General features: G+C 64.2%; 53 protein-coding genes and 1 riboswitch (2 of these 54 cut by a window edge). Of the genes, 30 read left to right on the top strand and 23 right to left on the bottom strand.

All coding sequences use genetic code 11. The annotated features are described in order from the left end of the window. Nucleotides 1-166, bottom strand: partial view of an ABC transporter substrate-binding protein gene (locus AB4Z53_RS07595; protein ID WP_291150960.1) — the beginning only. 1424 nt of this gene lie to the left of the window's left edge; 166 of the gene's 1590 nt are visible here — the first part of the coding sequence; it begins with the start codon at nucleotides 164-166; its stop codon lies beyond the left edge, outside the window. A 168-nt stretch (nucleotides 167-334) separates the two neighbouring features. Between AB4Z53_RS07595 and AB4Z53_RS07590 the strand changes: the two genes are divergently transcribed. Then, on the top strand, nucleotides 335-1120 hold the full coding sequence (locus AB4Z53_RS07590; RefSeq protein WP_441595506.1) for a helix-turn-helix domain-containing protein: 786 nt from the start codon (nucleotides 335-337) through the stop codon (nucleotides 1118-1120). 58 nt (nucleotides 1121-1178) lie between these two features. Then, entirely contained in the window at nucleotides 1179-1520 is a 342-nt protein-coding gene (locus tag AB4Z53_RS07585; protein ID WP_441595432.1) for a hypothetical protein, read from the top strand. 57 nt (nucleotides 1521-1577) lie between these two features. Here the strand turns inward: AB4Z53_RS07585 and AB4Z53_RS07580 are convergent, their stop codons facing one another. Further along, complete coding sequence (locus AB4Z53_RS07580) at nucleotides 1578-3008, bottom strand: LuxR C-terminal-related transcriptional regulator (protein ID WP_441595431.1); 1431 nt, start codon at nucleotides 3006-3008, stop codon at nucleotides 1578-1580. A gap of 147 nt (nucleotides 3009-3155) precedes the next feature. Between AB4Z53_RS07580 and AB4Z53_RS07575 the strand changes: the two genes are divergently transcribed. After that, nucleotides 3156-3413 carry a DUF1127 domain-containing protein gene (locus AB4Z53_RS07575; protein ID WP_113540395.1) on the top strand — a complete coding sequence of 86 codons (258 nt, stop codon included), beginning with the start codon at nucleotides 3156-3158 and terminating at the stop codon, nucleotides 3411-3413. Nucleotides 3414-3579: 166 nt separating this feature from the next. On the opposite strand, the gene AB4Z53_RS07570 is transcribed toward AB4Z53_RS07575, so the two are convergent. The 9 genes from AB4Z53_RS07570 to AB4Z53_RS07530 all read right to left on the bottom strand — a co-directional run bounded on the left by AB4Z53_RS07570 (nucleotide 3580) and on the right by AB4Z53_RS07530 (nucleotide 15670). After that, the gene (locus tag AB4Z53_RS07570) at nucleotides 3580-5211 is read right to left on the bottom strand and encodes an ABC transporter ATP-binding protein (RefSeq protein ID WP_441595430.1); all 1632 of its coding nucleotides are present in this window, start codon (nucleotides 5209-5211) and stop codon (nucleotides 3580-3582) included. Next, complete coding sequence (locus AB4Z53_RS07565) at nucleotides 5204-6031, bottom strand: ABC transporter permease (protein ID WP_113540393.1); 828 nt, start codon at nucleotides 6029-6031, stop codon at nucleotides 5204-5206. Before AB4Z53_RS07565 ends, AB4Z53_RS07570 begins: the two co-directional genes overlap by 8 nt. After that, nucleotides 6028-7140, bottom strand: coding sequence for an ABC transporter permease (locus AB4Z53_RS07560; protein ID WP_441595505.1), 1113 nt, complete (start codon nucleotides 7138-7140; stop codon nucleotides 6028-6030). Before AB4Z53_RS07560 ends, AB4Z53_RS07565 begins: the two co-directional genes overlap by 4 nt. After that, a complete protein-coding gene (locus AB4Z53_RS07555) occupies nucleotides 7140-8729 on the bottom strand; it encodes an ABC transporter substrate-binding protein (RefSeq protein ID WP_441595429.1) in 1590 nt (529 codons plus the stop codon). Before AB4Z53_RS07555 ends, AB4Z53_RS07560 begins: the two co-directional genes overlap by 1 nt. 374 nt (nucleotides 8730-9103) lie before the next feature. Beyond that, on the bottom strand, nucleotides 9104-9886 hold the full coding sequence (locus tag AB4Z53_RS07550; RefSeq protein WP_441595428.1) for a carnitinyl-CoA dehydratase: 783 nt from the start codon (nucleotides 9884-9886) through the stop codon (nucleotides 9104-9106). 5 nt (nucleotides 9887-9891) lie between these two features. After that, the gene (locus AB4Z53_RS07545) at nucleotides 9892-11955 is read right to left on the bottom strand and encodes an acetate--CoA ligase family protein (protein ID WP_441595427.1); all 2064 of its coding nucleotides are present in this window, start codon (nucleotides 11953-11955) and stop codon (nucleotides 9892-9894) included. Nucleotides 11956-11959: 4 nt separating this feature from the next. Beyond that, the gene (locus tag AB4Z53_RS07540) at nucleotides 11960-13120 is read right to left on the bottom strand and encodes an acyl-CoA dehydrogenase family protein (protein ID WP_113540389.1); all 1161 of its coding nucleotides are present in this window, start codon (nucleotides 13118-13120) and stop codon (nucleotides 11960-11962) included. 139 nt (nucleotides 13121-13259) lie between these two features. Next, the gene (locus AB4Z53_RS07535; protein WP_441595426.1) at nucleotides 13260-14753 is read right to left on the bottom strand and encodes a carnitine 3-dehydrogenase; all 1494 of its coding nucleotides are present in this window, start codon (nucleotides 14751-14753) and stop codon (nucleotides 13260-13262) included. 14 nt (nucleotides 14754-14767) lie between these two features. After that, the gene (locus tag AB4Z53_RS07530; RefSeq protein ID WP_441595425.1) at nucleotides 14768-15670 is read right to left on the bottom strand and encodes a 3-keto-5-aminohexanoate cleavage protein; all 903 of its coding nucleotides are present in this window, start codon (nucleotides 15668-15670) and stop codon (nucleotides 14768-14770) included. A gap of 108 nt (nucleotides 15671-15778) precedes the next feature. On the opposite strand from AB4Z53_RS07530, the gene AB4Z53_RS07525 reads away from it, so the two are divergent. Continuing rightward, nucleotides 15779-16750, top strand: a complete 972-nt coding sequence (locus tag AB4Z53_RS07525; protein ID WP_291153871.1) for a GlxA family transcriptional regulator — start codon at nucleotides 15779-15781, stop codon at nucleotides 16748-16750. Nucleotides 16751-16794: 44 nt separating this feature from the next. Here the strand turns inward: AB4Z53_RS07525 and AB4Z53_RS07520 are convergent, their stop codons facing one another. Beyond that, nucleotides 16795-18018 (bottom strand): LysR family transcriptional regulator, encoded by a 1224-nt coding sequence (locus tag AB4Z53_RS07520; RefSeq protein WP_441595424.1) that lies wholly within the window; start codon nucleotides 18016-18018, stop codon nucleotides 16795-16797. A gap of 76 nt (nucleotides 18019-18094) precedes the next feature. Beyond that, nucleotides 18095-18427, bottom strand: a complete 333-nt coding sequence (locus tag AB4Z53_RS07515) for a hypothetical protein (protein ID WP_441595423.1) — start codon at nucleotides 18425-18427, stop codon at nucleotides 18095-18097. Here AB4Z53_RS07515 and AB4Z53_RS07510 point away from each other — a divergent pair. The 7 genes from AB4Z53_RS07510 (at nucleotide 18404) to AB4Z53_RS07480 (ending at nucleotide 26730) form a co-directional block, all read left to right on the top strand. Continuing rightward, nucleotides 18404-19834 (top strand): aromatic amino acid lyase, encoded by a 1431-nt coding sequence (locus AB4Z53_RS07510; RefSeq protein WP_328716174.1) that lies wholly within the window; start codon nucleotides 18404-18406, stop codon nucleotides 19832-19834. The two genes, AB4Z53_RS07515 and AB4Z53_RS07510, sit on opposite strands and share 24 nt — an antisense overlap. Nucleotides 19835-19851: 17 nt before the next feature. Continuing rightward, a complete protein-coding gene (locus tag AB4Z53_RS07505; RefSeq protein WP_441595422.1) occupies nucleotides 19852-21231 on the top strand; it encodes a dihydroorotase in 1380 nt (459 codons plus the stop codon). Next, entirely contained in the window at nucleotides 21228-22508 is a 1281-nt protein-coding gene (locus tag AB4Z53_RS07500; protein WP_441595421.1) for a Zn-dependent hydrolase, read from the top strand. Before AB4Z53_RS07505 ends, AB4Z53_RS07500 begins: the two co-directional genes overlap by 4 nt. A gap of 1 nt (nucleotide 22509) precedes the next feature. Further along, on the top strand, nucleotides 22510-23619 hold the full coding sequence (locus tag AB4Z53_RS07495) for a DUF917 domain-containing protein (RefSeq protein WP_441595420.1): 1110 nt from the start codon (nucleotides 22510-22512) through the stop codon (nucleotides 23617-23619). A 13-nt stretch (nucleotides 23620-23632) separates the two neighbouring features. Continuing rightward, nucleotides 23633-23962: a TfoX/Sxy family protein gene (locus AB4Z53_RS07490; RefSeq protein ID WP_113540379.1), complete on the top strand. Its 330-nt coding sequence runs from the start codon at nucleotides 23633-23635 to the stop codon at nucleotides 23960-23962. Between the two features lie 44 nt (nucleotides 23963-24006). Further along, nucleotides 24007-25665 (top strand): urocanate hydratase, encoded by a 1659-nt coding sequence (locus AB4Z53_RS07485; RefSeq protein ID WP_113540378.1) that lies wholly within the window; start codon nucleotides 24007-24009, stop codon nucleotides 25663-25665. Between the two features lie 261 nt (nucleotides 25666-25926). Then, complete coding sequence (locus AB4Z53_RS07480; protein WP_291153885.1) at nucleotides 25927-26730, top strand: methyltransferase domain-containing protein; 804 nt, start codon at nucleotides 25927-25929, stop codon at nucleotides 26728-26730. Nucleotides 26731-26782: 52 nt separating this feature from the next. Here the strand turns inward: AB4Z53_RS07480 and AB4Z53_RS07475 are convergent, their stop codons facing one another. The 5 genes from AB4Z53_RS07475 to AB4Z53_RS07455 form a co-directional block, all read right to left on the bottom strand. Beyond that, a complete protein-coding gene (locus AB4Z53_RS07475) occupies nucleotides 26783-27544 on the bottom strand; it encodes an SDR family oxidoreductase (RefSeq protein WP_113540376.1) in 762 nt (253 codons plus the stop codon). Nucleotides 27545-27548: 4 nt separating this feature from the next. After that, nucleotides 27549-28367 (bottom strand): ABC transporter permease, encoded by an 819-nt coding sequence (locus AB4Z53_RS07470; RefSeq protein ID WP_441595419.1) that lies wholly within the window; start codon nucleotides 28365-28367, stop codon nucleotides 27549-27551. Then, the gene (locus AB4Z53_RS07465) at nucleotides 28367-29233 is read right to left on the bottom strand and encodes an ABC transporter permease (RefSeq protein WP_113540374.1); all 867 of its coding nucleotides are present in this window, start codon (nucleotides 29231-29233) and stop codon (nucleotides 28367-28369) included. Before AB4Z53_RS07465 ends, AB4Z53_RS07470 begins: the two co-directional genes overlap by 1 nt. Nucleotides 29234-29484: 251 nt before the next feature. Then, complete coding sequence (locus AB4Z53_RS07460; protein ID WP_113540373.1) at nucleotides 29485-30645, bottom strand: polyamine ABC transporter substrate-binding protein; 1161 nt, start codon at nucleotides 30643-30645, stop codon at nucleotides 29485-29487. Nucleotides 30646-30715: 70 nt separating this feature from the next. Further along, nucleotides 30716-31798, bottom strand: coding sequence for an ABC transporter ATP-binding protein (locus tag AB4Z53_RS07455; protein WP_113540372.1), 1083 nt, complete (start codon nucleotides 31796-31798; stop codon nucleotides 30716-30718). Between the two features lie 246 nt (nucleotides 31799-32044). On the opposite strand from AB4Z53_RS07455, the gene AB4Z53_RS07450 reads away from it, so the two are divergent. The 19 genes from AB4Z53_RS07450 to AB4Z53_RS07360 all read left to right on the top strand — a co-directional run bounded on the left by AB4Z53_RS07450 (nucleotide 32045) and on the right by AB4Z53_RS07360 (nucleotide 52523). Beyond that, nucleotides 32045-32788 carry a helix-turn-helix transcriptional regulator gene (locus AB4Z53_RS07450; RefSeq protein WP_441595504.1) on the top strand — a complete coding sequence of 248 codons (744 nt, stop codon included), beginning with the start codon at nucleotides 32045-32047 and terminating at the stop codon, nucleotides 32786-32788. A 272-nt stretch (nucleotides 32789-33060) separates the two neighbouring features. Continuing rightward, nucleotides 33061-34029: a sugar-binding transcriptional regulator gene (locus AB4Z53_RS07445; protein ID WP_113540459.1), complete on the top strand. Its 969-nt coding sequence runs from the start codon at nucleotides 33061-33063 to the stop codon at nucleotides 34027-34029. Between the two features lie 117 nt (nucleotides 34030-34146). Further along, nucleotides 34147-35589: an extracellular solute-binding protein gene (locus tag AB4Z53_RS07440; RefSeq protein ID WP_441595418.1), complete on the top strand. Its 1443-nt coding sequence runs from the start codon at nucleotides 34147-34149 to the stop codon at nucleotides 35587-35589. Nucleotides 35590-35771: 182 nt separating this feature from the next. Next, nucleotides 35772-36695: a carbohydrate ABC transporter permease gene (locus tag AB4Z53_RS07435; RefSeq protein WP_113540369.1), complete on the top strand. Its 924-nt coding sequence runs from the start codon at nucleotides 35772-35774 to the stop codon at nucleotides 36693-36695. Nucleotides 36696-36706: 11 nt separating this feature from the next. Then, nucleotides 36707-37564 (top strand): carbohydrate ABC transporter permease, encoded by an 858-nt coding sequence (locus tag AB4Z53_RS07430; RefSeq protein WP_441595417.1) that lies wholly within the window; start codon nucleotides 36707-36709, stop codon nucleotides 37562-37564. Nucleotides 37565-37567: 3 nt separating this feature from the next. Then, nucleotides 37568-38686 (top strand): ABC transporter ATP-binding protein, encoded by a 1119-nt coding sequence (locus tag AB4Z53_RS07425; RefSeq protein WP_441595416.1) that lies wholly within the window; start codon nucleotides 37568-37570, stop codon nucleotides 38684-38686. After that, nucleotides 38683-39807, top strand: coding sequence for an ABC transporter ATP-binding protein (locus AB4Z53_RS07420; protein ID WP_223725001.1), 1125 nt, complete (start codon nucleotides 38683-38685; stop codon nucleotides 39805-39807). The genes AB4Z53_RS07425 and AB4Z53_RS07420 overlap by 4 nt, the downstream gene beginning before the upstream one ends. Continuing rightward, complete coding sequence (locus AB4Z53_RS07415; protein WP_441595415.1) at nucleotides 39807-41384, top strand: FGGY-family carbohydrate kinase; 1578 nt, start codon at nucleotides 39807-39809, stop codon at nucleotides 41382-41384. The genes AB4Z53_RS07420 and AB4Z53_RS07415 overlap by 1 nt, the downstream gene beginning before the upstream one ends. Further along, nucleotides 41381-42418 carry a 2-hydroxyacid dehydrogenase gene (locus AB4Z53_RS07410; RefSeq protein ID WP_113540364.1) on the top strand — a complete coding sequence of 346 codons (1038 nt, stop codon included), beginning with the start codon at nucleotides 41381-41383 and terminating at the stop codon, nucleotides 42416-42418. The genes AB4Z53_RS07415 and AB4Z53_RS07410 overlap by 4 nt, the downstream gene beginning before the upstream one ends. Nucleotides 42419-42492: 74 nt before the next feature. Next, entirely contained in the window at nucleotides 42493-43155 is a 663-nt protein-coding gene (locus tag AB4Z53_RS07405; protein ID WP_441595414.1) for a class II aldolase/adducin family protein, read from the top strand. Between the two features lie 56 nt (nucleotides 43156-43211). Then, on the top strand, nucleotides 43212-44753 hold the full coding sequence (locus tag AB4Z53_RS07400; protein ID WP_441595413.1) for a glycerol-3-phosphate dehydrogenase: 1542 nt from the start codon (nucleotides 43212-43214) through the stop codon (nucleotides 44751-44753). 11 nt (nucleotides 44754-44764) lie between these two features. Next, nucleotides 44765-45817: a class II aldolase/adducin family protein gene (locus tag AB4Z53_RS07395; protein WP_441595412.1), complete on the top strand. Its 1053-nt coding sequence runs from the start codon at nucleotides 44765-44767 to the stop codon at nucleotides 45815-45817. Beyond that, complete coding sequence (locus AB4Z53_RS07390) at nucleotides 45814-47100, top strand: FGGY-family carbohydrate kinase (protein WP_441595411.1); 1287 nt, start codon at nucleotides 45814-45816, stop codon at nucleotides 47098-47100. Before AB4Z53_RS07395 ends, AB4Z53_RS07390 begins: the two co-directional genes overlap by 4 nt. After that, complete coding sequence (locus AB4Z53_RS07385) at nucleotides 47100-47942, top strand: TIGR01459 family HAD-type hydrolase (RefSeq protein ID WP_441595410.1); 843 nt, start codon at nucleotides 47100-47102, stop codon at nucleotides 47940-47942. Before AB4Z53_RS07390 ends, AB4Z53_RS07385 begins: the two co-directional genes overlap by 1 nt. Before the next feature lie 14 nt (nucleotides 47943-47956). Continuing rightward, complete coding sequence (locus AB4Z53_RS07380; protein WP_441595409.1) at nucleotides 47957-48895, top strand: sugar phosphate isomerase/epimerase family protein; 939 nt, start codon at nucleotides 47957-47959, stop codon at nucleotides 48893-48895. 100 nt (nucleotides 48896-48995) lie between these two features. Next, a complete protein-coding gene (locus AB4Z53_RS07375) occupies nucleotides 48996-49775 on the top strand; it encodes a DeoR/GlpR family DNA-binding transcription regulator (RefSeq protein WP_113540357.1) in 780 nt (259 codons plus the stop codon). Then, a complete protein-coding gene (locus AB4Z53_RS07370; protein WP_441595408.1) occupies nucleotides 49772-50539 on the top strand; it encodes a triose-phosphate isomerase in 768 nt (255 codons plus the stop codon). Before AB4Z53_RS07375 ends, AB4Z53_RS07370 begins: the two co-directional genes overlap by 4 nt. Nucleotides 50540-50581: 42 nt before the next feature. Next, entirely contained in the window at nucleotides 50582-51025 is a 444-nt protein-coding gene (gene derI, locus AB4Z53_RS07365) for a D-erythrulose-4-phosphate isomerase (RefSeq protein ID WP_441595407.1), read from the top strand. Nucleotides 51026-51239: 214 nt separating this feature from the next. After that, nucleotides 51240-52523, top strand: coding sequence for a low temperature requirement protein A (locus tag AB4Z53_RS07360; RefSeq protein WP_441595406.1), 1284 nt, complete (start codon nucleotides 51240-51242; stop codon nucleotides 52521-52523). Between the two features lie 354 nt (nucleotides 52524-52877). On the opposite strand, the gene AB4Z53_RS07355 is transcribed toward AB4Z53_RS07360, so the two are convergent. The 5 genes from AB4Z53_RS07355 to AB4Z53_RS07335 form a co-directional block, all read right to left on the bottom strand. Continuing rightward, nucleotides 52878-53351, bottom strand: a complete 474-nt coding sequence (locus AB4Z53_RS07355; protein ID WP_441595405.1) for a 6,7-dimethyl-8-ribityllumazine synthase — start codon at nucleotides 53349-53351, stop codon at nucleotides 52878-52880. Nucleotides 53352-53444: 93 nt separating this feature from the next. Continuing rightward, nucleotides 53445-53594: riboswitch (FMN riboswitch) on the bottom strand. A gap of 122 nt (nucleotides 53595-53716) precedes the next feature. Next, nucleotides 53717-54778, bottom strand: a complete 1062-nt coding sequence (locus tag AB4Z53_RS07350; RefSeq protein WP_223724988.1) for an ABC transporter ATP-binding protein — start codon at nucleotides 54776-54778, stop codon at nucleotides 53717-53719. Nucleotides 54779-54789: 11 nt separating this feature from the next. Beyond that, nucleotides 54790-55572, bottom strand: coding sequence for an ABC transporter permease (locus AB4Z53_RS07345; RefSeq protein WP_113540351.1), 783 nt, complete (start codon nucleotides 55570-55572; stop codon nucleotides 54790-54792). Further along, entirely contained in the window at nucleotides 55569-56450 is an 882-nt protein-coding gene (locus AB4Z53_RS07340; RefSeq protein WP_113540350.1) for an ABC transporter permease, read from the bottom strand. Before AB4Z53_RS07340 ends, AB4Z53_RS07345 begins: the two co-directional genes overlap by 4 nt. Nucleotides 56451-56634: 184 nt before the next feature. Continuing rightward, nucleotides 56635-56753: the 3' portion of an ABC transporter substrate-binding protein gene (locus tag AB4Z53_RS07335; RefSeq protein WP_113540349.1), read on the bottom strand. 988 nt of this gene lie beyond the right edge of the window; the window shows 119 of its 1107 coding nt (coding positions 989-1107); the start codon falls outside the window, past its right edge; it ends in the stop codon at nucleotides 56635-56637.

Here is a 56753-nt window from a genome sequence, read left to right as displayed (position 1 = left end):
TCAGATGGCCGCCGCGCTTCGGCTCCTGAGCCCTTGCGCCCGTTGCCGTCAAAGTACCGCCCAGTCCGGCGGCAAGACCAAGCGCCGCGGTGCCGGCCAGAAAGCCGCGCCGGCTGAGGTTGGCCGGGACGAGAAGGCCGTCGGGTCGCTTCGTGAATTCGGTCATTTCCAGGTTCCCTTTGTGTGATGCTTCTGAGCAAAACCTATCGTCTGGCAGGCCGCACACAATTTCGCGACTTGACGCTTCCTTACGCTCTTTTACGCTACAACGACGCCTGCGGTTCGACTGAGCGCGGCGTCGTTTGAGTGAGGTTCGGAAAGCACCGTGCAGAACATCGAAATCTTCGCCGCGAATTTGCGGTTTGCCTGCGCGACACGGCGGTCGATCTCGCAGATCTGCCGCGAAATCGGCATCAACCGGCAACAGTTCAACCGCTATATCGGCGGCGAGGCGCGACCGTCGCCGCACAATGTCGTGCGCATCGCCCGCTTCTTCGGATTGGCGGCCGAGGATTTTTCGCTGCCGGCGAAACAGTTCGAGGCGCGGATGATGCGGCCGGATCGCGACCGGTCGGAGGCGGGGCTGCTGCTCGAGGGATTTCCCGGTGACATCACCGGTCTCCGGCGCCACATCGGCTACTACCAGACCTATCACGTCTCGCCGTCCTGGCCGGGGCTCGTCGTTTCCTCCTGCGCGCGGATCCACGAGGAGGCGGGCTCGATCCGGGTAAAGTCGATCGAGCGCATCCGCGATCCTGTCAACGAGATCCAGCAGTTCTCGAAATATGTCGGGCTCGTCACCTTCTGGCGAAACCGCATCTTCATCGCCGAGCGCAGCATCGGGCGCGAGCCGATGCTGGCGCAGACGATCCTTCTGCCTTTCGAAGTGCATCAGCGGGTCTATCTGCGCGGCACCACCATGGGGGTCTCCTGGCGCAAGGAAAACCTGCCCTATGCGTCCCGGATGATCTGGCGCTATCTCGGTCAGCAGCCGGATCTGCGGCAGATGCTCTCGCGCTGCGGTGTGCTTTCCTTCGGTTCACGGCTGATGCCGCAGACGGTCCGCGCCTTCCTCGATACGCCCGATGCCGAGCTGTTGACCGTGCCGACCGAATATTGAGGTGGGGCCCTGGCCATGTGATAGGTTTCGACGAAACGGGTATATCGAGGAGGGGACCATGAAATCCGCGCCGGCCGTTATCGCCTGCCTTTGCATCGCATGGYCGATGCCACCGGCAATGGCCGAGGAGGCGCGTGCGCCGATCCCGTCCTGCGCACTTTCGGGCGCCTCCAGCGTCATGATCGGCGGCCAGCCGGCGCTCAGGCTCTCCGACGTCGCCAATTGTCCGCCGGAACTTTACGTGGTGGTGCCGAGCATCATGATCGAGGGGCAGCCGGTCGTGCATTTCCGCGCCGGCAGCGGCGCCAAGGGCGATTGCTCGGCGAGGGGCGAGGCGACGGTGACCTTTGAAGGCGAGGCAGCCCAGAGGGTGGGCGACGTCGACTGCCGGCAGAAGTGATGCTGCACATGTCTGCCGAAACCCGATGAGGCATGTGACGCCGTTTCTGTCTCTGCCTTAGTCGAACATCGCCAGCCGGCATCCTTCCTGGACCGCTTGCAGCGCCGGAGGATTGGTGACCGGGTAGCCGGCGATGAACCGGTCGACCGAGAACAGCGGGAACTCGGTCTTGAGCCTCAGCGCGGTGCTTGCCGCTTCCGACGATTGCCCGACAAACGCCTGCGCCATCGCTTGGAACATGAGCGTGTTCGGCGCCTCCTGCGAACTGCGCCCCAGCGCCGAAAGGGCCTCCGCATGGCGTCCGGTGACGAAGAGGACGCGGCCGAGCATGCCGTAGTACCAGGGCGGCGCCAACGGATTGAGGGACAGCGCCTTTTCGATCAACACGATCGCTTCGTCCGGATCTCCGGCGACCAGAGCCTTGCTTCCGGCCAGAAGCGCCAGCGTGTCGGCATTGTGCTTGCCGTGCTGGAACGCGAGTATCTGGGCGTCGGCGGCGCCCTTGAGATCTCCCATGCATGCCTTGAGGTCACCAAGGCATGTGTGGGCGAACGGGTTCGTCGGATCGAGCCGCAGGGCCTGTTCGACTGCCGACTGCCAGTTGCCGATGCTCGTCCCAAGGTCAATGCCATAACCGTTGCAGGCCTGAACGGAGTAGGCATAGGCCAGTTCGATCCACGCTTTTACCCGGGCCGGGTCCAGTTCCAGCGACCGCGTGAGGAGGCGGATCGCCGCGGCGTTTCCCTCCGCGCTGAACCGGTTGAGCTGCTCGGCTCCGAGCAGATAGTAATCATAGGAATGCAGGTTCGAGGGCGCCTTGTTGCGGCTGGCGTTGCGCCCGAGTGCGGCCAGCTTGCCGAAGCAGCCGGCCAGCGCGTTGACGACGCACTCCGTCAGATTGTCCTGAAGCGCAAGGATGTCTCCGATCGGCCGGTCGTAGCGTTCGCTCCACAGCGTCATGCCGGAACGCGTTTCCGAGAGCTGGATCGTCAGCCGTACCTGCCGGTCGTCGGCGCGCACCTGGCCGGTGACCGCATAGGTCGCGCCGATCGCCTGGACATGGTCATCGTAGCTTTCCGGACGGTTGCCGAGCAGCTTCATGGTGTGAAAGGCGACGACGGGCAGATCGGCGTAGCGCGCGAGATCGACGCAGATATCCGACGAGAGGCCGTCGGCGAACCGGCGCCAACGCTGCTCCTCGTTGAGGCTTTCGATCGGGAACAGGGCGAGCACCGGTGGTCCTTCCTCCACGACGGCCGCGGCCCTTGCCTCCGTGGGCCCGGCTATCTCCGACGCGAGCTCGATCTTGTTGCGAACGCCGAGCTTGCCATAGATGGTCGCGAGATGGCTGCGCACCGTCGATGGCGCGACGCAGAGCGCTTCGCCGATCTGGCGATAGGTCAGGCCAGCAGCAAAGCGCTCGGCGACTGCGCGCTCGCGATCCGACAGGAGCGCAGGCACAAAGCGACGCGTCAGGATGCGGGCCATACCTGCCTCCTTGTCGTTCCTCTCGTTCACTCTGCTGCGGCTCCAGCAAAATACTACAAATGCTGGACGCAAAACACCGCACATGCGCGATTGCCGCATAGCTCTATGAGGCTAGAGTTGCACTGAACATCACGCGGGAGGACGACCATGAGCAAGCTTCTGTCAGGCATGTCCGACTTCTACCACTCCGTATCCGAGGACGTCGATCAGACGGCGGAGCCCGGCGACAGCCGCATCACCAAGTGGTTTCACCCAAAGCGCCTCTTTGCCATGTGGGACGATCGCCAGCACTACCGCGATCAGCTTGCCCATATGGCAGCCGACGCGCCGGAGCTGATCGATGATATCGGCCTGACGGAAAAGCAGGTCGACACCGAGGTCAAGAAGCCCTTCTGGCAGCATTGAGGCTGGTCCGCATCAAAGGGGTAAACAGCGAAGTCGTCCGCCACGCCGTGACAGCGTGCGATGCGGCGTGACAGGCTCGCAGGGTTGCGCCCTGCGGAATGCTGGGGGCAGAAAAGCCGACCGCCTGCGCGGCGGTCGGCTTCCCTTTCAGATCATTTCGGTGGTTTCAGTTGCCGGCGCTTTCCATGCGGCGTGTCTTCAAGACACGCTCCAGCCAGCCGATCTCCATTTCCGGAACCGACTTCAACAAGAGGTCGGTATAATCGTCGAAGGGCGGTGACAGCACCTTCGACTTCGGCCCGAACCGCACGAGGCGGCCGCGATGCATGACCGCGACACTGTCGGCGATCGCGCGCACGATGGCGATGTCGTGGGTGATAAAGACATAGGAAACAGCGGTTTCCTCCTGAAGCTTCAAAAGCAGATTCAGGATGCCTTCGGCCACCAGCGGGTCGAGCGCCGAGGTCGGTTCGTCGCACAGGATCAGCTCTGGCTTGGCCGCCAGGGCGCGCGCGATCGCCACGCGCTGCTTCTGCCCACCGGAGAGTTCCGCCGGATAGCGATCGAGGAAGCGGCTGCCCATCTCGATCTGGTCGAGGAGCTCGTTCACCCGCTCCGTCTTCTTCTGGCCGTGCAGGCCGAAATAGAAGGAGAGCGGACGCCCGACGATGTCGCGCACCGTCTGGCGCGGGTTCATCGCCGTATCCGCCATCTGGTAGATCATCTGGATGCGGCGGAGCTCGTCGTTGCTGCGGCCCTTGAGCGCCCGCGGCAGTTCCTTGCCCTCGAAGGTGATGCGGCCCTCGCTCGGCGGCAGAAGGCCGGTGATGACGCGGGCAAGGGTGGATTTGCCCGAACCGCTCTCGCCGACGATCGCCAGCGTTTGCCCCTTCGGCAGATGCATCGAGACATCGTGCAGCACCTTGAAGCCATTGGCGTAGCCGGCGCTGATATGCTCGATCTTCAGCTGCGCCCCGGTCTGGTCGGGCGCCTCGTCGCGTTTGGTCTGGCGGACGCTGACGAGCGCGCGGGTGTAATCCTCCCGCGGCGCTTCGATGATCTGCTTCGTAGAGCCGTATTCCACCGTCTTGCCATGGCGCAGCACCATGATGTCGTCGGAGATCTGCGCGACGACGGCGAGATCGTGGGTGATGTAGAGCGCCGCCGTGTGCGTTTCCTCGATCGCGTGCTTGATCGCGGCGAGCACGTCGATCTGGGTGGTGACGTCGAGCGCTGTCGTCGGCTCGTCGAAGACGATCAGTTCCGGATTGGGGCAGAGCGCCATGGCGGTCATGGCGCGCTGCAGTTGCCCGCCGGAGACCTGATGCGGATAGCGTTCGCCGAAGGTTTCCGGATTGGGCAGGCCCAGCACGCGGAAAAGATAGAGCGCCCGCTTCTTCGCTTCGTCGCGGCTCATGATGCCGTGGCGCAGCGACGCCTCGATCACCTGGTCACCGAGCCTGTGCGCCGGGTTGAAGGCGGCAGCGGCCGACTGTGCGACGTAGCAGACGCGGGCGCCGCGGATCGAGCGGATGCCGTTCTTGTCGAGCGTCAGGATGTCCTTGCCGTCGAGCAGAACCTGGCCGCCGGTGATGCGCACGCCGCCGCGGCCATAGGCGAGGGCCGAGAGGCCGATGGTCGACTTGCCGGCGCCGGACTCACCGATGAGGCCGAGAACCTTGCCCTTCTGCACGTCGAACGACACGCCCTCGACGAGGGTGACAACCTTGGGCGGCTCGCCCGGCGGGTAACTGGTCGCTTCGATCTTGAGGTTCTTGACGGAAAGCATCTCAGGCATCGCCACGTCCTCCCTTGAGGCTGGAGGTTCTCTTCATCAGCCAGTCGACCACGAGGTTGACGCAGATCGCGAGCGTGGCGATCGCCGCACCCGGGATCAGGGCTGCCGAAATGCCGAAGATGATGCCGTCCTTGTTGTCCTTGACCATGCCGCCCCAGTCCGCTGCCGGCGGCTGGATGCCGAGGCCGAGGAAGGAGAGGGTGGAGAGAAACAGGATGGAGAAGGCGAAGCGCAGGCCGAACTCGGCGAGCAGCGGCGACAGCGTGTTCGGCAGGATCTCGCGAAAGATGATCCAGAGCGAACCCTCCCCGCGCAGCCTCGCCGCTTCGACGAATTCCATGACCGCGACATCGAGTGCGACGGCGCGACCGATGCGAAAGACGCGGGTCGAGTCGAGTACCGCCATGACGAGGATCAGGATCCACAGATGTTGCGGCAGCACGGCAAGGACGACGAGGGCGAAGATCAGCGTCGGGATCGCCATCATCAGGTCGTTGAAGCGGGAGAAGAGCTGATCGGTGAGGCCACCGACGACGGCGGCCGTGAAGCTCAGGAGCATGCCCAGCGAGAAGGAGAGCACGGTTGCCGCCAGCGCCACGAAGATGGTGGTGCGGGCGCCGTAGATCAGACGCGAGAGCAGGTCGCGGCCGAGATTGTCGGTGCCGAGCAGGAAGTCGCCGCCGGCCGGAAGCCAGACGTCGCCGACGACGTCGCGTTCGCCGAAGGGCGCGATAACAGGTGCGAAGACGGCGCAGAAGATCGCAATCGCAATGCCGGCGATGCCGATCCAGGCGCTGATGGGGATGGATCTCAGGTTCATCGCGGATGCCTCAGTCTCGGGTTGGCGATGATCGCGAGAATGTCGGCCGCCATGTTCAGGAAGATGTAGAAGGCGGCAAAGATCAGACCGCAGGCCTGAACGACCGGCATATCGCGCACGGTCACCGCGTCCACCATGTATTGGCCCATGCCCGGGTAGACGAAGACCACCTCGACCACGACCACGCCGACAACGAGATAGGCGAGGTTGAGCGCAATCACGTTGATCACCGGCGCCACCGCATTGGGGGCGGCATGGCGCGCGATGATGCGGAACATGCTGAGACCCTTCAGTTCCGCCGTCTCGACATAGGCCGAAGACATGACGTTGAGGATCGCCGCGCGGGTCATGCGCATCATGTGGGCAAGAACGACGAGAACGAGGGTCGCGACCGGAAGCGCGATCGCCGAGAGCCGTTCGGTGAAGCTCATGCTGTCGTAGACGGTCGCGGGGAAGGTCGCGACGCCGTACTTCACGGCGAAGAACATGATCAAGAGATAGCCGACGAAGAACTCCGGCAGCGAGATGGCCGCCAGCGAGACGACGTTGATGATCTTGTCAGGCAGCCGGTTGCGGAACTGCACCGCCAGCATGCCGAGGCCGACGGCAAGCGGCACGGAAACGAGTGCTGCGAAGAAGGCAAGGAACAGCGAATTGCCGAGGCGCTTGCTGATCTGTTCGCCGACGGAATTCTTGCTCGCCCAGGAGGTGCCGAAATCGCCTTGTACCGCACCGCCGAGCCAGGAGAGGTAGCGTTCGGTCCAGGGCCTGTCGAGGCCGAGATCCTTGCGGATGTTTTCGACCGCCTGGGGCGTTGCCGACTGGCCGAGATAGGTGGTGGCGAAGTCGCCCGGAAGCGCTTCGATGCCGCCGAAGATCATCAGCGACACGGCGAAGAGCAGGCCGACGCTCAAGCCGAGGCGCTGCAGGACGAGCGCCGCGAGAGGGCGGCGGAAGGTGAAGCGCCGCCAGAAGGTGCCGCCGATTTCGCCATCGGTGGCAGGGTTGGGTTTTGCTGGTACTCCGGAAAGTTCGGCAGACCGCGGATGCGTTGCATCCGCGGTCCCATCCGTCGGAACCGGACCAGTGAGCGGTCCGCTTTCCATCATCATGCGTCCAGCCACACCCGGGTTGCGACATAGCCGTTCGACATGTCGTTGCCGATATCATGCACGTAACCCTTCACCTGCTTGGTGGAGGCATTCACGAAGTCGTTGAACATCGGCAGGATCAGGCCGCCTTCGTCACGCACCATCATGGCCATGGTGCGGTACATGTCCTTGCGCTTGGCCTCGTCGAGTTCCGAGCGGGCCTCCAGCAGGATCTTGTCGAAATCCGGACGCTTGAAGCGGGTGTCGTTCCAGTCGGCGGTCGACAGGTAGGCGGTGGAGTACATCTGGTCCTGGGTCGGACGGCCGCCCCAGTAAGAGGTGGAGAAGGGCTGTACGTTCCAGACGTTCGTCCAGTAGCCGTCGCCCGGCTCGCGCTTGACCTCGATCTCGATGCCCGCCTTCTTGGCGCTTTCCTGGTAGAGCACGGCCGCGTCGACCGCACCCGGGAAGGCGACGTCGGAGGTGCGCAGCAACACTGGACCGCTATGGCCGGACTTCTTGTAGTGGAAGGCCGCCTTGTCCGGATCATAGGCGCGCTGCTCGATGCCTTCGGGGAAGAGGGCATAGGTGTCGTTGATCGGGAAGTCGTTGCCGACCTTGCCGTAGCCGCCGAGGATCCGCTGGACCATGGTTTCGCGGTCCATCGAATATTTCAGTGCCATGCGCAGGTCGTTGTTGTCGAAGGGGGCGGTGTTGCAATGCATGATGAACACGTAGTGGCCGCGGCCGGACGTGTTCAGGATCTCGACCGTCGGCGCCTTCTTCAGAAGGTTGACGGTCTTCGGATCGACGCGGTTGATGTAGTGCACCTGGCCGGACGAAAGGGCGGCGATGCGGGCCGTCGCATCGTTCATGGCGATCAGCTCGACCGAATCCACGTAGCCGCGGTCGGTGCGCCAGTCGTCGGCGTTCTTCTCGAAGGTGGCGCGAACGCCGGCTTCGAAACTCGTCACCTTGAAGGGCCCGGTGCCGATCATGGCGTCGGGTTTGTCGATGCCGCCGTTCGGCTGAATGATGAGGTGGTAGTCGGAAAGCAGCAGCGGCAGGTCGGCGTTGCCTTCCGTCAGCACCAGCACCAGCTTGTCGCCGTCGGCCTTGATTTCCTTGATCGACTTCATCACGCCGAGCGCGCCGGATTCCGACTTTTCGTCGGTGTGGCGCTGCAGAGTCTTGATGACGTCGTCGAGGGTCAGTTCCTTGCCGTCATGGAACTTCACGCCCTTGCGGATGGCGAAGGTCCAGGTCGAGGCGTCGGCAGACGGTTCCCAGGATTCGGCAAGTGCCGGGACCGGTGCGCCGGTCGTCGGATGGCTTTCGACGAGCATGTCGCCCCAGTTGCGGCCGACGACGAACATGAACTGCGAAAGCGCCTTGGCCGGATCCTTCGAATCGGTTGCAGCCGCACCTTCGAGACCGAGCTTCAGGTGGCCGCCGCGCTTCGGCTCCTGTGCTGCCGCACTGGTGGCAAACAGCGTGCCTGCCGTCGAGGCGAGAATGCCGGCAGCGGCCGCGCGGCCTAAGAACTCGCGGCGGTTCATCTTGCCGAGCATGACCTGTCGTGTGAGGTAATCCTTGTAATCGCTCATTCCCCTGTTCCCTTCTGTTGTCGGCATTCGCCGTTCGTTGTGGTTGGTAGAGATTGCTGCGTACAGCCATTGTATCAGATGGCTTCGGATCGGCCTGACGGCCGCTTTTTTCTTCTCTTTCTGTCGTCTTCTCCTTCCCCAGCCGGGGGCGTCCTTTGTTCAGATCGATAAGCGTAATCGCTGGAACTCTTCTTGTAACGCCCTAAATTACAATTTATTTCCATAAGCTTGGCTTATGGATACGTGTTTGATGGCGCGCGGTTTTTCCCGCGCGTCTCGTCACGTCTCAATGCCGGTCGCCCGGCTCGGTTGCTTGCGCCGCCAAGGCTTGGCGGGGATGCGCTTTCGGTGATTTCACGCGAAAGCGGGATGCTCTAGCGACCCTTCCAGACGGGGTCGCGCTTCTCGGCGAAGGCGCGCACGCCTTCCAGCTGGTCTTCGCTCGAATAGAGAATATCGACGGTCTTGAACTGCCGTTTGGTGATCTTGTTCATGGTGCCCTGGAAGGTGTCACCCTCGGCGGCGCGCACCACTTCCTTGATCGCGGCATAGACGAGCGGCGGACCACTTTCGAGCAGGCGGGCGAGCTCCCAGGCGCGATCCATCAGCTTACCCGCCGGCAGGATCTCGTTGACGAAACCCCAGCGGTTGGCCTCGGCGGCATCGAGCCAGCGGCCGGTCAGGAGCATATCCATGGCGATGTGATAGGGGATGCGCTTAGGCAGCTTGATCGAGGCCGCGTCGGCAACGGTGCCGGAGCGGATCTCGGGCAGCGCAAAGGTCGCGTGTTCGGCGGCAAGGATCAGGTCGGTCGAAAGGGCGATTTCCAGACCGCCGCCGCAGCAGATGCCGTTGATCGCCGCGATGATCGGCTTGTTGAGATCGCGCAGCTCCTGCATGCCACCGAAGCCGCCGACGCCATAGTCGCCATCGACCGCGTCGCCATCAGCCGCCGCCTTCAGGTCCCATCCCGGACAGAAGAATTTTTCGCCCGCGCCGGTGATGATCGCAACCCTGAGCGTATCGTCGTCGCGGAAATCGCGGAAGATCTCGCCCATGACACGGCTGGTTTTCAGGTCGATGGCATTGGCCTTCGGCCGGTCGATCGTGACTTCGAGGATGCCGCCTTCGCGGCGCGTGAGGATCGGTCCGGTCATGAGGGTCAGTTCCTCCGGCGAATGAGAGCGTCGGCGGCAACGGCACCMTGGCCGTTCGGCAACACCATCAATGGATTGATATCGAGTTCTTCGAGTTTCGAAGCGTTTGCAACGACATAGGATGCCGCTGCGGCGACAGCGTCGGTCAAAGCGGCAAAATCAGCGGCAGGCGCGCCGCGATAGCCGTCGAGCAGCTTGCGGATCTTCAGCCCGCCGATCGCCTCGCGGATCGCTTCGGGTGTCGTCGGCAGCGTCAGGATGGTGGAATCATCTAGCAGTTCCACAAGGATACCGCCGGCACCGATGGTCAGGACAGGACCAGCGACGGGGTCACGCATGGCGCCGATGATCAGCTCGGCGACGGGCTTGCCCACCATCTTTTCGACGAGGTAGCCGGAGGCGACCCCGGCCATGGCCTTTGCCGCGATAAAGACCTCATCGCGGCTCGCGAGATTGAGCTTCACAGCACCCGCCTCGGTCTTGTGGGCGACGCCGAGGCCCTTGAGCACGACGGGGAAACCGAGTGCCTCGGCGGCGTTGGCTGCCTCTTCAGCGCTTGTCGCGGTCTTGCCTTTCGGCACGGTGAGGCCGGCGGCAGCAAGCTCCACCTTCGCCTCATGTTCGCTGAGGGTGACGGCTTCACCATCATCGGCCCCAATGCCGTCGAGCAGGCGAGGCGGGGCGGGCTTTGCCCAGGCAGCGCCGATGTCAGCCGCGGTCTCGATCGCCGCTAGCGCCTCCTCGATGCCGAAGAAGGGCACGATGCCGGCCTTCATCAGAAAGAGGGCGGTCGCTTCCGGCATGTTCTCGCCGAGGCTGGCGACGATGCCGGCGCGGGCGCCGGCCGCTGTCGCCGCGTCGATCACCGCGTGGCAGGTTGTTTCCCAGTCGGCCGGGTCGCAGCGGTCGAGACGGGGGAAGTCGAGCACGAGCAGATTGATCGCGTAGCCGCCCTTCATCATGGCGGTAAAGGCGGTCGTCTGCTTCTCGCGGTTGCCCCAGACGAAGGTGTGGTAGTCGAGCGGGTTGGCGATCGTCACCATCTCGCCGAGCGCGTCCTTAAGCGGCTTCTTCTGCTCGTCGCGCAAGGGGCGGTAGTTCACCCGGTAACGTTCGCCGGCGTCGGCCATCAGCGAGGCCTCGCCACCGGAGCAGCTCATCGAGGAGATGTCGCGGCTGGCAAGCGGGCCTGCCACATGCAGGAGCTTCAGCGTTTCCAGAAGCGCCGGCAGCGTATCGACGCGCCCGATGCCGAGGCGGGCAAGAAGGGCCGAGGAGACGCGGTCGTTGCCGGCGAGCGAGGCGGTGTGCGACACGGTCGCAAGCTGTGCCGCCTCCGACTTGCCGACCTTCAGCGTCACGACCGGTTTGCCGAGTTCACGGGCGCGGGTCGCCAGTCGCTCCAGCGCTGCCATACTGTCGAAGCCTTCGATATGCAGGCCAACGGCGGTGACGCGCGGATCTTCGAGCACGGCGCAGGCGATGTCGGACAAGCCCGTCTGCGCCTGGTTGCCGGCGGTCATGACATAGGCGAGCGGCAGGCCGCGCGTCTGCATCGAGATGTTGCAGGCAATGTTGGAGGACTGCGTCAGGATCGCGACGCCCTTTTCGACGCGTTGCATGCCGTGCTGGTCCGGCCAGAGCAGGGCGCCATCGAGCATGTTGATGAAGCCATAGCAGTTGGGCCCGACGATCGGCATGTCGGCAGCGGCGGTCACCAGCGCCTCCTGCATGTCGTTGCCGTCGTCAAGCTCGCTTGCCGCCTCGCGGAAGCCCGAGGCGTAGCAGACGGCGCCGCCGGCGCCGCGGGCGGCGAGATCGCGGATGATGTCTATGGTCAGCTGCCGGTTGACGCCGACGAAGGAAGCATCCGGTGCACCCGGAAGCTCGGCCACCGAGCGATAGCACTTGCGTCCGAGGATCTGTTCCTCGCGCGGGTGCACCGGCCAGATCTCGCCGGTAAAACCCATCTTGTCGCATTGTTCGATGACGCGCCGGGCCTCCTTGCCGCCGAAGACGGCGATGGTGCGCGGGCGGATGAGGCGGTCGAGGGGGCGGGGAGTGGCCATCCCGTCACGCCCCCAGCGGCCGCAGCAGGTCGCGGCTGATGATGTGGCGCTGGATTTCGGACGTGCCGTCCCAGATGCGCTCGACGCGGGCGTCGCGCCAGAAGCGGGCGAGCGGCAGGTCGTCCATCAGACCCATGCCGCCGAAGATCTGGATCGCCTCGTCGGTGACGCGGGCAAGCATCTCGGTGGCGTAGACCTTGGCAGAGGCAATTTCGCGGTTCGACGGCAGGCCGTTGTCGAGCCGCCAGGCGGCCGACAGCGTCAGCAGATCGGCGGCGTCGATCTCGGTGATCATGTCGGCGAGCTTGAAGGAGACGCCCTGGTTGGCGCCGATCGGCTTGCCGAACTGCTTGCGCTCGGCGGCGTAATTCAGCGCGTAGTCGAAGGCGCGACGGGCGCGGCCGACCGAGGTCGCCGCCACTGTCAGGCGCGTAGCGAAAAGCCAGTCATTGGCGACGTCAAAACCCTTGTGCACTTCGCCGAGGATCTGGGCGGAGGGCAGGCGGCAATCATCGAAGGTCAGGATGCAGTTGTTGTAGCCGCGGTGGGAGACGGAGCTGTAGCCCTTGCGGATCTCGAAGCCCGGCGTGCCGCGGTCGACGAGAAAACAGGTGATCTTTTTCTTCGGGCCGCGCGGCGTGTCTTCTTCGCCTGTCGCGATGAAGACGATGACGAAGTCGGCGATGTCGGCATGGCTGATGAAATGCTTGGTGCCGTTGACGATCCAGTCGTCGCCGTCCTTGCGGGCAAAGCACTTCATGCCGCGCACGTCGGAGCCGGCATCCGGCTCGGTCATGGCAAGCGCATCGAACTTGTCGCCCTTGACCGCCGGCAGCAGGTACTTCTCGCGTTGCTCGGCGTTGCAGGCCATCAGGATGCCCGAGGGCCGGCCGAAGAAGACGGTGAGGCCCATGGAGCCGCGGCCGAGCTCGCGCTCAACCAGCGTGAAGGACGTGTGGTCGAGGCCGGCGCCGCCCACTTCCTCCGGGAAGTTACAGCCGAAGAAGCCGATCTCCTTGCATTTGCGGGCGATTTCCTGGCCAAGCTCGCGCGGCACCACACCGGTGCGCTCGACCTCGTCCTCGTGCGGATAGATTTCCGTTTCGACGAAGCTCCTGACCGTATCGACGATCATCTGCTGTTCTTCGGTCAGTGCGAAATTCATTGTGTTGTTCCCCTCGTTTTCGCGCCGCTGACGGCGGTGCCGCAAACGATGGCCGCCTCCTCAAGCGTCCTTCGGCTGCGGTTTGCGGCTCCGCCGAAGGGCGAAGCTGCCTGTTGTCGCTGGCCTGCCGCTCTTGCGGTCAGGCGCGCTTCTGGCCGACGAAGCGTCCGGCGCCTTCTGGCGTCGGCAGCTTTGCATGGGCTTCGGTGATCGCGCGGAGCTTGCTCAGCACCGCCTCGGGTGCCGTGACCGCCTTGCCGGCCTTGCTGTCGACATGCAGCATCATCTGCTCGGCGGTGGCCACGGCCTCGTTGGTCGCGGCACTGTAGATCGTCGAGAAGATGTGCAGGCGCTTGTCGTCGGACGACAGGATCTGGCAGGTCGAATAGAGCGCCTCGCCGAGCTTGGCTTCGCCAAGGTTCCGGATGTGGGTCTCGACCGTGTAGTAGCTGTGACCGTCGCGGACATATTCGAGGTCGACGCCGATCAGGCGCAGCACGCCGTCGGAGGTGTCGCCGAAGACCTGGAGATAGCGGTGCTCGGTCATGTGGCCGTTGTAGTCGACCCAGGCGGCGCTGACCTTGGTGTCGAGAATGTGCAGCGGCTTGACGTCGCCGAGATCGGCTTCCGGCTTCCGGGCATTGGCCCAGAGCTTGGCCTCGAAGTCGGCGAGCAGCTTGCCCGCACCCCAGCCTTCGCCGCCGTTGCCGGATTTCAGCGCATGCATGATGCCGACGAGGTTTTCGTCGCGGATGCGTTCGAGTTCGCGGATCGAGCGGCCGGCGGCCTGCGCGTCCGACTGGGCGCCAATCTTTTCGACCAGCGCATCGTCGAGGTCGACGACATCGGTGAACTTCGTCCACGGCCATTTCAGGCAGGGGCCGAACTGGGCGAGGAAGTGACGCATGCCGGCCTCGCCGCCGGCGATGCGATAGGTCTCGAACAGGCCCATCTGCGCCCAACGCATGCCGAAGGAGTAACGCATGACATTGTCGAGCGTTTCGGTATCGCAGATGTCGTCCTGGATCAGCCACAGAGCCTCGCGCCAGAGCGCTTCAAGCAGACGGTCGCCGACGAAGGCCTCGATCTCCTTGGCGATGACAACGCCCTTCATGCCGATCTGCTCGACGCCCTGCATGGCGCGCTCGATCGTCGCCTTGGTCGTCTTCTTGCCGCCGACGAGCTCGACGAGCGGCAGCAGGTAGACCGGGTTATAGGGATGCGCCACGAACATGCGTTCCGGGTGGTGCATCTCGGCCTGGAGATCGGAGGGCAGCAGGCCCGAGGTGGACGAACCGATCAGTGCATCGGGCCGTGCGGCCGCGTCGATCTTGGTGATGACGCCGCGCTTCAGCTCCAGCCGTTCCGGCACGCTTTCCTGAATCCAGTCAGCACCTTCGACCGCTTCCTCGATGCTCTTGCAGAAGGTCAGTTTGCCCTTCGGCGGTAGCGGCGCCATGGTCAGCATCGCATAGGCGCGCTCGGCATTGGCCATGACTTCGCCGATGATGCGCTCGGCTTCCGGATGCGGATCGAAGATCTTGACGTCGATGCCGGCAAGCGCGAAGCGCGCCACCCAGGCGCCGCCAATGACGCCGCCGCCGACACAGGCTGCTTTGGTGATAGAGCTCATGGTCCCGTCCTCGCTCAACGCTTCGTCAGCTTCAGTTTCTTGCGCACTTCGTCGGGGCCGATGATCTTGGCGCCCATGCCCTCGATGACGCCGACGGCCTTTTCGACGAGCTGGCCGTTGGTGGCGAGCTGGCCCTTGCCGATATAGAGGTTGTCTTCGAGGCCGACGCGCACGTTGCCGCCGGCAAGGATGGCTGCTGCCGGATAGGCGAGCGCATTGCGGCCGATGGAGAAGGCCGAGAAGGTCCAGTTGGCAGGCACGTTGTTGACCATCGCCATGAAGGTGTTGAGGTCATCAGGCGCACCCCACGGAATGCCCATGCAGAGCTGGATCAGGACCGGATCCTCGATCAGGCCTTCCTCGACGAGCTGCTTGGCAAACCAGAGATGGCCGGTATCGAAAGCCTCGATCTCCGGGCGCACGCCAAGGGCCGTCATCTGGCGGGCCATTTCGCGCAGCATCGAGGGCGTGTTGGTCATGACATAGTCGCCGAGCGAGAAGTTCATGGTGCCGCAGTCGAGCGTGCAGATCTCCGGCAGACATTCGGCCACATGAGCGACGCGCTCGGTGGCGCCGGCCATGTCGGTGCCCTTCTCGTTGACGGGCAGGGGCTTTTCGACATTGCCGAACACCAGGTCGCCGCCCATGCCGGCGGTCAGGTTCAGGACGATGTCGATATCGGCGGAACGAATGCGGTCGGTCACTTCCCGGTAGAGATCAAGCCTGCGGGAGGGCGCGCCGGTCTCCGGATCGCGGACGTGGCAGTGGATCACGGCAGCGCCGGCCTTGGCCGCCTCGACCGCCGCTTCGGCGATCTGTTTCGGCGTGATCGGAACGTGGCTGGACTTTGAAACGGTGTCGCCTGAGCCGGTAACGGCACAGGTGATGAATACCTCGCGGTTCATGCTGAGCGGCATTGCTGTCTCCCTTTTATTGACCCCATTACGAGCCAAGAGAGACCGTTCTGCTTTTCATTATCGGCTTCATCCTATACATTATCGGCGATATGGCGGAGAAGTTTGGGCATGGATCAGAACGTTTCGCAGGTGCAGCATGTCGATATCCTGGTGCTGCCGGAGACCAATCTGATCCTCGTTGCCTCGGTCATCGAGCCGATGCGTGCGGCCAACCGTATCGCCGGGCGGCCGCTTTACGACTGGACGATCTACAGCCCCGACGGCGCGCCGATCGAGACGAAGAGCGGCATTCCCATTCCGGTCTCCGGCATCTTCCGTCCGCAGCGCGAGACGTCGCCGCTCTTCATCCTCTCAAGCTACAACTGGCAGCGCAGCGCCACCTCGCAGCTGAAGATGCTGCTCTCGCAGACCGCCCGGCACCGCGACCTGATGGCCGGCATCGAATCCGGTTCCTGGCTGCTTGCCGAGACCAGCCTGCTCGACAATTTCAAGGCGACCACCCACTGGGAGGACTTCGAGGATTTTACCACCAGCTATCCGCAGGTGACGATGGTGCGCGAGCGCTTCGTCATCGACGGCAAGCGCATCACGACCGGCGGCTCGCTGCCGACGCTCGACCTGATGCTGGAGCTGATCCGTCGGGCACACGGCTATTCGCTGGCGCTCGAAGTCTCCCGCCTCTTCATCTACGAGCAGGAGCGCACCCGCGGCGATCTCCTGCAGATGCCGGCGATCGGCAACATGCGCATCCTCGATCCGCGCGTGGGTGCTGCGGTCAAGCTGATGGAGGAGACGGTGGAGGCGCCGCTGACGCTCGCCAGGCTCGCCCGCCGCATCGGCGTCAGCACCCGGCATCTGCAGGATCTCTTTCGCGACACGATGGGCGTGGCCCCGCACGAGCATTACCTTGCGCTTCGTCTCAATGCGGCGCGGCGCAAGGTGATCGAGACGCGCATGGAATTCGCCGACATCGCCGCGATCTCGGGCTTCAACTCGTCGTCGTCCTTCTCGCGCAGCTATCGCGCGCATTACCGCGAAAGCCCGAGCGAGACCCGGCGGCGGCTGAAGCTGAAGAGCTGAGCGGCACTTCAAGTGTTGATTCAAGCGGGAAAGTCAGAGTCGTTTCAGGCACTTGTCGGCAGATGGTCTGGAACTGATTCCGAAGCCGGCCTGGTCTCGGCGCTCATCTTCATCATCGAAACCATCAGTTCACCGATCTCGCCGGCCTGCGTTCCGCGTGGCCAGACGAGCGTCAGCGACTGCCGATAGGCCGGGCCGAGACGGATCATCGCCGGCGGGAGGTGCACGCGGGCGAGCGAGGATTGGGGCAACACCGAGAGATAGCCGTGCTGGCGAACGAGGTTGATGATCACGGGGATGGAATCGACCTCGACGAGGGTGATGCGCCGCCGTTCGGCTTCACTGAGCGTATCATCGAGGAAACGGGCGGCTTCGCGGCGCAGGCCGCTCCTGACGCTCGGCACGGCGATCGGGCAGGTGGCGAGCAGCCGCGGCAGGTCGGCGCCGAGTTCCGAAAGGGCTGCGGCCGGGCCGGCCAGCACCAGCGGCGTTTGCGAGACCAGCCGGCCATCGCAATCCGAGGGGATCTCGGCGACGTCGAGCAAGGCGGCATCGAAGCGACGGCTGCGGAGCCCGGCCAGCAGGTCGTCGGCGGTGGTGCTGGAGATGAACAGCGGTTGGCGCGGGCGCGTGCGGTGCCAGTTGGCGGTCAGCGCTGCGAGCATGCGGGCGATCTCGCTTTCCGGGCCCAGTGGCATGACGGCGCCGAGCCGCCAGGTGGCGACGTCGCGGCGAAAGCGGTCGGCAGAGGCATGGGTCAGCCGCGCCCAGATGTCGAGCAGCGTTTCGGCAAGCGGGATGATCCGCTCCGCGGTTGCCGTGCACAGGATGCCGCCATGCGAGCGCTCGAACAGCCTGATGCTCAAATGGCGCTCGAGATCGGCGATCTGTCGCGTCAGTTGCGGTTGGCCCAATGCGAGCGCCTTTGCGGTGGCGCGGATGCTTCCGGAGCGGGCGATCCGAACGAAACGGTCGAGCGCGACGACGCCGATCGGCGGTACAGGGCCTGCGGGCTCCTTTCCCGCCTCCTTCAGGATCGCGGCGATCTTCGCAGTTGCCTCGCGGATATCGGGTGTGCAGGCACGGGCTTCCAATGTCAGCACGACAACGGTTTCCTCCCGCCGGAAGAGCGGCATCGAGACGGCCTGCTCGAAGCGCTTGACGGCGGCGCTGACGCTTGACGGTGCCCGCGCGCAACGGGCGGCGGCGGCGCGGATGCCGCCTTCGCGGAGCACCGCATCAACAATCGCTATCGTTGCCAAATCCATTCAACGGTCCTTTCGGAGCGGGTGAGGAACAGTGCGCGCGGTTTCCACCCGCATCCCGCGCTCGCTTCAGAATCGATCACGACCGGCCGCATGCGCCCAAGGTATGTTCGGCATTCGGCATCACCCGTTCCAGATTTGGGATATAGCACGAGCGGGCGATAAGCGCATAGCATGCAGCAGGCATCCGGGCGTTTTCGAGCGGCGGTTGCGTGAGAATCCAGGCATCCGCGTGCAGTCTCGATGGCGAGGCGCGCTGCGCGGAAAGGTTCGTGTCGGCATGCTGCAACAGGTCAAAACCATCGTTCTCTGCGGGAAACCGCTCGATTTCGCGACGCTCCAGGAGATCGGCGCGGGAAGGGGCCGACCGGTGGCGGATGATAGCGGCATGGAGCGCGTAGCGGCCGCCCACAAGGTGATCGCCGACCGCATCGCGATGGGGCTGCCGGTCTACGGCTCCAACACCGGCGTCGGCTCGATGAAGGACCGGCTCTGGACCGCCGGTGATCTGGCGGAATTCAACAATTCGCTGGTGAGGGCCCACCACTTCGGTACCGGCGAGTTCTTCGCGCCGGCGATCGTGCGCATGGCGATCGCCATCCGTGTCAATACGGCCATGCGCGGCCACACGGGCTGCAGCCCGGATCTGATCCGGGCGTTTCTGGCGTTGACGGAACACGACATCATTCCGGCGGTACGCCGCCACGGCTCCATGGGCTGCGCCGATATCGGCCTGATGGGCCAGATCGCCTCCGTGCTGACGGGCGTCGGCGAGGCCTACTACCAGGGACGGCTCGTCTCGGCCGAGACGGCCCTGGCCGAAGCCGGGCTGGAGCCCTTCGTGATGCAGCCGCGCGACGCGCTGGCAGCCCTCAGCGTTAACGCCATCGCCTTTTCGGCTGCGGCCAATGTGCTGCGCGAGGCAGCCTCGGCCATCCGCGTGCTGCTCGTCACCGGGGTCATGTCGTCCCAAGCGCTCGGGGCGTCTGCCGATCCCTGGCGGGTGGCGGCGACGCTCTCGACCCGCGGCGAGGCGGTGGTCGGTTCCTGGCTCTATGGCCAGTCCGGCATCTCCGACTGGCCGGTGCCGACGGCGATCCACGATCCCTTGAGCCTGCGCATGACCGCCCAGGTCTTCGGCGCGGTGGTCGATACGCTGCTGGTTGCGGCCGGCCGGCTGGTGGAGCAGACCTATCTCTCCGACGACAACCCGGTCGTCATCGGCGGGCAGGTGCATTCCTCCGGCGCTTCGTTGCCGCTGACCACGACGCTCTACATCGAGGCGGCGCAGATCGCCTTTTCGCATGCGGCGCGCAACGTGCTGAACCGCTGCATCCTTCTCGCGAATGGCGGCCGCCGCAATCTCTCGGTCAATCTGGTGGCGCCAGGGGAGGTCGCAACCGGGCTCGGGCCGCTGATGAAGCTTGCGGTCGAACTCTATATGCGCGTGCAGTCGCTCGCCGTGCCGCTTTCGGCGCAGTCGATCGTGGTGGCCGGCGGTCTCGAGGAGGAGGCGACCTTCCTGCCGCTGATCGTCGAGCGCATGGAAACGCAGGTGCGCGATCTGCGCCAGCTGGCGGCGATCGAGGCGATGCTGTCGGCGCAGGCGATCGACCTCGTCGGCGACCAACCGCAAGGGATCGTCAAGCGGGCCTATGACCAGACCCGCTCCGTCAGCGCGATCTATCTGAAGGATCGGCCGCTTTCGAAGGAGATCGAGGCGCTGCAGGATGCCTTCACCTGCCACGATCTCCTGCGTTCCTTCGTCGCCTCCGCGCCGATGCCGGAGTTCGACGACTTCTTCGCGCTCGACAAATAATCCGATGGGAGAGCAGCATGTCCGATTTCGATCTCGTTCTGAAAGGCACCGTTGTTCTCCCCGAGAGGATCGTCGAGGGCGGTCATGTGGCGGTGCGCGACGGCAAGGTGGTGCATGTCGGGCAGGGTGCTGCACCCGCCGCGAGCGAGCGGCATGATCTCGGCAATGCATTGATCCTGCCGGGTGCTGTCGATGCGCAGGTGCATTCGCTGTCGCAGAAGAACCAGGAAGATTTCATCTGGTCGACCCGCTCGGCGGTGGCCGGCGGCGTCACGACCATCGTCGACATGCCCTATGACGAGGGCAATCTCGTTTGTTCGGCCGAGGCATTGCGCCGCAAGATCGACCATGCGGGACCGCAGGCGCGCGTCGATTTCGCGCTCTATGGCACTATCGATCCGGAGGAGGGACCGGCGCGTATTCTCGAAATGGTGGAGGGCGGTGTTGCTGCCTTCAAGTTTTCGACCTTTGGCACTGATCCGAAACGTTTTCCCCGCATTCCGGCAGCATTGCTCGAAGACTGTTTCCGCGCGATCGCGCCAACCGGGCTGTCGGCCGGCGTACACAACGAGGATGACGAGGCGGTGCGTGCGGCGATCGAGAAGGTCAAGGCCGCAGGCATTACCGACTACCGGGCCCATGGGCTGTCGCGCCCGCCGCTGACGGAACTGCTTGCCACCAACCAGATCTATGAAACGGGCGCTGCCACCGGCTGCCCGGCGCATGTGGTGCATTGCTCGCTGGGCCGCGGCTATGAGATTGCCGCCGCCTATCGCGCCCAGGGCTACAAGGCGACGATCGAGTGCTGCATCCACTACCTGACGCTCGACGAAGAAAACGACGTCCGCCGTCTCGGCGGCAAGGCTAAGATCAACCCGCCTATCCGGCCGCGCGCCGAGGTAGAAAAGCTCTGGCGGCACGTCGCCGACGGTACGGTGACGATGGTTTCGACCGATCACGTCAGCTGGTCGGAAGACCGCAAGACCAATCCGGACATGCTCGCCAATGCGTCGGGCGTGCCAGGGCTCGAAGTCATGGTGACGCTCTTCGTCAAGGGCGCGCTGGAACGCGGCATCCCGCTGACGCGGGTAGCGGAGCTGATGACGTTGAACCCGGCACGGCATTTCCGCCTCGACCATAAAAAGGGCGCGCTGGAGGCCGGCAAGGATGCCGACATCATCGTCATGACGCCGGAGCCCTATGTCTATGATGCGGCCGAGAGCGGTCACAACGTCGTCGGCTGGTCGCCCTATAATGGCATCAAGCTGCCCTGGCGGGTCGCTGCGACCTATCTGCGTGGCAAGCTCGCCTTCGATGGCCGACAGGTTCTCTCCGAGCCCGGCGTCGGGCAGTTCGTCCGGCCGCTGCTGACCTTGACCCTGCAGGAGGCGAGATGAGCAAGACCGCCCACAAGGTTCCGGCCAATCTGCCCGTCAATGCGAGCCGCATTGCCGGCATCGTCAACGGCCTGGCTGGTATCACCGAGCCGGACCGGCCGTATACGCGCCGCGCCTTCACGCCGCTTTTCCTCGAAGGTCGGGCCTTTCTCGAGCGGCGTTTTCGCGCCGCGGGGCTTGAAACCCGGATCGACGCCGCAGGCAACCTGATTGGCCGGCGCAAGGGGCGGAAGTCGGCGCTCGGCACCATCCTGCTTGGCTCTCATTCCGACACGGTGCCGGACGGCGGTCGCTTCGACGGCATCGCCGGGGTGGCGGCGGCGCTCGAAGTGGCGCGCGCGCTTGCCGACAACGGCATCGAGCTCGACCACGATCTGGAGATCGTCGATTTCCTGGCCGAGGAAGTGTCGATCTTCGGCGTCTCCAGCGTCGGCAGCCGCGGCATGGCGGGTGTGCTGCCGGACGGCTGGCTCAGCCGCACGCAAGGGGATCTGAGCCTCAGGCAAGGCCTCGTCGAGGTCGGCGGTGATCCCTCCAGGCTCTCGGGCTCGAAGCGCTCGGATATCAAGGCTTTCCTGGAGCTGCACATCGAGCAGGGACCGGTGCTCGAAACCGGGCGGCTGGATGTCGGGGTCGTGACCGCCATTTCCGGTATCACCCGCATCGAGATCGTCGTCGAGGGACAGGCGGATCACGCCGGCACGACGCCGATGGGGCATCGGCGCGATGCGCTGGTCGCTGCCTCGCATCTGGTGTTGGAGATCGAACGGCTGGCGACGGAGTTTTCTCACGGCGACGGGCATTTCACGGCCACGGTCGGCGAGTTCTCGATCGAGCCGAACGCGGCCAATGTGGTGCCGTCTCGCGTCCGGCTGCTGATCGATGCGCGTGCCGAGCTGCGCCTGCAGATGGAGCGTTTCCTCGCGACGCTCGGCTCCCTTTGCCAGGGTGTCGCCGAGGCATCGGGCGTGACCATCCCGCCCGCCAATGTGATTTCCGACAATCACCCGACGCCGGGTGATACGCTGCTGCTTTCGACGCTCGAAGAGAGCTGCGACGCGATCGGCGCCAAGCATCGGCGCATGGCCTCTGGCGCCGGCCACGACACCGCCTGGATGGGGCGCATCACCCGTTCGGCGATGATCTTCATTCCCTGCCTCGGCGGACGCTCGCATGCGCCGGAGGAGTGGGCCGAAAACGACGATATCGCGCTCGGCGCCGCCGTTCTCTTCGATGCGGTGAAGAGGCTCGACAAAAAATTGCAGGAGAAGGTGTGAGATGGGCCGGATACTGAAGGAAAAGGACGTCGAGGCGGCGGTCAAGGGCGGTTCCGTCTATGCGGCCGGCGGCGGTGGCTGGGCCGACCATGGGCGCATGCTCGGATATGCTGCGGTCTCGATCGGCAAGCCCGAGCTCGTCTCGATCGACGAACTCGACGCACAGGACTGGGTGGCGACGGCAGCCGCGATCGGCGCGCCGGCCTCAACAACGCCCTGGGAGATGCGCGGCGTCGACTACGTCAAAGCCGTGCAACTCCTGCAGGAGGCGCTCGGAGAAAAGCTCTCGGGCCTGATCATCGGCCAGAACGGCAAGTCCTCGACGCTGAATGGCTGGCTGCCCTCGGCGATCCTCGGCACCAAGGTGGTGGACGCCGTCGGTGATATCCGCGCCCATCCGACCGGCGACATGGGCTCGATCGGCCTTGCCGGTTCGCCCGAGCCGATGATCCAGACGGCGGTCGGCGGCAACCGCGACGAGAACCGCTATATCGAGCTGGTGGTCCGCGGCGCTACCGCCAAGGTCTCGCCGATCCTGCGTACGGCCTCCGACATGTCCGGCGGCTTCATCGCCTCGTGCCGCAATCCGGTCAGGGCATCCTATGTGAAAGCCAATGCGGCGCTCGGCGGCATCTCGCTGGCGCTGGCGCTTGGCGAGGCGATCATCGCGGCGGAAGCGAAGGGCGGCAGCGCGGTGATCGATGCGATCGTCAAGACGACCAACGGCGCGATCCTCGCCGAGGGTACGATCACCGACAAATCCGTCGTCTATACCAAGGAAGCCTTCGACATCGGCACCGTGACACTGGAAAAGGGGACGCTGGGGAGGGGCGCTGACTCCACGGTATTGCACGTGATGAACGAGTACATGGCGGTTGACTCTGCGGAAGGCACGCGGCTTGCGACCTTCCCCGACGTCATCACCACGCTGTCGCCTGGGGGCGAACCTTTGAGCGTCGGCCAGCTTCAGGTGGGCATGAAGATTTTCGTGCTGCATGTGCCGAAGACGGTGATCCCGCTGTCCTCCAGCGTGCTCGACCCGACGGTCTATCCATCGGTCGAAAAGGCGATGGACATAGAGCTTGCCCGCTACGCCCTTTCCGGAAGGTAACGGGAGCAGGATCATGGCGCGCGATGCGGGACTGGAAGAGCTGATCCGGGAAGCGCTCGGCGACCGATCCGGGCTTTCCGAGAAGGCCATGTTTGGCGGCTGGGCCTATCTGCTGCACGGCAACCTGCTGCTCGGTGCGCGCGAGGGCTCGCTGCTCGTCCGTCTCGGCAAGGGCAATGACGGCTGGGCGTTGGCGTTGCCGGATATCGAACTGATGGTGATGAACGGACGGGCGATGCATGGCTGGGTGCGCGCAGGACCTGATGCTTATGGCGATGATGCACTGCGCCGGCGGTTGCTGGATGGCGCGATCGCGTTTGTCGAGACGTTGCCGCCGAAGTGAAGGTTGGGGACTGTCCCGCCGAGACAACAACAAGGAACGAGACGATGCCCAAGGCCAATCCCCGTCATCCCGGTTTCCCAATCCCCGGCGGACCGGAGCTGCGCGCCAAGGGCTGGCGGCAGGAAGCGCTGCTGCGGCTGCTCGAAAACGTGCTCTCGGTCGGCGAGGATCCGGACAACCTCGTCGTCTATGCCGCGCTCGGCAAGGCGGCGCGCAACTGGCCGGCGCACCGCGCCATCGTCAGGGCGCTCACCGAGATGGACGAGGACCAGACGCTCATCATCCAGTCGGGCAAGCCTGTGGGCCTGCTCAAGACTCACGCCAAGGCGCCGCTGGTCATCATGGCTAATTGCAACATCGTCGGCCAATGGGCGAAGGCCGAGGTATTCTACGAATTGCAGCGCAAGGGGCTGATCTGCTGGGGCGGGCTGACGGCCGGTGCCTGGCAATATATCGGCAGCCAGGGCGTAATCCAGGGCACCTACGAGATCTTCATGCGCATTGCCGAGCGACGCTTCGGCGGCGATCTCTCCGGCCGTTTCGTGCTGACCGCCGGCCTCGGGGGCATGGGCGGCGCGCAGCCGCTTGCCGGCCGTATGGCGGGGGCGGCGATCCTCTGTGTCGATATCGACGCGGAGCGGGCGAAGAAGCGCCGCGAGATCGGCTATCTCCAAGAGATCGCGCCCGATCTCGATGCGGCGCTGGCGATGATCGATGCGGCGGTAAAGGACAAGCGGTCGCTCTCCGTCGGCCTCGTCGGCAATGCGGCGGAGATCTATCCGGAGATCGCCCGGCGCGGCATCGTGCCTGACGTCGTCACCGACCAGACCTCGGCGCATGATCTCGTCTATGGCTACGTGCCGAAGGGCATGAGCCTCGACCAGGTGAAATCGCTGCGCGACGACGGCCAGGGGCAGTTGATGGCGGCAAGCCGCGCCTCGATCGTCGAGCACGTCAAGGCGATGCTGGATTTCCAGAAAAAGGGCGCGGAAGTCTTCGACAACGGCAACCTCATCCGCACCCAGGCGCGCGAGGGCGGCGTTGCCAATGCCTTTGATATTCCGATCTTCACTGAAGCCTATCTGCGCCCGCTCTTTGCCCGCGCCATCGGCCCGTTCCGCTGGATGGCGCTTTCGGGCGAGGAGAGCGATATTGCCCGGATCGACGATCTGCTGCTCGACATGTTCCCCGACAACAAGATCATCACCAACTGGATCAGGCTCGCGCGTGATCATATCCCGTTCGAAGGCCTGCCCGCCCGCATCGCCTGGCTCGGCCACGGTGAGCGCACGGCGCTGGCGCGGCGCGTCAACGAGCTGGTGGCGTCCGGCGAACTCAAAGGCCCGATCGCCTTTTCTCGCGACCATCTCGATGCCGGCGCGATGGCGCATCCCAACATCATGACCGAGCGGATGAAGGACGGCTCGGACGCGATCGCCGACTGGCCCTTGCTCGACGCCATGCTGCTCTGCTCGTCGATGGCCGATCTCGTGGTCGTGCATTCGGGCGGCGGCGGCTATGCCGGCTACATGACGAGCTGCGGCGTGACGGTTGTTGCCGACGGCACTGTTGAGGCCGACGAGCGGCTCGACCATGCGCTTACCAACGACACTTCCCTCGGCGTCATCCGCTATGCCGATGCCGGCTATGACGAGAGCTTCGAGGAGATCGCCGCCAAGGGCATCGGTCATGTGAAGGTGTGAGGCTGGGCGTGAGGGTGGGAGGCCTCCGCATAGGCCACCCTCATCTCCGGGCTTGTCACAAAGATCCAGCCACGGTGCGTCACGTGCCGTGAATAGCGGTGAAAAGTAGAGCCTCTGGCGCTGCCGACGCGGCGCCGCTGGATTTCTGTGAGCACCGAAATGAGGGAGAAGAGGCGCGCTCCGGGCCWACTATCGACGCGAATGCCTTGGTGCACGGCGGGCCAAGCGCTAGAATGCCGCCTTTGCTGCCCGGAGGCGATCATGACATCGAGCTTCAATGTGCAGAGTGCTGATGGTTACGAGCAACTGATGGGCCGGTGGAGCCGCCAGCTGGCGCCGCCTTTCATCGACTTTGCGGGGCTTGCCGACGGCGAACGGGTGCTGGAGGTCGGCTGCGGTACCGGAAGCCTGACCTTTGCGTTGCCGCACGCGGCCAATGTCAGTGAGATCACCGCGATCGACTTTTCGCCTGTGTTTGTCGAGGCGACGATGCGGGGCAATACCGACCCGAGGATCAAGGTCCAGCAGGCCGATGCCTGCGCGCTTCCATTTGCTGATGGTTCCTTCGATCGGGCGCTGGCGCTGCTGGTGCTGCATTTCGTGCCGGAGGCCGGCAAGGCCGTTGCCGAAATGCGCCGTGTCGTGCGGCCGGGCGGAGTCGTCGCCGCGGCAGTCTGGGATCATCTCGGCGGCATGCCGGGGATGAGAATGGTGCTCGATACGGCGGCGATGCTCGATGGAAATGCCGATCAGGTGCGCAGCCGCTATTGTTTCCAGCCGATGATGCGGCCGGGGGAGATGATGCAGAGCTTCGTCGCGAATGGCCTTACGGACGTCCAGCAGATTTCGCTCCTGATCCGGATGGACTATCTGTCGTTCGCCGATTTCTGGGAGCCGATCGCCGCGGGCGAGGGGCCGCTCGGCAAATACATTGCCGGGCTCGACGCGGACCAGCGGGCGAAGGTCGACGCGGCCATTCGCGCCGCCTACGAAGCCGGCCAGCCGGACGGTCCCCGGTCCTTCGCGGCGGTCGCCTGGGCCTGCCGGGGTATTGTTCCCGGGTAGTGGCGGCTCACCATTTGCCGCCCTCATCTCTGTGATCTCTAGGCGCGGGCCATCACACCACCGTCTCGCCGCCATCCACCACGAGGATCTGGCCGGTCATGTAGGAGGAGCGGTCGGAGACGAGGAAGAGGATCGATTCGGCGATCTCATCGACGCTGGCCCAGCGCCCGAGTGGCACCTTTTCACGGATATAGGATTCGATTGCGCCGCGGCCGCCCATCTGGGCGATGAAGGGCTCGTTGAAGGGCGTGTCGACCCAGCCGGGGCAGAGCGCGTTGACGCGGATGCCGTGACGGGCGTAGTCGCCGGCCATCTGCCTGGTCATGGCGATAACGGCATGTTTGGTCGTCGTATAGGCGATCATCTCGCGGTCGTAGAGCACACCCGAGGAAGAGGAGGTGTTGAGGATGACGCCGCGGCCGGCAACCCGCATCGACGGCATGACCAGTCGCGCGGCCATGAAATGAGCGCGCACATTGAGGTTCCAGGAGCGGTCGAAGCCTGCGACCTCGACCTCTTCCAGATCGCCCGCAACCTGGGCGCCTGCATGGTTGTGCAGGATATCGATGCGGCCGTGGCGATAGAGGATATCGGCGATACCGTCGGAAAGGGCCGCGTCGTCGGTGACGTCGATCGCGAGCGCTTCGGCGCTGCCGCCCTTGGCGGCGATGTCTTCCACGGCTGTTGCCGCTGCTGCAAGGCTGCGGTCGATGACCACGACATGGGCACCTTCGCGCGCCATGATGGCTGCACCCGCCTGACCGATCCCGGAGCCCGCTCCGGTCACGATCGCGACCCGGTTTTTCAGGATCATGGTTTCACTCCCCGGATTTCGTTTTCTTTTCCCGCATCAGGACGCGGGCGGTCAGGATCAGAAGCAGCGAGGCGACGAGCACCAGCGTCGCGATCGCGTTGATCTCCGGCGTCACGCCGCGGCGGATCGAGGCGAAGACGTAGATCGGCAGCGTGGTCTTCGAGCCGGCGACGAAGAAGGCGATGATGAAATCGTCGAAGGAGAAGGTGAAGGCGAGCAGGAAGCCGGCAAGAATCGAGGGCAGGATCTGCGGCAGCACGATCAGCCGGAAGGTGGTGAGCGGCGTCGCGTAGAGATCACCAGATGCCTCGACGATATCGCGGCCAAGGCTGGCAATGCGGGCCTTCACGATCATCGTCACCAGCGCCATGGAAAACAGGCCGTGGGCGGCGATGATCGAGCCGTAGCCAAGGCCGAGCTGCGGCGGCTGTTCGCCGGGCCAGATCGTTGCCAGCGCCGGATTGACGAAGGAGAAGACGGCGACGAGGGCAACCAGCGTCGCGATGCCGATGACGACGCCGGGCACGACGATGGCGGCGGCAAAGAGCGCATCGAAGATCGCCCGGTTGCGCGGCGCCAGCCGCTCCATGCCAAGGGCTGCCATGGTGCCGAAGATCGCGGCAAGCGTGGCGCTGGTAAAGGCGATCATCAGGCTGTTCTGGAGGGTCGAGACCAGGAAGGTGTTGCCTAGCGCCTTGCCGTACCAGGCGGTCGAAAACCCGGTGAACTCGCTGGCATTGCGCCCCGCATTGAAGGAGAACAGCACGACGAGCGCGATCGGCGCATAGAGGAAGAGATAGACGGAGGAGATGAAGGCGCGCATCAGACGAGATCCACCTGTCTTGTGCCGGCAACGCGGAAGGCGATGCGCATCGCCACCATCAGGATCACTACGACGACGGCAACCAGCGTGACGGCGATCGCCGAGCCGAAGGGCCAGTTTCGCGATTGCAGAAAGAGATCGACCAGCGCATTGCCGATGAAGAAGACCTTGCCGCCGCCCAAGAGCTGCGGGATCAGGTATTCGCCGAGCAGCAGGATCGTCACCAGCGCCACACCGGTCATCACGCCCGGCAGCGAGAGCGGCAGGGTGACGCCGAAGAAGGTCGAGACCGGCCTCCCGCCGAGGTCGGCGGAGGCCTCGAGCAGGCGGCGGTCGAGTTTTTCAAGGCTCACATAGATCGGCATGATCATCAACGGCAGATAGCCGTAGACGATGCCGAGCAGGACTGCGCCCGGCGTGTTCAGCATCCTGACATCCTCGATGCCGATCATCGACAAGAGGTTCGGAATGCCGCGCGAGCCGAGGATGTACATCCAGGCATAGGTGCGCACGAGCAGGCTTGTCCAGAAGGGCACGACGACGAGCGACACGAGGATCAGCCGGTAGCGCGGGTTCGCCTTGACCGCGAGGTAATAGGCGACCGGATAGGCGATCAGCAGGCAGGCGAGCGCGCCGATCGGCGCGAGGATCAGCGTATTCCAGAAGGCCGCTGCCCGCGTCGGCAGATTGGCGAATTGCGCAAAGGTGAAGGCTGCCTGGTAGCCGCCTTCCGGTGCGCGCTCGCCGAAGGCGAAGACCAGCATGGCGATAAAGGGCAGCACGAGGAAGATCATCAGCCAGGCGGCGGCCGGCGCCACCAGCGCCGCCGTCACCAGGTTTCTCTTCGTGTTCGTTGCCGCGGTCATTTGGGTTTGGTCCGTTAAGTTCCAGAAGTGTTTCGGCCGAGCTGCACGGTGAGGGACTGCCCCTCATCCGGCCTGCCGGCCACCTTCTCCCTGCTTGCGGGGCGAAGGGGACCTGTGGCGCCCGCTCGCTCCCTCTCTTCCGACATAAGCGAGGGCAGGGAGCTCTCGGCTTGTCCCTTCTCCCCGTCAGAACGGGGAGAAGATGCCGGCAGGCGGACGAGGGGCGACTAATAGTGTTCGAACCGGTCCGATCAGGCCGACTTGAAACGTGCCATCAGTTCGGCGCGGCCGGGGTCGGTGAGAGTTACGGCAGCGCCGAATTCGAGCGGGGTCAGCGATGCCTCGTCCGGATAGACGATCTTGTTGCCGGTCACGTCGGCCGGCAGCAGCTTCAGGACGCGGCTGTCGGTAGTCGGTGCACCGTTTGCGATGTGCTCCTTCATGGCGTTTTCCGGTGCCATCAGGTAATTGAGCAGCGCATAGCCGGCCGCCTTGTTGGCCGCACTCTTCGGGATCGCGTAGAAATCCGACCAGATCTCGCCGCCGTCCTTGCCGAGCGTGAACAGGATTTCCGGCATGTCGCGGTTGAGCTGGGCGCCGTCATTGGTCCAGCACATGGTCATCCAGGCATCGGTCGCGCGCATCGACGGCTGGTAGTCGCTGTTGATGGCGTAGAGATGTGGCTTCACCTTGATCAGCAGTTCCTCGGCCTTGGCGAGTTCATCCGGCTTGATCGAGTTGAAGGAGTAGCCGAGGGAAACCAGCGCATTGCCGATGGTGGTGAGCTGGTAGTCGTGCACCATGGCGCGGCCGTCGCCGTCGGTCATGGCGATCTCGAAGAATTCCTTCCAGCTGGTGACCGGCTTCTTGATCTTGCTCGAGTTGACCGCAATGCCGGTCGTGCCCCAGTTCTTCGGCACGGCATAGGTCTTGCCGTCGACGGTGCCTTCCTTGGTGAAGCGGGCAGTCTCGGTGGAGGCGTCGTAGTTCGGAACCTTCGAGAGATCGAGTTCGTCGATGAGGCCAAGCTTCACATAGGTCGAGATCGTGTAATTGGTGGGGACGAAGAGGTCCCAGCCGGTACCACCGGCCTGGAGCTTCGCCAGCATCTCCTCGTTGGAGCCGAAGACATTGACTTCGACGGCAACACCGGTCGCGGCCTGGAAGGCCTCGAAGGTCGCCGGGTCGTGGTAGTTCGGCCAGGTGGCGATTGACATCTGCGTGCCGAGATCGCCGGCAAAGGCGGTGGAATTGAAGAGGCCCGGCTGGCGCGCGAGCACGGCGGTCGCAAGGCCGAGGCCGGTGACGCCGAGGAAATGACGGCGCGTGACCGAGCCGCGCTTCAGGCGCATCAATTCGTCCGAGAGCTGATCGACGGTGATAGGGGCATTTTCTCTGTACCATTTGGTCATGACGCTGTTCCCTTTATTGTTTGACGTTCATGCGTAGGCGGCAGAACCGGCTTTCAGGGGCCGGGCGATGTCAGGCTGGAAAGACGTGAAGCGCGTTCGGATCGAAGGCGAGGCCGACCTTTTCGCCGGGTTCGACCAGCTCGCTGTCGCCGAGCGCGCGGCGGTCGGCCGTCACCAAGAAATCGCCGAGCCCATCGACCGCGACGGAGTATTCGACTGCTGACCCCAGGAAGATCCGGTGCGTGACCGTGCCCGCCAACGCTGACGTGCTGACGGCACCGTTGCGCGTCAGGCGGATCGCCTCGGGCCGGAGCGCCACCATGGCCGCCCCCCTTGTGCCGTTGACGGCGGGGGCGCTGAAACGGGTGCCGTTGGCCAGCTCGATCGAGGCATTGCTATCGACCGTCGCCGAAATGCGGTTGGTCTTGCCGACGAAATCGGCGACGAACAGGCTTGCGGGCCGGTCGTAGATTTCCTGCGGCGGGCCGACCTGGACGATGCGACCGGCATTCATGACGCAGACGAAATCGCTCATCGACAGCGCTTCCTCCTGGTCGTGGGTGACGAGCACGAAGGTGATGCCGAGTTCGCGTTGCAGCGTCTGCAGCTCGATCTGCATGGCGGTGCGCAGCTTCTTGTCCAGCGCGGCGAGGGGCTCGTCGAGCAGCAGCACCTTCGGCTTGTTGACGATGGCGCGGGCGAGCGCCACGCGCTGCTGCTGGCCGCCGGACATTTCGTGGATGCGGCGTTTGCCGAAGCCGCCGAGCCGCACCATTTCCAGTGCCTCCTGGGCACGGCGCGATATCTCGGCGCTGGCGATGCGCGGCCGCATCTGCTTCAGCCCGTAGGAGACGTTCTGCTCGACGTCGAGATGGGGGAACAGCGCATAGTGCTGGAACACCATGTTGACCGGGCGGCGATAGGCGGCAACTCCGTTCATCGGCTCGCCGCTGATGAAGACCGTGCCTTCGCTCGGCTGCTCGAAGCCGCCGATCATGCGCAGGCACGTGGTCTTGCCGCAGCCGGAGGGCCCAAGCAGCGCCATGAAGGCGCCGCGCGGCACCTCGAGATTGATGTCGGAAACGGCCGTCACGGCGCCATAACGTTTGGCGACCGAACGGAACTCGATGTCGTTCGTCGAAGCGGATGTCACGTCTGTTCCCTGCGGTTGTTATCGGATGTCGCCAGGAATCTCCCGCCCTGGCGCTCCACCGTCATTGACACGCAGCCTAGTCACCACGTGCCCTGCCGGTATATACCCCGAGAGAGGTATTTCAACGCGGATTGCTCTGTGTGAGGAGTATACCCCGGAGCAGGAAACACCGGCCGGGAGGGCGGTTTGAGCGTCGATCTCGAAGGACTTTTTCAGGTCATGGCGCCGCTGGTGGCGGGCGCGGCGATGGAGGACGAGACCGTCGGCTCCACCTATCGGCGGTTGATGTCAAAGCTGATGACCTTCGATTACGTGGTCGTCTTTGCCTATCGCGGCAAGGAGCGGCCGATCGATCTCTACAGCACCTTCAATGCCAAGGACCACGTGCTCTTCGTCAGCCTCTATCAGGCGGGGCCCTATCTGCTCGATCCGTTCTATCACGCGGCGTCACAGGGCAAGCCGGGCGTCTGGCGGATGCGCGAACTCGCGCCGGACCGGTTCTTCTCCTCGGAATACTATCGCACCTATTACGTGCAGACGGGACTGGCCGAGGAGGTCGGCTTCTTCGTACCGCTCGACGAGCAGATCACCGTTGTTCTCTCCCTGATGCGGCGCGAGGCGACGGGGACTTTCAGTGCTCCGGAGTTCGCGCTTCTGAAAAAGGTAGAGCCGCTGGTCGCCGGGCTGGTGCGCCATCATTGGGCCGATCTCGGTCGCCGGTTCGATGCGGCGCTGGCGAAAACCGGCCGCAGCCGTCGCAAGGCGACGCATCCTCCGGCCGATGGCGTCTGGCAGCATCTCAATCTGACGGAGCGGGAATCCTCGATCATCGAACTGGTGCTGCAGGGCCATTCGTCGGAATCGATCGGTCTCCGGCTCGGCATCTCCACCGGCACGGTGAAGGTTCACCGCCGTAACGTCTACCGCAAGCTCGGGATCTCCTCGCAGACACAGCTTCTGTCGCTCTATCTGAGAAACCTCGGTCAGTAATCCGGTCATCCGTGCGCCGCCGGTGGTCGGTTGATTTCCTGCCGAGCGTCGCCTTTCCCCGCTTTCCAAAATCTCATTCGTTGCGTCACACGGGCCGCCGCCTTCGCGTGCAGCCGTCGCGGCCGCTCAACCACCTCTTCACAAACGTGAATGCTCATTTGTCAGGCGCTATTGACATTTTTTTCACGTCATGAAATTTCTTTCATCAGCGGATAAAAATATCACGCGGTGCAAAAAATATCATGCAGCGCAACAAAACGCGGGTGGAGACCATGACGATCATCGGTGGGGCAGGTATTCGGGACGACGAGACCAGCATGGCGACGCGGGCCGCCTGGCTGCACTATGCCGGCGGCTTGACCCAGGCGGAGGTCGCCAAGCGTCTGGGGCTCACCTCGCTGAAGGCCCACCGGCTGATCATGAAGGCCAACCAGGAAGGCCTGGTGAAGGTCTATATCGACGGCGAAGTCTCCGAATGCGTCGAACTGGAGCAGGCGCTTTCGGCGCGTTACGGCCTCGACTATTGCGAGGTGGTGCCGGACTTCGATTCCGACGATCTGCCGCTGAAGGCGCTCGGCATTTCCGGGGCACAATTCCTGAAGCGCGAGATCGAGCGCGGCGAGACCGCGCTGGTCGGCGTCGGCCATGGCCGCACGCTTGCAGCCTGCGTCGAGTATCTGCCGCGGATCGCAAACGGCAACACCCGTTTCGTCTCGCTGCTTGGCGGGCTCACCCGCAAGTTTTCGGCCAACCCGCATGACGTGATCCACCGGCTCGCCGAGCGGACCGGCGCCGAGGCATATGTCATGCCGGTGCCGTTCTTCGCCAACACGGTCGAGGATCGCGACGTGCTCTTCAGCCAGCGCGGCGTGCGCGAGGTCTTCGATCTCGCCAAGACCGCCGATCTCCTGATGGTCGGCATCGGCACGGTCGAGCGCGAGGCGTCGCTGGTTTCGACCGGTATGATCGAGATGAGCGAGATCGAGGAGATCCAGAAGGGCGGGGCGATGGGGGAATTGCTCGGCCACTTCTTCGACGCCGACGGCAAACCGGTCGAGACCGCGCTCTCGGACCGTACGTTTACGCTCGGCCGCGAGGACCTGAAGAACCGCCGCACGGTCGCTGTGGCCGGCGGCAAGATCAAGGTGCCCGCCATTCGCGCGGTTCTCGCAAGCGGTCACTTGAGCGGCCTTATCACCGACGAGCGGACCGCACGGGCGCTGGCCGCCCACGGCGCATGAGGCGCTAAGACATTCGAGGCCATGAGGGCAGGGAGGATCTGCCCAGGGTCTTAAAGGGAGGAATACCGGTGGGGTAGCCGGCAGTCGTAATCATACCCGCAACGGAGGAGAAGACGAATGTACGAGAAGGAGAAGGACCTCATCAGCGCATTCCTGCGTGGGGAGGTGGACCGCCGCGGCATGCTCAAGGGATTGGGTGCCGCAGGCCTGGCAGCCGGCACGGCCGGCACGTTGTTCAACATGATGTCGACGCAGGCGCTCGCCGCCGATTTCGACTGGAAGGCGCATTCCGGCAAGAAGCTGAAGCTGCTTCTGAACAAGCACCCTTACGCCGATGCGATGATCGCCAACCTGCAGGCCTTCAAGGACCTGACGGGCATCGACGTTACCTATGACGTGTTCCCGGAAGACGTCTATTTCGACAAGGTGACGGCGGCGCTGTCTTCGGGCTCGGCCGAATACGATGCCTTCATGACCGGCGCCTACATGACCTGGACCTATGGTCCGGCCGGATGGATCGCCGACCTCAACGAATGGATCAAGGATCCGACCAAGACCAACCCCAACTACAACTGGGATGATTTCCTCGCGGGCGTGAAGAACTCCTGCGCCTGGAACGGCCAGCCGGGTGGGGCGCTCGGTTCGGAAGACGCCAAGCAGTGGTGCATTCCGTGGGCGTTCGAGCAGAACAACATCACCTATAACCGCGAGATGTTCGACAAGGCCGGCGTCGAGCTGCCGAAGAACCTCGACGACATGATTGCGGTTGCGGCCAAGCTGCAGAAGGACATCGGCGGCATCTACGGTATCGGCGTCCGCGGTTCGCGCTCCTGGGCAACCATCCATCCGGGCTTCCTGTCGGGTTATGCCAACTTCAACCAGAAGGACCTGAACGTCTCGGCCGACGGCAAGCTGTCGGCAGCGATGGGCACGGCGGAATCCAAGGCCTACCACGCCAAGTTCGTGCAGATGATTCAGGAAAGCGGCCCGAAGGACTGGTCGACCTATACCTGGTACCAGGTCGGCACCGACCTCGGCGCCGGCGCCTCGGCGATGATCTTCGACGCCGATTGCCTCGGCTACTTCATGAACGGCGGCGACAACAAGATGGCCGGCAAGCTCGGCTATGCGGCCTTTGCCGCCAACCCGGAAGCGACCGCCTCGACGCCGAACATCTGGATCTGGTCGCTCGCCATGTCCAACTTCTCCAAGGACAAGGACGCCACCTGGTACTTCCTGCAGTGGGCTTCCGGTCCGGAGCACGCGCTGTTCGGCGCCACCAAGATGGACTTCGTCGATCCGGTTCGCCAGTCGATCTGGAAGGACGAGATGTTCCGCGAGAAGCTGAACGGCAAGTATCCGGGCTATGTCGAAATGTTCGATGCCTCGGCCGCCGGCGCCTCCATCAAGTTCACGCCGCAGCCGCTGTTCTTCGACGTCACCACCGAATGGGCATCGACGCTGCAGAAGATGGTCGCCAAGCAAGTGCCGGTCGATGAGGGTCTCGACCAGCTCGTCGAAAGCATCAACCGCCAGCTCCAAGAGGCGGGTCTCGGCTGATAGGCCTCCCAAGCGATGCCCGGCGCTTGCGAGTGCCGGGCATCCCGAGATGCCGGCAATGGCCGGTCTGTGGCGATCCGTTTGAGGTCGTACCGAAAACAACCTGAGATGCCGAGGACTGGCGCGGGCTCGAGCTTCCGCGCGCCGCGTGCTCTTTCAAGACTTCAGGAACGGAGCTCGACATGGCTTCAACAGAAACCCTCCGCAGACCGACCTCCGGTTTCAGGATCAGCAGGAAGATGCTTCCCTATGTGCTGAGCCTGCCGGCGCTGCTCGTCTGCATCGGCATCCTCATCCCGTTCTTCACGGCGGTCATCTATTCCTTCCAGCGCTACCGGCTGAGCCAGCCTTGGGCGCGCCAGTTCAACTGGGGCGAAAACTACCTCAACTTCTTCACCGATCCGGCCTTCTGGAACACGCTCAAGGTATCGCTGCTTTATGCCGGCCTCACCGTGACGCTGGAACTGCTGCTCGGTCTCGGTATCGCGCTGCTTCTGCAGCGGCGCTCTGCGGTCAACAACTTCATCTCGATCATGCTGCTCCTGCCGCTGATGATCGCGCCGGCGCTCGCCGCGCTGATGTGGAAGCTGATGACCAATCCGAGCTTCGGTATCCTCAGCTACCTCGCAAGCCTGATCGGCCTGCATGATTTCCGCTGGGCATCCTCGCCGGATACCGCGCTGCTGACAGTCGTGCTCGTCGATATCTGGGTCTATACGCCCTTCATCATGATCCTGCTTCTGGCCGGTCTGCGCTCGCTGCCGACGCAGCCCTTCGAGGCGGCCGCTCTCGACGGCGTGCCGCGCAGCTTCGTCTTCTTCCGCATCACGCTTCCGATGCTGACGCCCTACATCCTGACGGCGACGCTCTTCCGGTTGCTGGACAGTATCCAGCAGTTCGACATCATCTACGCGATGACCCAAGGCGGACCCGGCAACACGCTCACCGTCTTCCAGGTCGAGGCCTATCTCAACTTCTTCCAGTCGACCAATGTCGGTCGTTCGGCGGCATTGCTGATCATCCTGTGGGCGATCACCTACACGCTGTCCAACGTCTTCATCAAGAACTGGCTGCGGCTGCGCGAACGCGCTCGCGGCGAAGCTTAAAGGAGGGACCAATGGAAACCATGTCTCCGCTCGAGCGGACCTTACGCGGTCTCGCCCTCACGCTCGTCGTCGTCTTCTTCATGTTCCCGATCTTCTGGATTTTCCTGATGTCGTTCCAGACGAACGAGACGATCCTGGCGATCCCGCCGTCGATCGTGTTCTCGCCGACGCTTTCCAACTATGCGGCGCTGATCACCGGCAAGCTGCAGACGGCGGCCGGCTCGCTCGACATCGCCTTCATGCGCAATCTTGGCAACTCGATCTTCCTCTCGGTCGCATCCGTTGCCGTGTCGCTGGTGCTCGGCGTGCCCGCGGCCTATGCCTTTGCCCGCCACAAGTTCAAGGGCTCGGAGGACATCGCGTTCACGCTGCTCTCCTTCCGCTTTGCGCCGCCGCTGCTGGTGCTGCTGCCGCTGACCCAGTACTTCCAGTGGCTCGGCCTCTCCAACACCTACTTTGGCCTGATCTGGGTCTACCAGCTGATCTGCCTGCCGCTCATCCTCTGGATCGTTCGCGGTTACTTCGAGGATATCTCGGCCGACGTCGAATATGCCTATCGCATCGCGGGCCATTCCTGGTTCGCGACCTTCCGCAAGATCGCCCTGCCGCTTGCAGGACCGGGCATTGCTGCGGCCGGCCTGCTTGCCTTCATCTTCGCCTGGAACAACTTCGTCTTCGCGCTGGTGCTGGCATCCGCCGACAAGCAGCCGGTGACGGTGGGCGCGCTCGCCTTCGTCACCTCCTCGGGCATCCAATACGGGCAGATCGCGGCGGCCATCGTGCTCTCGGTCACGCCGACGCTCGCACTTGCACTCTACGCCCAGCGCTACCTTGTCGAAGGCCTGTCGCTCGGCGCGGTGAAAGGGTAACTCATGACCACGCTGCAACTGAAGAATATCGTCAAGCGCTACAAGAGCCAGACGGTTCTCGACGACCTCACGCTTGATGTTGCCGATGGCGAACGGCTGGTGCTCTTCGGCTCCTCCGGCGCCGGCAAGACCGTGCTGCTCCGGCTGGTCGCCGGCGTCATCGAGCCGGACGAGGGCAGGGTGCTGATCGGCGGCGAGGACATGACCGATGTCGATGCCGAACACCGGGGCGTCGGCATGGCCTTCCAGAACTTCGCGCTCTTCCCGCACATGAGCGCCTTCGACAATATCGCAAGCCCGCTGACGGCGGCGAAATCGTCGAAGGAGAGAATAGCGGCGGGCGTGCAGAAGGTCGCCAAGCTGCTGAAGATCGACCACGTGCTGACGCATCACCCGAAGGCGCTTTCGAACGGCCAGAAGCAGCGCACCGCACTTGCCCGTGCGCTCGTCGGCTCGCCGCCGCTGCTGCTGCTTGACGATCCCCTGCGCAACGTCGATGCGAAGCTCCGCTTCGAGATGCGTTTGGAACTGCCGCGGCTCCTGGCTGCGGAAGGTGCGACCGTCGTCTACGTCACCCAGGACTACAAGGAGGCGATGGCGCTCGGCGACCGGATCGCAGTCATGGCAGCGGGCCGTATCCGTCAGGTCGGCACGCCGCAGGAGATCTACAATGCGCCCGCCGATATCGAGATCGCGCGGCTCTTCGGCGATCCCACCATCAACCTGCTCGATGTCACGCCGCAGCGGAGCGGCGAGGGCGTCTTCGTCGAGCTCTCCAATGTCCGGGTGCGGCTTGCCGATTACGGCGCCGATGTCGTCGGCAGGCAGTGCGTGCTTGGCCTGCGTCCCGAGGCAATCAGCTTCGTCGACGCGGCGGCACCGGGCGCCATTCCCGTGACAGTAGAGGCGGAAACGCCGCTCAACGAAAAGACCGTGACGCTGGCGCTGACGGCCCGCGGCCGCGAAATCCTGGTGTCACGCCCTGCCGGCACGCCTGGTCCGACCGCTGGTCCTGCCCATATTGCCGTCAATGGCATGCAGGCCTTTCTCTTCGACAAGACGAGCGGCGCTCTTTTGCCGCGCGCCGACCTTGCAGCCAAGCGTAATGGAGAAGCGGCATGACCGACACCGCTCTTTTGATCAAGGACGTCGACAAGTTCTACGGTCCAGTCGACTACGGCGTGCATGCCGTGAAGAAGCTGAACATGGATGTGAGGAAGGGCGAGATTATTGCTCTGCTCGGCTCGTCCGGCTGCGGAAAGACCTCGACGCTGCGCATGATCGCCGGCTTCGAGGCAGTATCGCGCGGCACGATCTCGCTTGCCGGACGCGAGGTTCAGACCCTGCCGCCGGTGCGCCGCAACGTCGCCATGGCGTTCGAGGGCTATTCGCTCTATCCGCCACTGACGGTGCGCGAAAACATCGCCTTCGCGTTGAAGGCCTCGAAGCTCTCGCAGAGCGTCGTCGACCAGAAGGTGGCCGGTATCGCCAAACTGCTCGAAATCGAGGACATTCTCGGGCGCTACCCGAGCTCGATTTCCGGCGGCCAGCAGCAGCGCGCTTCACTCGGCCGGGCCCTCATCCGCGACGCCAACCTGCACCTCCTCGACGAGCCGATGGGGCAGCTCGAGCCGCAGCTTCGCGCGCTGCTTCGCGGCCGCATCAAGCATTTCATCAAGGAGCGGGGGCTGACGGCGATCCTCGTCACCCACGACCAGACCGAGGCGAACGCGCTTGCCGACCGCATTGCCGTCATGGAAGGCGGCGTGCTGCAGCAGTTCGACACGCCGCAGAAGATCAAGGAGCGGCCGGCCAATCTCTTCACCGGCACCTTCGTCGGCGAGCCGCCGATGAACGTCTTTGAGGCCAGTGTTTCCGGCTCCGAAAGCAAGATGGCCTTTGGCCTGAAGGACGGCGTGCGGCTGGAATATCCGGCCTCCGACTTCTCGCATGCGGTGCGCGATGCGCTCATCAAACGGCAGAAGGTGGTGCTCGGCATTCGCCCCTATTCGGTGCGCCGCAGCGCCGATGGTGTGACCGGCCGCGTCGCCGTCAACCAGTGGCTCGGCGACCAGACCCATATCGCGGCGGATTTCGCCGGTGGCACCATGGTGCTGGTCGAGCATGACCGAACGGAGCTCGATGTCGGCCAGCCGATCGGCATTCATCTCGATCCGTCGAGCCTGCACGTCTTCGACGGCGAGAGCGGGCGCGCGATCAGCCATGGACAGGAGCTCGCCTGATGCGGGACATCCTCATCGGCATCGATGCGGGAACGTCGGTCATCAAGTCGGTGGCCTTCGATCTCGCCGGCCGGCAGCTGGCCATGGCCGCCGTGCCGAACGCCTATGAGGCGGTCGGCCGCGCTGGCAGTGTCCAGGATCTGGAGCGCACCTGGGCAGATGCCGCGGTGACGCTGAAGCAGCTCTCCGAGAAGATCGACAACCTTTCCGGCCGCGTCGCTGCGATCGCTGTGACCGGCCAGGGCGACGGCACCTGGATGATCGATCGGGACGGCGCCCCTGTCGGCAAGGGCTGGCTCTGGCTCGATGCGCGCGCCGGCGAAACGGTGGAGCGGCTGCGCGGCGACAGTGGCGACGTTGCCCGCTTCGAAAGCACCGGCGCGGGTCTTGCCGCCTGCCAGCAGGGGCCGCAGCTGCGCTGGATGAGCGACCATGCGCCCGAGATGCTCTCGGGCGTTGCCACCACCTTCCACTGCAAGGACTGGCTCTATTTCAAGCTGACCGGCAAACGGGCGACCGATCCCTCCGAGGCGAATTTCAGCTTCGGCAATTTTCGCACCCGCAGCTACAGCGACGACGTCATCGCCTTCCTCGGGCTCGAAAAGCTGAAACATGTGCTGCCCGAGATCGTCGACGGCGCCGCGACCCATCACCCGCTTTCGGCGGAAGCGGCCGGTATCACAGGTCTCACCGAGGGCACGCCCATCGTGCTTGGCTATGTCGATGTCGTCTGCACAGCCCTTGGCGCCGGGCTCTACGATCCGGGCACCGATACCGGCTGCTCGATCATCGGCTCGACCGGCATGCACATGCGGCTTGCCAATGGCGCCGACGATGTGCGGCTGAACCGGGACTTGACCGGCTACACCATGTGCATGCCGATCCCCGGCGCCTACGCGCAGATGCAGTCGAACATGGCGGCGACGCTCAATATCGACTGGATCCTCTCGGTGGCTTCCGGCCTCTTGAAGGGCATGGGGGTCGAGAAATCCAAGAGCGAGCTGCTCGCTTTTGTCGACGGCTGGCTGGCCGATGCCAAGGACACGCCGCTGATCTTCCAGCCCTATATCTCGGATGCCGGCGAGCGCGGGCCCTTCGTCGACGCGACGGCGCGGGCGTCCTTTGTCGGGCTGTCGATCACCCACGGCTTTCCCGACATGGTGAAGGCGGTCTTCGACGGGCTCGCCATGGCGGCGCGCGATTGTTATGCCGAAATGGGGCCGCTACCGACGCGGATCCGATTGACCGGGGGTGCCGCCCGCAGCGCATCGCTCCGCCGTATCCTCGGTGCGGCCYTCGGCGCCAGCGTCCAGACGAGCGAGCGGGAGGAGGCGGGGGCGGCCGGTGCCGCGATGATCGCCGCCGTCTCGCTCGGCATCTACCCCTCGATGGCCGATTGCCTTGGCGATTGGGTCGCGCCCTATCAACGCCCCGCGGAGGCGGCCGATCCGGCGCTTAGCCGCCGCTACGACGAACTCTTCCCCGCCTACCAGCAGTCGCGAACAGCGCTCAGACCCGTCTGGCACGCACTCTCCCGAAGTGCTGACGCCGGAAACCAACAGGAAAGACCGAAATGAAGAAGATAGCCATTATCGGCGACCGGTTCATGCTGCCGGACGTGTTCCGCGACAAGATCGTCGAGGCGACCGGCAACGGCCATGACATCCGCACCCTCGAACTGCCCTGGCCGGATGTGCCGATGGAGCACGGCTATGCCGTCGAAGGCATGGATGGCCTCAAGGAATATCTCGGCAAGCCCGAGGACATCATTGCATTTATCGGTGACGCGGAAATCCTGGTGACGCAGTTGGCGCCGCTGTCGCGCGGAATGCTAGAGGCATTGCCGGGCCTGAAGCTCGTCGCCGTCTCGCGTGGCGGTCCGGTCAACATCGACATGGGTGCCGCACGCGATGCCGGGGTGCGCGTCGTCAACACGCCAGGCCGCAATGCGAGCGCCGTTGCCGAATTCACGCTTGGCGCCATCCTCGCCGAGACGCGGCTCATCCGCACCGGTCACGAGGCGCTGCGCAGGGGTGAATGGCGCGGCGATCTCTACCGTGCCGACCGGACCGGCCGCGAACTCTGCGAAATGACCGTCGGAGTCATCGGCTACGGCAATATCGGCACCAAGGTCGTGCGCCTGCTGCGCGCCTTTGGCACCAGGGTTCTGGTGCACGACCCCTATGTGCAGCTTTCCGCCGACGATCTCAATGCCGGCGTCGAGCAGGTCTCGCTCGACACGCTTCTGTCCCGTTCCGACCTCGTGACGCTGCATCCGCGCGTCACCGACGAGACGCGGAACATGATGAATGCCGAGACCTTTGCGAAGATGAAGCCGGGCGCGATCTTCGTGAACACGGCGCGCGGGCCGCTCTGTGACTACGACGCGCTCTACGAGAACCTGGTCAGTGGTCATCTCTCGGCGGCGATGCTGGAGACCTTTGCGGTGGAGCCGGTTCCCGAGGAGTGGCCGTTGTTGCAGCTTCCCAACGTGACGCTGACGCCGCATATCGCGGGCGCTTCCGTGCGCACCGTGACCTTCGCCGCCGAAATGGCCGCCGAGGAGGTTCGCCGTTACATCGCCGGCCTGCCGCCGGTTCACCCTTGCTAGAGCGGGCCGAGGAAAGGCGTGGGCGGGTTTCCGCCCACATCCCGCTCTAACCGATCAGAATTGAGGAACGCGCCATGAGCGAACGCGAGCTGCGCCAGTCGATCGTCGACCACTGCCGCCACATGAACGCCATCGGGCTCAACCAGGGCACTTCGGGTAACATCAGCCTGCGCCACGGCGACACGATGCTGGTGACGCCCTCGGGCATTCCCTACGACGCAATGACGGCCGAGATGATCGTCGCCATGCCGATCGAGGGCGAATACGGTAGCTGGTCGGGGCCGAAGAAACCCTCGGTCGAATGGCCGTTCCACCTGGATATCCTGCGCGCGCGGCCGGAGATCGGCGCCGTCGTCCATACCCATGCGATGTATTCGACCATTCTGGCGATCGCCCGCAAGCCGATCCCGGCCTGCCACTACATGATCGCGGCCTTCGGCGGCAGCGACGTTCGCGTCGCCGATTATGAACGCTACGGCACCAAGGCACTCTCCGACAGCGTGCTGCGGGCACTCGAAGGACGCAGCGCCTGCCTGATGGCGAACCACGGCATGATCGCAACCGGCGCGAGCCTGGAGAAGGCGATGTGGGCGGCGGTCGAACTGGAGACGATCGCCAAGCAATATTACCACACGCTGCTGATCGGGGGACCGGTGGTTCTGTCGGATGCCGAGATATCCGGCGTGGTTGAAGGCTTCTCCACCTATGGCCTGCAAGACAAGACGAAGGTGGCCTGAGGCATGGCGAGGACTGCAGCAATGCCCGCAAAATGCGAAGCGGTTTTCCGTCCGGAATGCGCGAATTCAAAGGAGTGCCGACGGTGAGTTCCGAGACCGGAGTATACGATCTGTTTGTCGTCGGCGGCGGCGTCAATGGCGCGGGTATTGCGCGCGACGCGGCCGGGCGAGGGCTCTCGGTGCTGTTGTGCGAGAAGGACGATCTGGCGCAGGGCACCAGTTCGCGCTCGGGCAAGCTGGTGCATGGCGGCTTGCGCTACCTCGAATATTACGAGTTCCGCCTGGTGCGCGAGGCGCTGATCGAGCGCGAGGTGCTGCTGGAATCCGCGCCGCACATCATCTGGCCGATGCGCTTCGTACTGCCACACAACCCTCAGGACCGGCCGGCGTGGCTGGTACGGCTCGGGCTCTTCCTCTACGACCATCTCGGCGGGCGCAAGCGCCTGCCGGGAACGCGCAGCCTCAATCTCGCGACCGCGCCCGAGGGCGCGCCGATCAAGCGCGAGTATCGCAAGGCGTTCGAATATTCCGACTGTTGGGTGGATGACGCCCGGCTCGTCGTTCTGAACGCGCTCGATGCCCAGGCCCGCGGCGCGCGCGTGCTGACGCGCACCGCCTGCAGTTCGATCCGAAGGCGCGACGGGCTCTGGCATATCGAGATGACCGATACGCGCACCGGCGCCAGGACCGAGGCTAAGGCGCGCTGCGTCGTCAATACCGCCGGCCCCTGGGTCAACGACGTCATCGGCCGGATCGGGGGCTTGAACTCCAGCCGCAGCGTGCGCCTCGTCAAGGGCAGCCACATCGTCGTGCCGAAGTTCTGGGAGGGGCGGCAGGCCTACCTGGTGCAGAACCCGGACAAACGGGTGATCTTCATCAATCCCTACCAGAACGACCTTGCGCTGATCGGCACGACGGACATCCCCTATGAAGGCCGGCCGGAGGATGTGGCCGCCGACGACAACGAGATCGCCTATCTGCTGAAGTCGGTGAACCGCTATTTCAAGCAACAACTGACATCAGATGACATCGTCTACAGCTTCTCCGGCGTGCGCCCGCTCTATGACGACAATGCCGAAAACCCGTCGGCCGTCACCCGCGACTATATCTTCGAGGTCGATGCGGCCGATCAACAGGCGCCGCTGCTTTCGGTCTTCGGCGGCAAGATCACCACCTTCCGCAAGCTCTCCGAACATGCGCTGGAGCGGCTGAAACCCTTCTTTCCGAAGATGGGACCGGCCTGGACGGCCAAGAGTCATCTGCCCGGCGGCGACATGGCCGATGCCGACTTCGATCTGTTCCTGGGTGAACTCAGATCTCGCTATCGCTGGCTGCCCGCCAATCTCGCCAAGCATTATGCGCGGCTCTATGGCACCCGGACGCATGCGCTGCTTGCCGGCGCCCAATCGCTCGACGACCTTGGGCCGGCCTTCGGTCCACATCTGCGTGAGCGCGAGGCGCGCTTCCTGATCGAAAACGAGTGGGCGCTGACGACGGACGACATTCTGGACCGCCGAACCAAGCATGGCCTGCACATGACGCCGGCCGAGCGGCAGGCCTTTAGCCATTGGCTCGAACGCCAGCAGGCGGCGGCGTGAAGGAGGCCGGGATGCAAAGTCTGGAATTCGAAGCGCTTCTCGATCTTTCGGCCCGCGCCGGGTCCGATCCGCTGCTGGTGCAGGGGGCGGGCGGCAACACCTCGATCAAGGAGGGCGGCACGCTCTGGATCAAGGCCTCGGGCCTCTGGCTGGCGCAGGCCCGCCAACGCGACGTCATGGTGCCGGTGGCGCTCGAGCCCTTGCTCGATGCGCTGGAGGCGAACGATCCGGCGACCGAGAGGGCGCAGGATTTCGTGATAACCGAGCGCAACCCCTCCGGTCTGCGCCCGTCGATCGAAACCACTGTGCACGCGCTGATGCCGCAGAAGGTGGTGGTGCACGTGCACTGCGTCGAGACGATCGCGACGGCGGTGCAGATCAATGGTGCTGCGATCGCCGCGGAGCGGCTTGCCGGTGTCCCGCACGTGTTCGTGCCCTATGCCCGGCCGGGCCTGCCGCTGGCCAGGGCGATCGCCGAGCGCCTGCAGGACGACACCACGGTCCTGGTGCTTGGCAATCACGGCCTCGTCGTCGCTGCCGAAACCGTGGCGGATGCGGCTATGCTGCTGACGGACATCACGCGTCGACTGACCGGGCAGAAGCGCCACGCGCCGGCGGCCGACCTTGCGGCCCTTTCGCGGCTGGCTGTCGACAGCGACTATCGCTTGCCGGAGGATGCCGGCCTGCATGCGGTCGCGGCTGATCTCGACAGTTGCCGGCTCGCCGCCGGCGGCAGCCTTTACCCGGATCATGTGATCTTCCTCGGCAAGGGCGTCGTGGTGGCCGCACCCGGCGAAACCGCGCTTTCGATCGAGGCGAAGCGGCGTGCGGGTGGCGAGAGCCTGCCGCCACTGCTGCTTTTCCCCGGCAAGGGCGTGCTGGTGCAGAAGGAGATTTCTGCCGGCGCCTTCGCCATGGCGCGCTGCCTTGCCGACGTGACGGCACGCATCCCGGCGGACGCGCGGTTGCGCTACCTGACGGAGGCAGAGAATGCCGAACTTCTCGGCTGGGATGCCGAGAAATACCGCCAACAACTCAATCGCGCCGGGCAGGTGCTGCAATGAGCGGCCAACCGGACAGGCTCGTCGTCGGCATCGACCTCGGCACATCAGGCGCCCGGGCGGTGGTCATGGCGCAGGATGGTGCTATCCTCGCATCCGGTGCGGCGAAGCTCTCGTCTTTCTCCGGGGATCACCGCGATCCCATCGGCTGGCGGAAGGCTGTGCAGGCGGCGCTCGAGGAAGCGCTTGGGGGTGTCGACAGGCGGAAGGTTGCAGCGCTCGCGGTCGACGGCACCTCGGGCACGATGCTGCCGGTGGATCAGGCCGGCGCGCCGCTGGCGACGCCGATGATGTACAACGATCCGGTTGCCGACCGCGCGCTTCTCGACGCGGTCTCTGCCCATGCGCCGCGTGAAAGCGCTGCCCATGGCGCTACATCCGGCCTTGCCAAGCTTCTCGCTTTCCAGACTGTGCCGAGCGTGTTTCGGGTGATCCATCAGGCCGATTGGCTGGCCGGGTATTTCTCCGGGCTCTACGATGTTTCCGACGAGAACAATGCACTGAAGACCGGCTATGATCCGGTGTCGCGCTGCTGGCCAGACTGGATGGAAAAGACCGGCGCCCGCGTCGAGTTGTTGCCCGACGTGCTGCCGGCCGGCGCGCCGATCGCGACGATCGCACCGGTGGCAGCTGATGCCTTCGGGCTTTCAAGCGATGTGGTGATCGTTGCCGGCACGACGGACGGGTGCGCCTCGCTTCTCGCAACCGGCGCAGATCAACCGGGCGACGGCGTCAGTGCGCTCGGCACGACGCTGACGGTGAAGATGCTTTCCGACCGTCCGTTGTTTGCGCCGGAATACGGGCTCTACAGCCACCGCATCGGCGAGATGTGGCTGGCTGGCGGGGCGTCGAACACCGGAGGCGTGGTGCTGGCCGAGCATTTCTCGCCGGAACGGATTGCGGCCCTTTCGGCCGGGATCGATCCGGCGATCGAAACTGGGCTCGATTATTATCCGCTGGTGAAGCCCGGCGAGCGCTTCCCAATCGCCGATCCGGATTTCGCTCCGCGCATGAGCCCGCGGCCAGCCGATGATGCGACCTTCCTCAAGGCAATCTTCGAGGGCATCGCCGGCGTCGAGAGCCTTGCCTATTCGCGGCTGACATCGCTTGGCGGGCCAGGGCTCCGATCGCTCCGCAGCGTCGGCGGCGGCGCGAAGAATGCGGCCTGGACCGCGATCCGGGCGCGCAAGCTCGGCGTGCCGTTCCTGCCGGTTCTTTCCGAAGAGGCAGCCGCCGGTACGGCGCGACTGGCGCTGGCCGGCGCGAGAATAGCAGGTGTGTTGTGATGGTTGCCCAAGCTATCGAAAGACTGAGCGCGATCGCCGATCGCTATGATGCCTTCCTGATCGATCAGTTTGGTGTGCTGCGGGATGGTCGCGGGCCCTATCCGGGCGCGGCCGAAACGCTGGTGCGGCTGAAGGATGCGGGTAAACGCATCATCATTCTCTCCAATTCGGGCAAGCGCTCGGCGGAGAACGACCGCCGCCTCGTCGATCTCGGTTTCGTCTCAGGAAGCTGGGACTGGTTCCTGACCTCGGGCGAAGTCGCCTGGCAGATCCTAAAGCGGGAAGGTGAGGGCGCTGCCCGGGGACGTCGCAAGTGCCTGCTGATCAGTCGCGACGGCGACCTCTCGCCGCTGACCGGGCTCGATCTCGAACGCACGACTGGCGGTGCCGATGCCGACTTCGTGCTGCTCGCCGCGAGCGAGGGCGATGTCTACCCATTTTCGCACTATGAAGCGTTGCTTGCGCCTGCGGCCGCGCGCGGCGTCCCCTGCCTCTGCACCAATCCCGACAAGGTGATGCTGACGAAGGAAGGTACCGCCTTCGGCGCCGGCCGGATCGCTGATCTTTATGAGGAACTCGGCGGCACCGTTCGCTGGATCGGCAAGCCCTTTGCCGACATCTATGCGTCAGCGCTCGAATTTCTCGGGCAGCCGGATCCGCCGCGGGTCTGCGCGATCGGCGACAGCATCGAGCACGACATTGCCGGCGCTGCGAATGCAGGGCTTCACTCGGTGCTGGTGACGACGGGGATCCTGGAGCGCGCCTCGGGTGAGGAGCGTCGCAAGCTCTTTGCCGAGCACGGTGCCAGTCCCGATTTCATCCTTCCGAGATTCATCTGGTAGCCGGGAGTAAAGCCGTGGGCTTCACGCTGTCGCTCAATACCAATCCACTGGTCAACCGCTTCGCCGATCCGGATGACCTGATCGACACGATCGCCGAGAAGATCCGCATCGGCTACGTGCAGCTCACCCACGAGTTCGTCAATCCTGGCTGGCCGGCCGCAACGATCGCCAAGACCCTCAGGCAGTTTCGTCGGGCAGTCGACCGCACCGGCGTGAAGATCACCTCGGGCATGACCGGCCCCTATGGCCGGCTCAACCATTTCGGCCATCCGGACGCGGATGTGCGCCGCTACTATGTCGACTGGTTCAAGACCTTTGCCGATATCTCCGCCGAACTCGGCGCCTCCGGCATGGGCACGCAATTCGCGATCTTCACGCTTCGCGACTACGACGACCCGGTGCGGCGCGAGGAGATGATGCGGATCGCCATCGACTGCTGGCGCGAGGTTGCCGAGCACGGCAAAGCGGCGGGGCTTTCCTATGTCTTCTGGGAGCCGATGTCGGTCGGCCGTGAGTTCGGCCACACGATCGAGGAATGCCGGGCGCTCGACCGGCGGCTCGCCGAAGCCCATTTGCCGATCCCGATGAAGATGATGGTCGATATCGACCACGGCGACGTCACCTCCGAAAACCCCGACGACATCGATCCCTATGCCTGGGCAGGCGCCTTCCCGGAGCGTTCGCCGATCATCCACATCAAGCAGTCGTCGATGAACAAGGGCGGGCACTGGCCGTTTACCGCAGCCTATAACCGCGACGGCCGCATCACGCCGGAGAAGCTGATCGGCGCGGTCAAGGCCGGTGGCGGTACCGACAACGAAATCTGCCTGGAGCTTTCCTTCCGCGAGCGCGAGCCGACCGACCACAACGTCGTCGAGATGATCCGGGAGTCGGTCGAATTCTGGGAGCCCCACATCGACACGGGCTTCAATCGCACAGAAAAATCACACTAAAAGATCACAAAATAACGTTACTCAAATTGAAATATCACAAATAGGTGTTATCTTCTCACTGTGAGCGTGGCTGAGGTCGCGTGAAATCGGGGCCGAGACGATGAAGCCGGAAGACAGGCGACAGGCGATCATGGATGTGCTGATGGAGGCCGGAACGGCGTCCGTCGAAGATCTGTCGCTGCGCTTCGGCGTCAGCAAAATGACGGTGCATCGCGATCTCGACGACCTCGAGCAGGCAGGCCTCCTGCGCAAGGTGCACGGCGGCGCCTCGATCCAGTCGAGCCCGCAATTCGAAAGCGACTTCCGCTACCGCGAGAAGATTGCGATCTCCGAAAAGCGGCGGATCGCCGAACATGCGGCAAGCCTGATCGAGCCGGGACAGAGTATCCTGATCGACGACAGCTCGACGACGGGCGCGATCGCCGACTGCATCCGCGACATTCGCCCGCTGACGGTCATCACCAACAATCTCGGCGTGATCACCAGCCTTTCGGGCGCGCCCGGCATCAACGTCATCGCGCTCGGCGGACAGTACAGCAAGAAGTTCAATGGCTTCTTCGGCATTGTTACCGACGAGGCGCTCAGGTCGCTGCGCGTCGATATCGCCTTTCTCTCCAGTTCGGCGATCGAGGGCACCACGGCCTTTCACCAGGACCAGGAGGTCGTTCAGGCCAAGCGCCTGATGGTGAAGGCGGCCAAGCGCAAATACCTGCTGGTGGATCACGACAAATTCGGGCGCTCGGCGCTCCATTTCCTGACCGGGCTCGATGCCTTCGACGCGGTGCTGACCGGCGCCGAAGTTGCGGCCGAGCATGCCGCACCGCTCGAAGAGGCAGGCATCCGGCTGGTCAGGGTCGACAATCGCAAGGAGAAAGCATGAGCAAGTCAGGCCTCTGGGTCGGCACCAGCTGGAAGATGAACAAGACGCTCGCCGAGGCGATGGCCTTCGCCGAAGGTTTGGCGGCTGCCGACGCGACGCGTGACGCGCGCATCCAGCGCTTCGTCATCCCGCCGTTCACGGCTGTGCGCGAGGTCAAGGCGCGACTTTCCGGCACCAGCGTCAAGGTCGGCGCGCAGAACATGCATTGGGACGATGCCGGCGCCTGGACCGGGGAGGTGTCGCCGCTGATGCTTGCGGATTGCAACCTCGACGTGGTCGAGCTCGGCCACAGCGAGCGGCGCGAACATTTCGGTGAGACCGATCGCACCGTCGGCCTGAAGACGGCAGCCGCCGCGCGCCATGGCCTGGTGCCGCTGATCTGCATCGGCGAGACGCTTTCCGAGCGCGAAGCGGGCGAGGCAGATGCTGTGTTGAAGCGCCAGGTCGAGGGCGCGCTGGCACTTCTCGAGGGCGAGGCGAAGAAGGCGACGATCCTGCTTGCCTACGAGCCGGTCTGGGCGATCGGCGTCAACGGTATCCCGGCGACGGCTGACTATGCCGACGAGCGCCACAAGCGCATCGCCGAGGTGGCGGAAGCGACACTCGGCCGGCGCGTGCCGGTGCTCTACGGCGGCAGCGTCAATCCCGGCAATTGCGAAGAACTGATCACCCAGGCGCATATCGACGGCCTCTTCATCGGCCGCTCCGCCTGGGACGTCACTGGCTATCTCGACATTCTGCAGCGCGTCGCCAAGGYGATCTGAGCCTCCGGCCGTTGCAGCTCAAGAAGAACGAAAGGAACAATCATGAAGATTGCAATTGGAGCCGACAGCGCCGGCAAGCCCCTGCTGGATGTCATCGCCGCCCATCTCGGCGGCCGCAGCGACGTGGAAGTCGTGGACCTCAGCCAGTCCGGTTTCTATGCGGACCTCGCGCAGAACCTGGCGCAGCAGGTTATCGAGGGCAATCATGACCGCGGCATCCTGTTCTGCGGCACCGGCATCGGCGTCTGCATCTCCGCCAACAAGGTGCCGGGCATCCGCGCAGCGCTGACGCACGACACCTATTCGGCCGAGCGTGCGGCGAAGTCGAACAATGCCCAGATCATCACCATGGGCGCGCGCGTCATCGGGCCGGAGCTGGCAAAGTCGATCGTCGATACCTGGCTCGCATCCGAGTTCGACCCCAACGGCTCGTCGGCCGGCAATGTCGAGGCGATCAATCGCCTGGATGCTGCCAGAGCCGGATGAGGAAAGGTGCGGGCGGTTTTCCGTCCGAGTCCCACTTCCGATATCAAGGCCTAAACCGATCTCTCGATGCCCGTTGATCCTCCCTCAGGCATCGTGACGACACGCCCGGCAGAGATGCCGGGCGTTTTCGTGTCCGGTCTATCGCTTCGCCTTGACGAGGCTTCTGCAAATATTTGAATATCCTTGCGGATCGTCAAGTGAAGGACGTTGCCGCATGAATGAAGCAACCTCGACCGAGCCGCATCAAAGTGCACACCATCATGTGGCGCGCATGAGCGGCCGCGACACGCATGAACATCACCGGACGGCGACGACGCTCGAACTCCTGTTCGACCTGACCTTCGTCATCGCCTTCAGCCTGGCCGCTTCGCAGCTTGCCCATTTTCTCGCCGAGGGGCACACCTTTGCCGGTCTCTTCGGCTTTGCGCTCGCGACCTTTTCCATCTGCTGGGCCTGGATCAATTTCAGCTGGTTTGCCTCCGCCTATGACACGGACGACTGGATTTTCCGCAGCGTCACTATGGTGCAGATGGTCGGCGTGCTGATCCTGGCGATCGGCCTGCCGCCGATGTTCGAGTCGATCGACAAGGGCGAGCACCTCGACAACGGCATCATGGTGCTCGGCTACGTCGTCATGCGCGTCGCGATGCTCTTCCAGTGGCTGCGCGCGAGCCGCCAGGACCCAGCGCGGCGGAAGGCCTGCCTCACCTATGTGAAGGCGATCAGCGTCGCCCAGATCGGGTGGATCGTGCTGATCTTCGTCGACTTCTCACTGCTGGTGACCTTCGCCATGGTCGTCGGGCTCACGGCGATCGAGATGCTTGGCCCCTATTTCGCCGAGACGCGGGACGGTGGCACGCCCTGGCATGCGCATCACATCGCCGAGCGCTACGGGCTTCTTGCCATCATCGCGCTCGGGGAAGGGGTTGTCGGCACGGTCGCCTCGATCTCGGCCGTGGTCGAGGGGCAGGGCTGGGATCTCAATGTCGCGCTCGTCTGCCTGGCGGGTACGGGGCTTACCTTCGGCATGTGGTGGATCTATTTCCTGCTGCCGAGTGCCGAAATCCTGCACCACTACCGCCTCAAGCGGGCCTTTGTCTGGGGCTACGGCCACATGCCGATCTTCGCCTCGATCGTCGCCACCGGTGCTGGCCTGCATATGGCGGCCTATTACATCGAGCACAAGGCGCATATCGGTTCGGTCGCAACGGTGCTGGCGGTTGCGGTACCCGTGGCGTTTTACATCGGGCTGCTCTACGCGATGTACGCCTATCTCATGCAGCAGGCTGACCGCCTGCATCTCTGGCTGCTCGMCGGTACCGCGCTGGTGCTGGCCGCGTCCGTGGTCGCCGCGATCGCCGGGCTCGACATGGCCAAGTGCCTGATCATCCTGATGCTCGCGCCCGTCGTTACCATCGTCGGTTACGAAGTGGCGGGGCATCGCCATCGCATGGCGGCACTGGAGCGCAGCTTGCAGAAGGGCGAGGCGGCGCATTGATTTGACAAGTCGAAACAGCGGCTTGTCCGTTAACGCTGTCGAACCGATTCAGGCGCTTCACGAGTTGATTCAGGAGAGGGTAGTAGGGCGTGGCTGCCCCTCACCCTAGCCTTTCCCCGCAGGCGGGGAGAGGGGACGAGCTCTATAGCCAGCCCGTGCTTCTGAGCTCGGGCGGACCTCATTCTCGATGGTCAAGGGTGAGTTTAGGCGACACGAGTGCCGCGCGTGTCCTTCTCCCCGCGTGCGGGGAGAAGGTGGCGGCAGCCGGATGAGGGGCGAGCCCTCACCGTGCGGATGAGGGGCAACCGCCATTGCGGCGCCGTCAGGCCGGCTGATGTCGGAGCCCGCAGCCGATCAGGCGTTGACCAGCGCCAGCTTGGCGCGGGCGTCGAGGATCTGGGCGCAGGCGTTGGCGGCTTCCGTGCCCTTGGTAACGAAGTGCTCGCGGAAGAAGGCGATCAGCGGCTCGCTTTCCTGGAAATTGTGCGGCGTCAGCACGGCGGAAAGCACCGGCACATTGGTGTCGAGCTGCACGCGCATCATGCCGTCGAGCACGGTGCCGGCGACGAAATCGTGGCGATAGATGCCGCCGTCGACGACGAAGGCGGTGCCGAGGATTGCGGCATAGCGGCCGGTCCTCGCCAGCGTCTGCGCATGGAGCGGGATTTCGAGTGCACCGGGAACGTCGAAGATCTCGACATCAGCCGACGAGCCGCCGAGCTTCGTCCATTGCGCGACGAAGGCATCGACGCAGCGGTCGACGATATCGGCGTGCCAGCGGGCACGGACGATCGCGATCTTGGCGGTGGGGTGGGAAAGAATGGTCATGGTCTCAAGCCTTTCAGGGTTTGGCGTTTTCCAATGATCCCGTCGGGCGAACATGCATGCGCGCAAGGCCCCGTCGCGGGGTCCCACGTTTCTGCTTGCTCTCTTCCATCCGGACTGTGACCGTCGGCTCCGGAATTTGACCGGATCTGCTGACCCCCAGGGTGAAACCCTGAGGCGCTCGCGGGCTTCGGCCTTTCGACCGCTACCGCCGGTGGGGAATTTCACCCCGCCCTGAGAACAACGCGACTATATAGCGCCACCGTGCGCGGTCAAACGCACGRTGCGACGAAATTGCCGGAAATCACGACAGAATTTTCCAGGGTTTGCAGCCATCGGAAGAAATCGTTCCGATGGCTTCAATAGGCTTACTCGCGGATGACGAGCAGGTCCTTGGCGGCGAAGCGCAGCGTTACGTTGTCGCCGGAAACCGGCGGGGCGACGCCCGGATTGTTGAACATATCGAAGGAGATGACGTCGCCGCCGACGCGCAGCCGCGTGCGGATGACCGAGCCGAGGAAGCTCGTCGAGACGACTTCGCCGGCGAGCGACGTATCGCCTTTGGCACCTTCAGCGATCGAGCCTGCTTCGGGGCGCAGCGCCAGCGAAATGCTGTCGCCACCCTTCATGCCGGCGATCGGATCCTTCAGCGCCACCTGCTGGTTGCCGATCGTCACGGCGCCCGAGGCGGGGTCTGCCACCTTGCCCTCGATGATGCTGAGCGTGCCGACGAAGGACGCGACGAAGCGTGTCGCCGGCGTGTTGTAGATCTCGAAGGGGGTGCCGATCTGGTCTGCGCGGCCGCCGTTCATGACGACGATGCGGTCGGAGATCGACAGGGCTTCTTCCTGGTCATGGGTGACGAAGACGGTGGTGATGCCGAGCTGCTGCTGGATCTGCCTGATTTCTTCGCGCAGCGACACGCGGATCTTGGCATCGAGCGCCGAAAGCGGCTCGTCGAGCAAGAGCACCTGTGGCTTGACCGCAATGGCGCGGGCAAGGGCGACGCGCTGCTGCTGGCCGCCGGAGAGCTGGTAGGGGAAGCGGTCCGCCAGATGATCGAGCTTGATCAGCCCGAGCATCTGCTTCACCCTTGCGTCGATCTGCGACTTTTCGGTGCCGGCGATCTTCAGACCGAAGGCGACATTGTCGTGCACGTTCATGTTGGGGAACAGCGCATAGGCCTGGAACACCATGCCGATGTTGCGCTGGTTTGGCTTCAGCGAATTCTGGTCCTTGCCGTTGATGACGATCTGCCCGCTGGTCGGCGTCTCGAAGCCGGCGATCATGCGCAGAACCGTCGTCTTGCCGCAGCCGGACGGTCCAAGGAACGAGACGAACTCGCCCTTTTCGATGTTCATGTTGAAATCGTGCACGACCTGAACCGGGCCGAAGGACTTCTTGATGCTGGTGAGTGAAAGGAAACTCATGAGTGCGGTCCTCAGGCCTTGGGGGGCGCGCTTCTTTGGAAGCGCGAGACGAGCTGGATGAGGCCGAGGCAGCCCCAGGTGATGCCAAATGCGATAACGGCGAGTGCTGCCGGCTCATAGGCGCGGTTGGCGCCGAGAAGCTGCATGTACGGGCCGAAGGCTGGGCGGTTGAGAAGCGCTGCCATGGTGAACTCGCCGATGACGATGGCGAAGGTCAGGAAGGCGCCCGACAGAACCGCGACGAGCACGTTCGGCAGGATGATCTTTGCCAGGATCGTCGCCCATCCGGCGCCAAGGCTCTGAGCGGCCTCGGTCAAGGTGGCAACGTCGATGGTCCTCAGTCCCGTATCCACGGCGCGGTACATGTAGGGCAAAGCGAGTGTTGCGTAGCCGAACATCAGGAGGATGTTGGTGCCCGTGAGCGAACCCGTCAGCGGCAGCCAACTCGAGGTGTTGTAGAGCCGGATATAGCCAAAGACGATGACGATGGCCGGGATGACCAACGGCAAAAGCGTGATGAACTCGATAACGGGACGCAGGCGCGGCAGCTTGAGGCGGACCCAATAGGCGGTCGGCACGACGAGCAGAACGCCGAAGATGATGGTGAACAGCGCCTGCATCACCGAATAGGTGAAGGTTTCCTGGAAGCGCGGGTCGCTGAAGACCTTGCCATAGGCGTCGAAGGAATATTCGCCGCGGCGCATCTTCAGCGAAAAGTTGGTCATGCCGATGAGCGGCAGGGTGAAATAGAGGAGGCCGAAAACGAGGGCTCCCCAGGCCCAGATCTTCTTCATTTCAGCCACCTTTCGCTGCGGGACCGAAGCCAGATGTAGATCGCGTTGGCGATGCCGGTGACGACGATCATGCCGAAGGCGAGGGCGTAGCCGAGATGCGGATTTCCGAGCACGTCGCCGCGGATCTGCGCAAAGAGCAGGATAGGCACGATGGAGAGCGACGAGCCGGTGAGCGCGATGGCAGTGGCCACGGCGCCGAAGGCATTGGCGAAGAGCAGCGCCAGCGTACCGAGCAGCGACGGCAGCAGGATCGGGAAGGCGACCATGCGCCAGTATTGCAGGCCGGTGGCGCCAAGAATTTCGGCGGCCTCGCGCCATTCGCGCTTCAGGCCGTCCAGTGCCGGCGTGATAATCAGAATCATCAGCGGGATCTGGAAGAAGAGATAGGTGACCGTCAGCCCCCAGAAGGAGAGAAGGTTGAAGCCGAGCATTCTCAGGTCGAAGCCGAAGTTCGAGCGAAGAAAAACGGTGACGATACCGACCGGGCCGAGGGTCGCGAGAAACGCGAAGGCGAGCGGCACGCCGGCGAAGTTGGAAGCGACGCCGGAAAAGGTCAGGAGCGGTCCGCGGATGCCTTGAGGCAAGCCGCCGAAAACGATGGCGGACGCCATGGAAAAGCCGATCAGGCAGCCGAGAAGCGCCGAGGCGATGCTGATCTTGATGGAGATCCAGTAGGCGGCAAGGATCGAGGGCGTGAACAGGCCCCGGATGTTGTCGAGCGTGAAGCCGCCATCGGGCGTCTGAAACGCGCCGACCACGATCTTCATCGTTGGCAGAAGCAGGAACAGCGTCACGAAGGCGGCAAAGGGCAGGATGCCCAGCCAGTGAAGCGGTAGGCGACGCGCCGGCGGGCTGGCGTCGGGTTTAGCAGATGACATTCCGTTCGCGCCCCTGAAGCCGCGTTATCGACGCGGGCGTTATAGATTGTTGCAAGCGAGAAGCGGGATGCAGACGGAAACCGCACACAGATTCCAGATCTCGCTCCAAAGACTTGAATTTCTTACGAATAACCTATGCGCCCCGGTCGGAAAACCGGCCGGGGCGACAGGACTGTGGAAAGGCTTACTGGACGTTCGCGCCGACGACGGCATCCCAGCCACCGGTGACTGCGGCCTTGTTGGCGTCGACTTCTTCGAGCGTCGGGAAGTAGGCCTTTTCATAGGCTGCTGCCGGCGGCAGGG

Source organism: Ensifer sp. 2TAB8 (assembly GCF_052115125.1).
In the GTDB taxonomy this organism is placed as follows: domain Bacteria; phylum Pseudomonadota; class Alphaproteobacteria; order Rhizobiales; family Rhizobiaceae; genus Ensifer.
Note: the sequence above shows the minus strand (reverse complement) of the source record. Positions and strands in the feature narration are given on the sequence as shown.

Coding starts and splice junctions, on each gene's coding strand:
- AB4Z53_RS07580 (WP_441595431.1), bottom strand. CDS start 3,008: ATGGCCCGCATCCTGACGCGTCGCTTTGTGCCTGCGCTCCTGTCGGAT.
- AB4Z53_RS07575 (WP_113540395.1), top strand. CDS start 3,156: ATGAGCAAGCTTCTGTCAGGCATGTCCGACTTCTACCACTCCGTATCC.
- AB4Z53_RS07570 (WP_441595430.1), bottom strand. CDS start 5,211: ATGCCTGAGATGCTTTCCGTCAAGAACCTCAAGATCGAAGCGACCAGT.
- AB4Z53_RS07565 (WP_113540393.1), bottom strand. CDS start 6,031: ATGAACCTGAGATCCATCCCCATCAGCGCCTGGATCGGCATCGCCGGC.
- AB4Z53_RS07560 (WP_441595505.1), bottom strand. CDS start 7,140: ATGATGGAAAGCGGACCGCTCACTGGTCCGGTTCCGACGGATGGGACC.
- AB4Z53_RS07555 (WP_441595429.1), bottom strand. CDS start 8,729: ATGAGCGATTACAAGGATTACCTCACACGACAGGTCATGCTCGGCAAG.
- AB4Z53_RS07550 (WP_441595428.1), bottom strand. CDS start 9,886: ATGACCGGACCGATCCTCACGCGCCGCGAAGGCGGCATCCTCGAAGTC.
- AB4Z53_RS07540 (WP_113540389.1), bottom strand. CDS start 13,120: ATGAATTTCGCACTGACCGAAGAACAGCAGATGATCGTCGATACGGTC.
- AB4Z53_RS07535 (WP_441595426.1), bottom strand. CDS start 14,753: ATGAGCTCTATCACCAAAGCAGCCTGTGTCGGCGGCGGCGTCATTGGC.
- AB4Z53_RS07530 (WP_441595425.1), bottom strand. CDS start 15,670: ATGCCGCTCAGCATGAACCGCGAGGTATTCATCACCTGTGCCGTTACC.
- AB4Z53_RS07525 (WP_291153871.1), top strand. CDS start 15,779: ATGGATCAGAACGTTTCGCAGGTGCAGCATGTCGATATCCTGGTGCTG.
- AB4Z53_RS07520 (WP_441595424.1), bottom strand. CDS start 18,018: ATGGATTTGGCAACGATAGCGATTGTTGATGCGGTGCTCCGCGAAGGC.
- AB4Z53_RS07510 (WP_328716174.1), top strand. CDS start 18,404: ATGGAGCGCGTAGCGGCCGCCCACAAGGTGATCGCCGACCGCATCGCG.
- AB4Z53_RS07505 (WP_441595422.1), top strand. CDS start 19,852: ATGTCCGATTTCGATCTCGTTCTGAAAGGCACCGTTGTTCTCCCCGAG.
- AB4Z53_RS07500 (WP_441595421.1), top strand. CDS start 21,228: ATGAGCAAGACCGCCCACAAGGTTCCGGCCAATCTGCCCGTCAATGCG.
- AB4Z53_RS07495 (WP_441595420.1), top strand. CDS start 22,510: ATGGGCCGGATACTGAAGGAAAAGGACGTCGAGGCGGCGGTCAAGGGC.
- AB4Z53_RS07490 (WP_113540379.1), top strand. CDS start 23,633: ATGGCGCGCGATGCGGGACTGGAAGAGCTGATCCGGGAAGCGCTCGGC.
- AB4Z53_RS07485 (WP_113540378.1), top strand. CDS start 24,007: ATGCCCAAGGCCAATCCCCGTCATCCCGGTTTCCCAATCCCCGGCGGA.
- AB4Z53_RS07480 (WP_291153885.1), top strand. CDS start 25,927: ATGACATCGAGCTTCAATGTGCAGAGTGCTGATGGTTACGAGCAACTG.
- AB4Z53_RS07475 (WP_113540376.1), bottom strand. CDS start 27,544: ATGATCCTGAAAAACCGGGTCGCGATCGTGACCGGAGCGGGCTCCGGG.
- AB4Z53_RS07470 (WP_441595419.1), bottom strand. CDS start 28,367: ATGCGCGCCTTCATCTCCTCCGTCTATCTCTTCCTCTATGCGCCGATC.
- AB4Z53_RS07465 (WP_113540374.1), bottom strand. CDS start 29,233: ATGACCGCGGCAACGAACACGAAGAGAAACCTGGTGACGGCGGCGCTG.
- AB4Z53_RS07460 (WP_113540373.1), bottom strand. CDS start 30,645: ATGACCAAATGGTACAGAGAAAATGCCCCTATCACCGTCGATCAGCTC.
- AB4Z53_RS07450 (WP_441595504.1), top strand. CDS start 32,045: ATGGAGGACGAGACCGTCGGCTCCACCTATCGGCGGTTGATGTCAAAG.
- AB4Z53_RS07445 (WP_113540459.1), top strand. CDS start 33,061: ATGACGATCATCGGTGGGGCAGGTATTCGGGACGACGAGACCAGCATG.
- AB4Z53_RS07440 (WP_441595418.1), top strand. CDS start 34,147: ATGTACGAGAAGGAGAAGGACCTCATCAGCGCATTCCTGCGTGGGGAG.
- AB4Z53_RS07435 (WP_113540369.1), top strand. CDS start 35,772: ATGGCTTCAACAGAAACCCTCCGCAGACCGACCTCCGGTTTCAGGATC.
- AB4Z53_RS07430 (WP_441595417.1), top strand. CDS start 36,707: ATGGAAACCATGTCTCCGCTCGAGCGGACCTTACGCGGTCTCGCCCTC.
- AB4Z53_RS07425 (WP_441595416.1), top strand. CDS start 37,568: ATGACCACGCTGCAACTGAAGAATATCGTCAAGCGCTACAAGAGCCAG.
- AB4Z53_RS07420 (WP_223725001.1), top strand. CDS start 38,683: ATGACCGACACCGCTCTTTTGATCAAGGACGTCGACAAGTTCTACGGT.
- AB4Z53_RS07410 (WP_113540364.1), top strand. CDS start 41,381: ATGAAGAAGATAGCCATTATCGGCGACCGGTTCATGCTGCCGGACGTG.
- AB4Z53_RS07405 (WP_441595414.1), top strand. CDS start 42,493: ATGAGCGAACGCGAGCTGCGCCAGTCGATCGTCGACCACTGCCGCCAC.
- AB4Z53_RS07400 (WP_441595413.1), top strand. CDS start 43,212: ATGCGCGAATTCAAAGGAGTGCCGACGGTGAGTTCCGAGACCGGAGTA.
- AB4Z53_RS07395 (WP_441595412.1), top strand. CDS start 44,765: ATGCAAAGTCTGGAATTCGAAGCGCTTCTCGATCTTTCGGCCCGCGCC.
- AB4Z53_RS07390 (WP_441595411.1), top strand. CDS start 45,814: ATGAGCGGCCAACCGGACAGGCTCGTCGTCGGCATCGACCTCGGCACA.
- AB4Z53_RS07385 (WP_441595410.1), top strand. CDS start 47,100: ATGGTTGCCCAAGCTATCGAAAGACTGAGCGCGATCGCCGATCGCTAT.
- AB4Z53_RS07375 (WP_113540357.1), top strand. CDS start 48,996: ATGAAGCCGGAAGACAGGCGACAGGCGATCATGGATGTGCTGATGGAG.
- derI (WP_441595407.1), top strand. CDS start 50,582: ATGAAGATTGCAATTGGAGCCGACAGCGCCGGCAAGCCCCTGCTGGAT.
- AB4Z53_RS07355 (WP_441595405.1), bottom strand. CDS start 53,351: ATGACCATTCTTTCCCACCCCACCGCCAAGATCGCGATCGTCCGTGCC.
- AB4Z53_RS07350 (WP_223724988.1), bottom strand. CDS start 54,778: ATGAGTTTCCTTTCACTCACCAGCATCAAGAAGTCCTTCGGCCCGGTT.
- AB4Z53_RS07345 (WP_113540351.1), bottom strand. CDS start 55,572: ATGAAGAAGATCTGGGCCTGGGGAGCCCTCGTTTTCGGCCTCCTCTAT.
- AB4Z53_RS07340 (WP_113540350.1), bottom strand. CDS start 56,450: ATGTCATCTGCTAAACCCGACGCCAGCCCGCCGGCGCGTCGCCTACCG.